The organism is Chelativorans intermedius (assembly GCF_025398255.1).
GTDB classification, from domain to species: Bacteria; Pseudomonadota; Alphaproteobacteria; order Rhizobiales; family Rhizobiaceae; genus Chelativorans; species Chelativorans intermedius.
This window is the reverse complement of the sequence record NZ_JAODNW010000001.1, coordinates 1-52,403: the sequence shown is the minus strand read 5'-3', so window position 1 is coordinate 52,403 and position 52,403 is coordinate 1. Positions and strand designations below refer to the sequence as shown.

The following is a 52,403-nucleotide window of genomic DNA, read 5'->3' as shown; positions in this document are numbered from 1 at the left end:
ACTTCGCGATCGCCGGCGCTCTCTTCTTCTGGGCCGGTGCTTGGGCTCTCAACGAATGGCTGGTCCGGCTCGACCCGCGGGCGCCGGGCCTGCGCCGCATCATCGACCTTGCCGTCCCCGCCATCTTCGGCATCACGCTTCTGGTGGTGTGGGAGGGCCTGGTGCGCGGCTTCAATGTGCCCACCGTCCTCCTGCCGCCGCCCTCGATGATCTGGGAGCGCATCGTCGGCTCGCTGCCGACCCTGTGGGCGGATTTCCGGCAGACATTTCTCAAGGCCGTGCTGATCGGCTATGCGCTGGGCTGCGGCGCGGGCTTTCTCACGGCCATCGCGGTGGACCGCTCTCCCTTCCTGCAGCGCGGGCTTTTGCCGCTCGGCAATTTCGTCTCCGCGCTGCCGATCATCGGCATCGCGCCCATCATGGTCATGTGGTTCGGCTTCGACTGGCCCTCCAAGGCAGCGGTGGTGGTGGTCATGACCTTCTTTCCGATGCTGGTGAACACGGTGGCCGGTCTTTCCGCCTCCTCGGCCATCGACCGCGACCTGATGCGCACCTATGCCGCCTCCTACTGGCAGACGCTCTTCAAGCTGCGCCTTCCCGCAGCCGGGCCTTTCATCTTCAACGCGTTGAAGATCAACTCGACGCTGGCGCTGATTGGTGCCATCGTGGCGGAGTTCTTCGGCACGCCCATCGTCGGCATGGGCTTTCGAATTTCCACCGAGGTGGGACGGATGAACATCGACATGGTGTGGGCGGAAATCGCCGTCGCCGCCCTGGCCGGCTCGCTCTTCTATGGCATCGTCGCCCTTGTCGAGCGCGCCGTCACCTTCTGGCATCCGTCCATCCGCGGTGGATAGACCAGCCGCGGGGAGCGCGGCTCAACCTCAGAGGGAAGCGAAAATGAAAAGACTGACGACAACCATGCTGGCGGGAGCGATGGCGTTGATGGCCCATTCGGCGCTCGCCGCTGACGACCTCACGCTGCAGCTCAAATGGGTCACGCAAGCCCAGTTCGCCGGCTACTACGTGGCCAAGGACCAGGGCTTCTACGAGGAGGAGGATCTCAACGTCACCATCAAGCCGGGCGGGCCGGACATTGCCCCTCCGCAGGTGCTGGCCGGCGGCGGCGCCGACGTGATCGTCGAGTGGATGCCGGCGGCGCTGGCTGCGCGCGAGCGCGGCGTGCCGCTGGTGAACATCGCGCAGCCCTTCAAGAAATCGGGCATGATGCTGACCTGTCTGAAGGAGACCGGCATCGAGGGACCGGAGGACTTTCGCGGCCGCACGCTGGGCGTCTGGTTCTTCGGCAACGAATATCCCTTCCTGTCCTGGATGAGCCAGCTGGGCATCCCCACCGATGGCGGGCCGGACGGCGTGGAGGTTCTCAAGCAGGGCTTCAACGTCGATCCGCTGTTGCAGAAGCAGGCCGACTGCATCTCCACCATGACCTACAACGAGTATTGGCAGGTCATCGACGCCGGCATCGCGGCGGAGGACCTGATCACCTTCAAATATGAAGACCAGGGCGTGGCCACGCTGGAAGACGGCCTGTACGTGCTGGAAGACGACCTGAAGGACCCGGCCTTTGCCGACAAGATGGTGCGTTTCGTGCGCGCTTCCATGAAGGGCTGGAAATGGGCCGAGGAAAACCCGGACGAGGCGGCCTTGATCGTGCTCGACAACGATGCGACGGGTGCCCAGACGGAAAAGCATCAGAAGCGCATGATGGGCGAGATCGCCAAGCTGACCGCCGGCTCCAACGGCGCGCTCGATGTCGAGGACTACGAGCGCACCGTGGACTCGCTGCTTGCCGGCGGTTCCGACCCTGTGATCACCAAGCGCCCGGAAGGCGCCTGGACGCACGAGATCACCGACAAGGCCCTTTAGGCCGGTTCATCGTTTCAATGAAACGCTGATCCGGTCCATCTATTTGTTTTTGCGGCATTTGTGCGACGCCAGATGATTCCATCTCGCTGCAAAATGCCGTAGAAGGCCGAACAGCGTGCTGAACTGGGGCGGGCGACCGCCCTTTTTTTGCCCCATTTTCCGAAGGCCACCGCGAGGCGTGCGTTCCGCGCTCAAGCCTTCAGCTTCTCCCTTTCGGCCTCGCGAAACGCACCCGGCGTCATGCCCGTTTGCCGCTTGAAGAAGCGGTTGAAATAGGCCGGGTCCTGAAACCCCAGCGAATAGGCGATGGCCTGCACCGGCGTCGGCGTGAAGACGAGATCGCGGCGAGCGGCACGCAGCAGATGCCGGGCGGCCAGCGCCTGCACGCTGGCGCCGGCCTCGCGCCGGGCGATACGGTTGAGATGGGCTGCCGAAAGGCCGAGCTTCGCGGCATAGAAGCCCACGGGCCGGTGCTCCCTGCAGTGCGCGGCAAGAAGCGCCTCCAGAGCGGCGGCGCGCTCACGGTCGCGGGCGCGCGCCGAGGGCGGCTTGCCCCTGTGCTGTGCCCGCGTGCCCCTGCGTGCCAGCCTGAGCACGGCCTCCGTAACCATCGCATCGAGAAGCAGCTCGCCCCCGGGGCGCGCACTGTGCAGCTCCTCGTGGATGCTGGCGGCGAGCAGGAAAAGCCGCTCGCTGTCGGTCTCCTGCCGCTCCAGCACCGCCACCCGCGTCGCCGACAGATAGCGGGCAATGGCCGCATCCGAAGCGCCGATGGCCGCCAGGCGGTCGGCCAGCACCGTCATCACCAACCCATCCGCGTCACGCGAGAAGCGAAAGCCGTGGGCGGCACCGGGCGCAATGTAGATGGCGCAGGGAGCGGCGAAGGATTGCCGCGCGCCGGCCGCCTCCAGAAGCTCCCCTTCCCCTGCTTCGAGCGTAAAAAGCTGGAACAGCGCTTCGTGGCGGTGGAGGGCAATCTCCCAATTGTGCAGCCGGCTGCGCTCCGGGAGTGTCTCACTGTGCAACCAGAAATCCTCGGACTCGCCTGTTTTTGCACGATAAAGCCGGTAGTTCGGGATGCTTCGCGTGTTCATCTCTCCTCCCCATAATGTTCTGAAAGTGCAATCCGACGCGGCAAATGTCCATTGCCGAGCGAGCTGTGCTGCCCCAATCTGCCTGACGGGAGGACAGGCGGCATCATGCGAACCCAGGTCGCAATCATCGGTTCCGGCCCGGCCGGGCTGCTGCTCGGCCAGCTTCTCACCAACACCGGCGTGGACAACGTCATCCTCGAACGTGCCACGCGGGAGCACGTGCTGTCGCGCATTCGAGCTGGCGTTCTGGAGGAAGGCACGACGGCGATGCTGCAGGAGGCAGGCGCCGGCAGCCGCATGCGCGCCGAGGGCCTGCCCCACGACGGCTTCGACCTGGCCTTCGACGGGCGCCGCCACCGGGTGGACCTTCACGGGCTGACGGGCAAGCGTGTCATGGTCTATGGCCAGACGGAGGTGACGCGCGACCTCATGGAAAAGCGGGCCCGCAGCGGTGGCCGGTCCATCTACGAGGCCGTCAATGTCCGCCCGCACGGCTTCGATACCGACCGGCCCCACGTGACCTACCAAAAGGGCGGCCGGGAGCACCGTATCGACTGCGATTTCATTGCCGGCTGTGACGGTTATCACGGCGTTGCCCGCAGATCCGTTCCGCAGGGGGCGATCGAGATTTTCGAGCGTGCCTTTCCCTTCGGCTGGCTCGGCATCATCGCCGATGTGCCGCCGGTCGGCCCCGAGCTCGTCTATGCCAACCATCCGCGCGGCTTCGCGCTGTGTTCCATGCGCTCGCACACCCGCAGCCGCTACTATGTGCAGGTGCCCATCGAGGAGAAGATCGAGGACTGGCCGGACGAACGCTTCTGGGACGAGCTGCGCCGCCGCCTTCCCAAAGCCACCGCCGAAGCGGTGACCACCGGCCCCTCGGTGGAAAAGTCCATCGCCCCCATCCGCTCCTTCGTGGCCGAACCCTTGCGCTTCGGCCGTCTTTTCCTTGCCGGAGATGCCGGCCACATCGTCCCGCCCACGGGCGCGAAGGGCTTGAATCTGGCTGCGAGCGACGTTCGCTATCTCTTTGACGCACTTCATGAATTCTATACGGAGAAATCGCAGGCTGGGCTCGACGCCTATTCCCGAAGGGCGTTGGCGCGGGTCTGGAAGGCCGAGCGCTTTTCCTGGTGGATGACGAACACGCTGCACCGCTTTCCCGATCATGGCGGATTCGGCCAGAAGATACAGCACGCCGAGCTCGACTATCTGTTCAGCTCGCGGGCAGCGCTCACGGCCCTTGCCGAGAACTATGTCGGCCTGCCCTACTGAGCCGATGGAGGAGGAAGACATGTCCGCAGGCTCCAGACGTTACGAGGAAGGCATGGCCACCCGCCGCGCCGTGCTGGGCAATGATTGGGTGGACCGGGCGGAGGCCCGCAAGACCGCCTTCGACGCGCCCTTTCAGGAGCTCATCACGGAGGCGGCCTGGGGCCATGTCTGGTCGCGGCCCGAATGGACGAAGCGCGAGCGCTCCATCGTCACCATCGCGCTTCTTGCCGCGCTCGGCCATCACGAGGAACTGGCCATGCATGTGCGCGCCACCGCCAACACCGGCGCCAGCGCCGACGATCTGCGCGAAGCCATGCTGCATGTGGCGATCTATGCCGGCCTGCCGGCCGCCAACCACGCCATCAGAATCATCAAGGAAACGCTTGCCAAAATGGATCGAGGAGGAAAGACATGAAAAACGCCATGCCCGAGGCAGGCGGCTTTTTCCAGCGCGAACGCAACTGGCACCCGCCGGCCTTCGCCCCCGGCTACAAGAGCACGGTGGTGCGCTCCCCCCGGCGCGCGCTCATCTCCTTTCCCCAGACCCTCTCGGAGATCACGGGGCCTGTCTTCGGCCACCAGATGCTGGGGGAGCTGGACAACGACCTGACGCTCAACCACGCAAGGCCCGGCGAGAGCGCCATCGGCCCGCGCATCATCGTGTATGGCAAGGTGCTCGACGAGAATGCCCGGCCGGTACCCGGCGTGCTGGTGGAATTCTGGCAGGCCAATGCCGGCGGCCGCTATCGGCACAAGAAGGATGGCTATCTCGCGCCCCTCGATCCCAATTTCGGCGGCTGCGGGCGCACCATCACCGATGCGGAGGGCAACTACTTCTTCCGCACCATCCAGCCCGGCGCCTACCCCTGGCCCAACGGCATCAACGACTGGCGCCCGGCGCACATTCATTTCTCCCTCTTCGGGCACGGCTTCGTGCAGCGGCTGATCACGCAGATGTATTTCGAGGGAGACCCGATGATCTGGCAGTGTCCGATCGTCAACACCATTCCCGACAAGCGGGCGGTCGAGACGCTGATTGCCACGCTCGACATGCAGGCCGCGGTGCCCATGGATGCGCGCGCCTACAAGTTCGACATCGTGCTGCGCGGGCGCCGTGCCACCCTTTTCGAGAACAAGCTGGAGGGCAACTGACCATGATGCAGCAGCTGCGCAGGCTGAAGGAGACAGCCTCCCAGACGGCCGGCCCTTATGTGCATATCGGGCTGACGCCCAATTTGTGCGAGATTTCCGGCGTCTACCCGGAGGACCTCGGGGCCCGCATGGTCAACGAAAAGACCAGGGGCGAGCGCATCACGGTGAAGATGCGCATTTTCGACGGCGCCGGCGCCGTCATCAAGGACGCGCTGATCGAGATCTGGCAGGCCGACAGCGACGGCCTCTACAATACGCCAGCAGAGACGCGCGGCACCGCCGATCCGAACTTCACCGGCTGGGGCCGGCAGGCATCCGACATGGAGACGGGGGTCTTTACCTTCGAGACGATCAGGCCTGGCCGCGTGCCGTTTCCCGACGGGCGCCTGCAGGCGCCGCATCTCACCCTGTGGATCGTGGCACGCGGCATCAATCTGGGGCTGCATACGCGCATGTATTTCTCCGACGAGGAAACGGCAAACGCGCAGGATCCGGTGCTTTCGCGCCTGGAGCACCAGGACCGCGCCGCAACGCTGATTGCGCCGCGCGAGGGCGACACCTATCACTTCGATATCCACCTGCAGGGCGAGAAGGAGACGGTGTTCTTCGATGTGTGAAGCGCCATGACGGTATCCGTCTTCGATCACCCGATCCTCTCGGGCCTTCTGGGCGAGGAAAAGCTTGCGCCGCTCTTCACGGCCAGGGCCGAGATCGACGCGCTCCTGCGCTTTGAAGCCGCGCTCGCCGAGGCCGAGGCGGAGGAAGGCGTCATCCCGCAGAAGGCGGCGCAGGCCATCGCCAGCGTGCTCGCGGGCTTTCACCCCGACGTTGCCGCGCTGAAGACAGGCACTGCCAGGGATGGCGTGATGGTGCCCGCCCTGCTTGCCCAGTTGCGGGAGAAGCTGGCGGCCGTGCATCGGCCCTGCCTGCACTTCGGCGCCACCAGCCAGGATGCCATCGACACCGGCCTTGCCCTGCGGCTGAATGCGGCCATGCAGCAGCTTGGCGCACGCCTCGACCAGCTGGTCGAGGCGCTTGAGGCGCTGGAAAGGCGCGATGGCGGGCTTGAGGTGATGGCCCACACGCGGATGCAGGCGGCCATCGTCGTGCCGGCGGGGCGCAAGATTCGGGCGTGGCGGGAGCCGCTGGCGCGCCATCGCATCCGGCTCGAAACCGTCGCCCAGTCCGTTGCCATTCTCTCCTTCGGCGGAGCGGCGGGCACGCTCGACAAGCTGGGAGAAAAGGCGCCGTCCGTCGCCGCCCGGCTGGCGGACAAGCTCGGCCTTCGCCTCGTCGCCCACGCCCGCCACAGCGAACGCGACGCAGCCGGCGACTTCGCCGCCCTCCTCTCCCTGATCACCGGCAGCCTGGGCAAGATGGGTCAGGACATCGCGCTGATGGCGCAGAGCGAGGTGGACACGCTGCGCCTTGCCGGGGCCGGCGGCTCCTCCGCCATGGCACATAAGAAGAACCCGGTGAAGGCGGAGGCGCTGGTGGCGCTTGCCCGCTTCAACGCCACGCTCCTCTCGGGCATGCACCAGGCGCTGGTGCACGAAAACGAGCGTTCGGGCGCGGCCTGGACGCTGGAGTGGATGCTGCTGCCGCAGATGGTGATGGCGGCCGGCGCCGCCTTGCGGCTTGCGGGCGAGGCTGTGGAGGGCATGTCCTTCGTCGCCCGCAAGGAATGATCGCAAGAGCAGCCCACTATCGCGCTGCCGCGCGCGCCTCCTCCGCCACCGGGTGAATGCTGCGGAAAGGCACGGCAAGCCGGTTCCAGGTGTTGATCATCGAGATCGCCACGGTGAGCTTGACGAGTTCGTCCTCGCTGAAGTGGGCGCGCACCGCCTCATAGTCGGCGTCCTCCACCGGGCCGTCGGCGAGCCGCGTCAGCTTCTCCGTCCAGGCAAAGGCGGCACGCTCGCGCTCCGTGAACAGCGGGGACTCCCGCCACGCGGCCACGAGATGCACGCGGCTCTCGCTCTCGCCGTCCTGGCGCGCCTCGCGGCTGTGCATCTCCACGCAATAGGAGCAGCCGTTGATCTGCGACGCGCGCAGCTTGACCAGATGAAGAAGCCCCCTGTCGAGGCCTGAGTGCTCGACGGCCACATTCAGCGCGTAGACGGCCCTCATGATGTCCGGGGAAGCCTTGAAGTAGTCGAGGCGCGGTTGCATGTCGGTCTCCTTTGTCACGGTCTCTTCTTGGGGGAAGGTTGGTCCCGCGGCCGCTGATGACGCTCCAGAAAGGCGCAGGAGAAGGCGATCGCCCGCGGGTCGGCTTCGGCCTGATAGTCGGCGACGATGTCGGAAAGTCTGGTTTCGGCCAGCACGGCGCGATACGCCTTTTCCGCCCTCAGCATGGCCACGTTGATGCCGCACAGCTTCACATAAGCCTCCGGCTCCAGCGCACCCGGCCCGCGCCGGCGGATCTCGGCGCAGCGGAAAGCGGGCTCCCGCCCCTCCACCGCCAACACGATATCGAGCAGGCTGATGCGGTGCGCGGGCCGGGCCAGCCGATAGCCGCCCTGCGGCCCGGGAACGGACTCCAGGACCTTCGCCGCCACCAGCGCCTGCAGATGCTTGAGTAGATAACTCTGCGACAGCCCGTGCATCTGCGCCAGCGCGCTTGCCGGCAGCACCCGCCCCTCCTCCAGCCAGGCCAGAATCGCCGCGCAGTGAATGGCCGCCTCGACGCCTTCGCTCAGTTTCATCATCACCTCCTATCGTGGATAAGAATTATCATGGATATTTTCTATCCGCAATAGAAGGAATCGAAAATCGCCGCGCCGGCGGTCACGCCGCAGCTACTGAAGCTTGCACAGAAGCGATGCCAGCCTTCCGGCTTCCTCCTCGGAAAGCCGCGTGCCGATGGCCTCCTCAATGGCCTCGGCATAGACAACCCACATCTGCCTGCGCAGGGCGCGGCCCTGTTCGGTGATCTTGAGCACCTGCCCACGCCGGTCCTGCGGGCAGGCACAGCGCGCAATCAGCCCCGCAGTCTCCAGCCGGTCGGCGAGCCGTGAAAGATTGTACTGCTGGAACAGAAGCGCCTTTTCGAGCTCGAAGGGCCTGAGGCCGCCCTCCCCGGCCTTCTCCAGCTCCCAGAGCGCATCATACCAGGAAAGAGGCGGCATCTGCGCGCACTTCAGCCGCTCTTCGACACGCGCGGTGGCCAGCCGCCCGGCCCGCGCCAACGCCACCCATGCGGAGACCACCGCTTCGCTCGGTTTTTCAGTCATGCTTACCAATCGCCTTTTTCATGCAAATGCATTGAGATTGACATCAGGTCTCGTCTCGCCAATATATATGCAACTGCATCCAATTTTCATGCAGCGGCATCATCATGGAGAAATTCACATGCCACAGCAACTCACCCTCGTCTCCTTCGATTTGTGCCCCTACGTCCAGCGGGCCGCAATCATGCTCAAGGAAAAGAACGTTCCCTACGAGCGGATCGACGTCGACCTGGAGAACAAGCCCGAGTGGTTCCTGAAGATTTCCCCGCGCGGCAAGGTGCCCCTTCTGAAGGTGGGCGAGGACGTGCTTTTCGAGAGCGCGGCCATCGTCGAATATCTGGACGAGACGCAGGAGCCGCGCCTTCACCCTGAAGACCCGGTGACGCGCGCCCGCCATCGCGCGTGGATGGAGTTCGGCTCGGCGGCCCTCAGCGACATCTGGACGCTGGAGACGACCACGGATCGAAAGAGCTTCGACGCGGCGGCACGAGCGCTGAAGGAGAAGTTCGCCCGCCTTGAGGCGGAGCTCGGCGACGGCCCCTATTTCGCCGGTCGCGCCTTCAGCCTCGTCGATGCCGTCTTCGCTCCCGTCTTCCGCTATTTCGATGTCTTCGACACGATAACCGATCTTGGCGTCTTCGACGGCCTGACCAAGGTGCCGGCATGGCGCCGGGCGCTGGCCGAACGGCCCTCCGTGCGCGAAGCGGTGGTGGCGGACTACAACGACCGCCTGCGCCGCTTTCTGGAAAGGAAAGGCGGCGTGGTGGTGCAGTTGGACAAGGCGGCTTGACGTGCGCGCCGGAAAGCAGGGCGCAGCGCCAAGGCGCCGCCCTGCTTTCCGTTCCCCCCGTTTTTACTCCGCCGCCACCTTCATCGGGTTATTGGGGTGCGTGGTCCAGTTGGCGTAGTCGCCGGAAACGACCTTGCCCGTGCGCTTGTCGAGGCTGCCCGCCGCCAGCGGCACCATTTCGATGCAGCCCTCGACGGGGCAGACATTGACGCACAGATTGCAGCCCACGCACTCCTCCTCGATCACCTCGAAACGGCGCTCGCCATTGACCTGGGACGTGATCGCCTGGTGCGAGGTGTCCTCGCAGGCGATGTGGCAACGCCCGCACTTGATGCACAGATCCTGGTCGATCCTGGCCTTTGTGACGTAGTTGAGATTGAGATACTGCCAATCCGTCACATTGGGCACGGCGCGGCCTATCACGTCGTCGAGGCTGGCATGGCCCTTGGCGTCCATCCAGTTCTTCAGCCCTTCGATCATCTCCTGAACGATCTTGAAGCCGTAGGTCATGGCCGCCGTGCAGACCTGTACATTGCCGGCGCCCAGCGCCAGGAACTCGGCCGCGTCGCGCCATGTCGTCACCCCGCCGATGCCGGAGATGGGCAGGCCGCGCGTTTCCGGGTCGCGCGCGATCTCGGCCACCATGTTGAGCGCGATGGGCTTCACCGCGGGCCCGCAGTAACCGCCATGGGTGCCCTTGCCGTCGATGGCGGGCTGCGGGGCGAAATTGTCGAGATCCACCCCGGTGATCGAGTTGATCGTGTTGATGAGCGAGACGGCATCCGTGCCGCCCGCATGGGCCGCCCGTGCCGGCTTGCGGATGTCGGTGATGTTGGGGGTCAGCTTGGTAATGACGGGCATGCGCGTGTTCTGCTTGCACCAGCGCACCACCATCTCGACATATTCGGGCACCTGTCCCACCGCCGAGCCCATGCCCCGTTCGCTCATGCCGTGCGGGCAGCCGAAATTGAGCTCGATGCCGTCGGCCTCCGTCTCCTCGACCAGCGGCAGGATGGTCTTCCACGCCTCCTCCTGGCAGGGCACCATAAGAGAGACGACGAGCGCCCGATCCGGCCAGGTCTTCTTGACCTGCTTGATCTCGCGCAGATTCACGTAAAGGTCGCGGTCGGTAATGAGCTCGATGTTGTTGAAGCCCAGAAGCCGGCGATCCGCACCCCAGATGGCGCCATAGCGCGGGCCGTTCACATTGACGACCGGCGGGTTCTCGCCCAGCGTCTTCCACACCACGCCGCCCCAGCCGGCCTTGAAGGCACGTTCGACGTTGTAGGCCTTGTCGGTGGGCGGCGCCGAAGCCAGCCAGAAGGGGTTCGGCGACTTTATGCCTACGAAGTTCGAGCGGATGTCGGCCATGTTTCCCTCCCTCAGCCCATCAATGCGCGATGGATGCTTTCCGCCGCGTCGCGCCCCTGCGCAACCGCCGAGACGGTGAGATCGTCACCACCGGCGACGCAATCGCCGCCAGCCCACACTTTCGGCATCGAGGTGCGGCCTTCCGCATCCACCCGGATGCGCCCGCCTTCGAGCGCCACCGTCTCGCCGCTGCCGTTGAGCGCCGCCGGCTCGAAGGTCTGGCCGATGGCCTTGAAAACCTGGTCCGCCTTGAGCGTCAGCGTCTCGCCGGTGCCCGTCAGCCGCCCCTCGGAAAGCGCGGTGTATTCGAGCTCGATCGCCTTCACCCTGCCGCCTTCGGCCACGATGCGCCGGGGTTGCAGCCAATGGCGGATGACGACACCCTTCGAGGCGGCGAGATCCTGCTCCCATAGCGAGGCGTTCATGTGCTCCTTGCCCCGGCGATAGCAGATCGTCACCTCCTCGGCGCCCAGCAGGCGCGCCTGCACGGCAATGTCGATAGCCGTCATGCCGCCGCCGATGACGACGACGCGCCGGCCGATCGGCAGCGCGGAAAGATCGCTTGCCTGGCGGAGATGGGCGATATAGTCGACGGCATTTTCCACACCCCCGGCCTCCTCTCCCTGCGCCTTGAGCGCATTGACGCCGGAAAGGCCCATCGCCAGGAAGACCGCATCGAAGTCGTGGGCAAGGCCGGTCAGCGAAAGCTCGCGCCCGAGCGCCTTGCCGTTCTCGATCGTGATGCCGCCGATGGCCGTGACATAGTCCACCTCGGCCTGCGCGAAACCGCCCGGCGTCTTGTAGGCGGCAATGCCGTATTCGTTGAGTCCGCCGGGCTTTTCCCGCGCCTCGTAGATTGTCACCGCGTGCCCATGCATGGCAAGCCTGTGCGCGCAGGCAAGTCCCGCCGGCCCGGCGCCGACGACCGCCACCCGCCTGCCGGTCGGCGCCGCACGCTCATAGAACTGCCGGCCCGCGGCCATGGCCGCGTCCGTGGCATAGCGCTGCAGCCTGCCGATCTGAACCGGCTTGCCCTCCGCCTCCTCACGCACGCACGCCTCCTCGCACAGCGTCTCGGTGGGGCAGACGCGGGCACACATGCCGCCGAGAATGTTCTGATCGAAGATGGTCTTGGCAGAGCCCAGGGGGTCCCCCGTGGCGATCTGGCGGATGAACATCGGGATGTCGATGCTGGTCGGACAGGCGTGCATGCACGGCGCGTCGTAGCAGAAGTAGCAGCGGTCCGCCTCCACCCGTGCCTCATGCGCATCGAGCGGCGGATGCAGATCGGCGAAGTTGCGCGCATAATCCTCGGCCGACAGACGGCCGGCCACGATGCCGTCCTGATGCTGACGATCACCCATTACCGTTCCCCATTTATCTTTTTATGGGGGAAGGCTAGCGCAGTTTTGTTTTTTTATCAATCGGTCAAATTTTGGCGCGAAGCAATAAATCCCGGTTTTTGTTGAGTAAATTCATCATGTATTATGATGGAATGGCTCGGCCCACTGTTGCCTGCGAGGGAAGCCTGCCTATTTCTTCTTCGCCAGCGCCTTGGCTTGCCTGACCCAGCCCTCGCGCTCGATCCGGCCCTTGAAGTTGAGATGCGCATCCACCCATTCGCGCTCCGCCTTCTTCCATGCGGCGATCTGCGCGAAGGTATAGATGCCAAGGCCGTTCAGCATTGCCTCCAGCTTGGGGCCGATGCCGGAAATCTGCTTGAGGTCGTCGGGCTTGCGCGGCTTGCGCATCTTCGGCGGTCGGTTGGCATCCTCCGGCAAGGCGCCAGCCTTTGCCTTGCGGGCGGGCGCGCGCCGCGGCGGGCGCCCTTCGCCCTTTTCCTCGAAGCGGATGACGGGCTCCATCTCCTTCAGCACGTCCTCGCCCAGCCAGCAAAGGCTCCGGTGCCCTTCGCCGAGATCCCGCAGGGGCGGCAGCTCGCGCTCGCAGCGGTTGTCGGGCACCAGATGCTTGTAGCGGCAGCGGGTCTGGAAGGGGCAGCCCGGCGGCGGGTTCATGGCGGAGGGAATGTCGCCATCGAGCACCACGTGCTTCTTGCGCACGGAGGTATCGGCGATGGGAATGGCCGACAGAAGCGCCTCGGTATAGGGGTGATAGGGCGGGGCGAAGATCTGGTCCGTCGTGCCCTGCTCGACGATATGGCCGAGATACATGACCACCACCCGGTCGGCCAGATAGCGCACCACCGACAGATCGTGGCTGATGAACAGGAGCGTCGTCTTGTTCTTGCGCTGAATGTCCATGAGCAGTTCCGTGACCGCCGCCTGGACCGACACGTCAAGGGCGGAGACGGGCTCGTCCGCAACGACCACCCGGGCGTTTCCGGCAAAGGCCCGCGCCACGCCGATGCGCTGCTTCTGTCCGCCGGAGAGCTGGCGCGGCATGCGCGTGGCGAAGGCGCGCGGCAGCTTGACGAGATCGAGCAGCTCGTACATGCGCTGCTTGCGCTCCTCCACCGTACGCCCGATCCCGAACTTCTCCAGCGTGCGGATGATCTGGGCGCCCACCGAATGGCTGGGGTTCAGCGTATCGAACGGGTTCTGGAACACCATCTGGATGCCGGCCACGAGCTTGGTGTCGCGTTCTTCCACCGGGGTGGCCTGGATCTGCGTGTTGGCAAGGGTGATGGTCCCGCCCGTGGCCGTCTCCAGTCCCAGAAGCACCTTGGCAAGCGTGGACTTGCCGCAACCCGATTCGCCCACGATCGCCACCGTTTCGGATTCGCGCGCGTCGAAGCTGATGGACTCGTTCGCCTTGACGGTGCGCGTTTCCGAACCGCCGAAGATGGCGTTGGCGGCCACATGGTAGTGCTTCTTCAGCCCGTCGATCTTGAGCACGGGGGCGCCGGGCTTGAGTGGCTCGCGGCCCGTCTCCGCTCCCTCGGGCAATGCCTCCCAGTCGATCTGCTCGAAACGCAGGCAGCGCGAAAGGTGGTTTCTGTGCCCCTTCACCTCGATCATGGGAATGTCGGCCGCGTCGCACACGCCTTCCACGAAATGCTGGCAGCGCGGGCCGAAATTGCAGCCTCGCGGCCTTTCGTGCGGCAGGGGCAATTGTCCCGGAATGGCGATCAGCGGACGCGCGTTCTTGTCCGCCCCAGGCAGCGGGATGGAGCGGAACAGCCCTTGCGTATAGGGATGGCGCATGCGCTCAAACACGTCCTTTACCCGCCCCGTCTCGACCGCCTCGCCGGAATACATCACCGTGATGCGGTCGCATGTCTCCAGGATCAGGCCAAGATTGTGGGAGACGAAGATCATCGACGTGCCGTATTGCTTTCCGAGCCCCTTGACGAGCTCCACGATGCCCGCCTCCACCGTCACGTCGAGCGCCGTGGTCGGTTCGTCGAGCAGCAGCAGCGACGGCTTCGACAGAAGCGCCATGGCGATCACGATGCGCTGCTGCTGGCCGCCGGAAAGCTGGTGCGGATAGGCGCGCATGATGCGCTCGGGATCGGGCAGGCGCACCGCGCGCACCATCTCCAGCGCCCGCTCCCACGCCTCGTCCTTCGACACCTTCTCGTGGATGAGCGGCACCTCCATGAGCTGCCGGCCGATCTTCATGGCCGGGTTGAGGCTGGCCATCGGCTCCTGATAGATCATCGCGATCTCGTTGCCGCGGATGGCGCGCAGCTCCTCCTCGCTCATCTCGGCCATGTCACGGCCCTTGAACTTGATACGCCCGCCGACGATCTGCCCGACATTGGAAAGGTCGCGCATGATGCCCAATGCGACGGTGGACTTGCCGCAGCCCGACTCGCCGACGATGCCCATCGCCTCGCCAGGCATAACGGTGCAGGAAAAGTCCATCACAGCGGGGATTTCGCCAGCCCGCGTGAAGAAGGAGATGGAGAGATTCTCGATCTCCAGAATGGGCTGCTGGTCCGTCTTGCGGGCGCGGTCGACGCTGATGGCTTCGTTCATGGCGTAGCTCTCAGTCTTTCAGGGATTGCTCGCGCAGTGCGTCGGCCAGCAGGTTGAGACCCAGGACGAACGACATCAGCGCCACCACCGGCGGCAATGCCGGGTGGACGTGAAGACGCAGAAGCCGGCTCGACTCCTTGATGCCTGTACCCCAGTCCGGGCTTTCGGGCGCCAGGCCCAGCCCGAAATAGCCCAGCGTGCCGAGCAGGATGGTGGTGTAGCCGATGCGCAGGCACGCATCGACGATGAGCGGCCCGCGCGCATTGGGCAGCACCTCCCACAGCATGATGTACCAGGGGCTTTCGCCGCGCGTCTGCGCCGCGGCCACGTAGTCGCGCGTCTTGATGTCCATGACGAGGCCGCGCACGATGCGGAAGACCCCCGGCGCGGAGGCGAAGACCACGGCCACGAAGATGTTGAGTTCGTTGGGCTCGATAGAAATGATGCCGAGCGGATCGGCATCGAAGACCAGCCCGACATAGACCCAGCCGCCGACGAGCACCGTCGCGGCAAGCTGCACGGCCAGAAGCCCGGGCCGGCTTCGATAGCGCGTGTAGAACAGCGTGGCAAAGAAGATGACCGGGAAGACGAAGAAGACGCCCGCCAGCCACTGGGGAATAGGCGTCTCGCGGATGCCCGGCGTCACCAGAAGATAGAACAGCAGGATCACCGGAAAGGCCAGCACCAGATTGGCGAGGAAGGAGAGCACATTGTCGATCCAGCCGCCATAATAGCCGGCCGGCAGGCCCAGCGTGGTGCCGACCATCAGCGCGAAAAGCGTGGCCGTCGGCGCGATGACGAGCACGATCTGGCTGCCGAAGACCATGCGGGAGAAGACATCGCGCGCCAGCCTGTCGCCCCCGAACAGGAAGGCCATGCCCGAGTCCGGTTCGACGGCGCCGGGAGCGGCGTTCTTCATCACCAGGAACTGGCTCAGCGGATCGAAGGGCGCGATGACATCGGCAAAGATTGCCGTGAAAAGCCAGAACAGGCAGATCGTGAGGCCGGCGATTCCCACGCCCGTGTCGAACAGATGTCCGTAGAGCCCCAGGCGCTTCTTGTAGCGCAGGCTGAGCCCCAGGATGATGGCAAGCGCGATCCACACCGGCCAGAAGCGTGCGATGACCCCGAGGAGAATGCCGAGGACGCCGACATTATCGAGCTGCATGGCTTCCTCCTATTGCACGCGGATGCGCGGGTTGAGCAGCGCATAGCCGACATCGGAGATGAGCTGCGTCGACAGGACCACCAGCACGGAGACCAGCGAGCAGGCCAGCAGAAGGTCGATGTCGTTGTTGGCCGCAGCCTCCACCAGGGTGAAACCGAAGCCCTGATAGCGGAACATCACCTCGACGATGACGACGCCGGTCAGAAGCCACGGAAACTGCAGCATGATGACGGTGAAGGGCGCGATCAGCGCGTTGCGCAGCGCGTGCTTGAGAACCACCGCCGGAAAACTCAGGCCCTTGAGACGGGCGGTGCGGATGTATTGCTGGGTCATCACCTCGACCATCGAGGCACGCGTCATGCGTGCGATGTAGCCGATGCCGTAGATGGCCATGGTCATCACCGGCAGGGTGAAGTTGTAGAAGGTGACGCCGGAGTTGGTGGCGGAAGCGGCAGAGCCGTTCAGCCATCCGAGCCATGAGGCGAAGATGACGGTGAAGATGACGCCGGAGATATATTCCGGGGTGGCGGTCGTCGTGATCGATACGACGGACAGCGCGCGGTCCGTGCGGCTGCCCTCGCGCATGCCCGCCAGCACGCCGATCAGAAGCGAGACCGGCACCATGACCGCCATCACCCAGAACATCAGGATGCCGGTCGCCCCGAGCGCCGGCACAAGCTTTTCGCCCACCGGCACCTTGAACTTGGTGGAGCAGCCGAAATCGCCCTGCAGAACGCCGGAATAGCGGGCCACGGCCGGCTCGTCGCAATAGGAGAAGCGCGGCACCGCCTGCCCCGTCTCCGGGTCGATGTTGGGTTGCTTCGGCATCACGCCCAGCCACTGGCCGTAGCGCACGAAGAAATTCTGGCGATAGCCGTTCCTCTGCAGCCAGCTCTCCAGATCCTCGGCGGAGGAGCGCATGTCAAGCTGGCTGATGGCCAGCTTCTTCAGGTTCGGCTCCAGATTGACCAGAAAGAAGACCACCAGCGACAGGCACAGCATGGTCAGCGCCATGACACCGAGCCGGCGAAGGATGAAGCTCAGCACCGTTTCCCCTCCCCCCGTTTCGGGGGCTTTTGATTCTTGTCGTTGCGGGCGGGGCCGGACAGCCCCGCCCGAAAGGCGTTATGCGTCGAGCCAGACCTCGTGCAGGTCGATCTCGAAGGTCTGATGCATGCCGTGGTTCTTCACCTCCGGCACCGCGTGATTGTAGAGCTTGCGCCAGTAGGGCTGGATGATGATGCCCGCATCCTGGATGTGCTGCTCGATGTCCTTCATGACCGTGCGCCGATCGTCCGGGTCGGGCATGGTCAGCGCCTTCTCGATCATCGCGTCGAGATCGGCATTGGAATAGGCCGACTCGTTCCACGCCTCGCCCGTGCGATAGGCGAGCGCGATCACCTGGATGCCGAGCGGACGCATGTTCCAGTTGGTCATGGAATAGGGATATTTCGTCCAGTCGTTCCAGAAGGTGGAGCCCGGCAGCACGGTGCGCTTGACGTTGAAGCCCGCCTCGCGAAGCTGCGCGGCAATCGCGTCGCCCGTGTTCTTGTGCCAGTCCTCGTCCACGGTGATGAGCTCATGCTCGAAGCCCATCTGGCCGGCCTCCTCCATCAGCGCCCGCGCCTGCTCGATGTCGCGGGCAATGGGCGGCAGCTCGGCATATTCGGGATGGATGGGGCAGACATGGTGGTTTTCCGCCGGATCGCCGGCATTGCCGTAGCCGAGCGCCAGCACGGTCGCATTGTCGACGGCAAGCTGCAGCGCCTTGCGCACCCGCTGGTCGTCATAGGGCGGATTGTCGACATTGGTGCGCGCCACGATGGTCGCCGCCGTCACCACCTCGCTTCTGACGAGGCCGAGACTGTCGAGAATCTCCACATAGTCGGCGCTGGTCTCGTAGTTGGCGTGGATTTCGCCCGCCTCGAAGGCCGAGACCATGGCGGAGGGATCGGTGCCGTAGTCGATGAACTCGATGCCGTCGAGATAGGGCTCGCCGCCCCACCAGGTGCCGTTCTCGCGCCGCTTCAGCACCACGCGGTTTCCGACCTCGTAGGAGACCAGCTCGAAGGGCCCGGTGCCGATGGGGTTGGCCACCCAGTTTCGCCCCGTCTCGTCGAAGCTCGGATGCACGATCAGGCCCGGATAGTCCGCCATGCCGGCGATGATGGAAATGTCCGGCGCGGGCAGCGACAGCCTCACCGTCATGTCGTCCACCTTCTCGATGGCGCCCTCGCGCGCCTTTCCGGTCTCGCTGTCGATGAGAGACGCCATGCGCGTGGCCATGGAGTTGCCTTCCACCGACTGGTCGCACCAGCGCGTGATGTTGTAGATCACGTCATCGGCGGTGAAGGCATCGCCGTTGTTCCAGGTCACGCCGGGGCGCACGTGCAGGATGTACTCTGTGGCGTCCTCGTTGACCTCCCAGCTCTCCAGCAACCGGCCCTCGAAGGTGAAGTCGCGGGTGTACTTCACCAGCGGCTCCAGCGTCTGGCGCATGGCGTTGGCGATCTCCGACCAGTCGGCCGTCATGGGATCCTTGTTTTCCTTGATCCACATGGCGAGCTTCAAGACGCCGCCCCTCTTGGGCTCCTGCGCTGCCGCGCGCAGCGGTGCGGCAAGCCCGGCCATGGCATAGGCGCCGGCGGCGGTCGCCCCGAAGGTGCTCGCCAAAGCCAGAAATTCGCGCCGGTCCATCCGGCCGGCCCTTGCCTTTTCCGCCAGGGCCGCGATGCGCTGCGGCACCTGGCCGCCATTGCTCCTGAAAAACTTCATCGACACTCTCCCCTTTCTGGATCGCCTGTCTGTCTCTTTCGCCTGTCGGCACGATTGGCGGTAGCATTCCGCATCCGCGCCCCCTTGTCAAAGAAAGCAGTCGCGAGAACGCCCCTCCCAAGGCGCCCGCAGTTTGCTGCCTGCATGCGCCCCTGTATGCCGGATATGCGACACAATTGACGCAAATGGAACAGCGGCGGCGCCAAATCCCGCCGAAAGGCGGCAACAGCCGATTGACGGCACAGGGGGCCGTTGCTAGGTCTGCCGGCGTACCGGAGGTGCCCCGGGCGGTGTGTCCGCCGGGGTTAAAAGGGAATACGGGAGGGGCCTTCTGCCCCAAGCCGTAGCTGCTCCCGCAACTGTGAGCGCGGAGGCTTTTCCGAACGCCACTGGGCCCCGGGCCTGGGAAGGCGGGAAAGCCGCGGAAGCGCGAGCCAGGAAACCTGCCTCGGGTCGTCACCGTCCGGATGCGGGCAGCGTCCGGGGCTGTGGTTTTCGCAGTGGTGACGAACATGGTCATCGCTGGCGGAGACCGCGGCCGGCAAGGCACCGATCCCTCCAGCGCCTATCGGACAAGAGCGGAGGGACCCCATGAGAGCACCGTCAGGCATATCCAGCCTTTTCACCGCCGTCTCGGCTGCCGCATTGGCGCTGGCCGTCTGGCCCGCCGGCGCGCAGGACTTCGTCCTCGAAGAAATCGTCGCCTCGCCCAACCGCGCGCCGATGGAGGCCACGAAAACGGGTTCCTCCGTCACCCGCATCGATGCCGAGGAGATCGAGGCACAGTCGCAGCCGCTGGCGACGGACTATCTCAACCTGGTCCCGGGCGTGGCCATCACCTCGCCCGGCGGTCCCGGAACCGAGTCGAGCCTGGCCATTCGCGGTGCGCCCAAGCGTTACGTGAAGACGCTTTACAACGGCATCGACATTTCCGATCCGACCAGCACCCGGGTGCAGACCTCCTATCAATATCTGCTCTCCGGCGGGCTCGACTCCATCGAGGTTCTGCGCGGCTCGCAGAGCACGCTCTACGGCTCCGATGCCATCGCCGGCGTCATCAGCCTGTCCACCCTGGGCGACATGGAGCCGGGGGTGACGCATCTCCTCTCCGGCGAGGGCGGCTCCCATGGCACGGCGCGCGCCAGCTACGGCCTGCGCGCGGCCGAGGGCGGCACGCGCCTCTCCCTCAACGCCACGGGCTTCCACACCGACGGCATCTCGGCCGCCGCCAGCGGCCGCGAGCGCGACGGCTACGAGAACGTCACACTCGACATCGCCGGCGAACATGCCTTCTCCGACGTCTTCTCCGTGTTCGGTTCGGCGCTCTATATCAACGCCAAGGCGGAGTTTGACGATCCACCTCAGGACGATCCGTTCCATACCAATGTGAACCGCAACCGCCAGCTCGCCGGGCGCGCCGGTTTCAATCTCAACCTTCTGGACGGGCGCCTGAAGAACACCTTTGCTCTTCAAGGCTTCTCACTCGATCGCAGCATCCACAGCGATTCGACCTTCGGCCCGTTCAATGCCGATTATGAGGGTGAGCGCGTCAAGGCAGAGTATCAGGGCTCCTTCGAGGCCCATGAGCGGCTGACGTTGCAATATGGCGCCGATCACGAACGCCAGAGCGCCCGTTTTCCCGACGACGCCGGTTCCCTTCCCATCGACAATTCGATCCATATGACGGGCGTCTGGGCACAGGGCATCCTAACGCCTGTCGACAACCTCACGCTGACGCTGGGTGTCAGACACGACAAGCACAGCAAGTTCGGAGGGGAGACCACCTATCGCGCTTCCGCGGCCTATCTCTTTCGCGAGACGGGAACGCGGCTTCATGCCTCCGTCGGAACCGGATTCCGCGCACCAAGCCTCTACGAACTGTTCGCTCCTCCGCTCAACATGGGAGGTGTGCCGGTGGGAAACCCCGACCTGCAGCCGGAGACGAGCATCGGTTTTGACATTGGTGTCGAACAGCGCTTCTTCGACGAGCGGCTTGTCGCGGATGTCACCTACTTTCACCTTGAAATCGACAATCTGATCGACTGTGTGGAGGTGCGGCCCTCCGAGTGCCAATATACCCAGATCAGCGGCACCTCGCGCATGCACGGTGTCGAGACCGCGCTCCGATATGAGGTCAACAGCCAGCTTTCTCTGGGAAGCTCGTACACCTACACGCACGCCGTCGACCAGAACGGCGATCGCCTGGCGCGCGTGCCACGCCACGCCATCGGCCTCTCCGCAACCTACAAGCCGGCGGAGAAGTGGACCGTGACGGCCGCCGGCAAGATCGCCGTCGACACGGTGGATACGGACGATCTCGCCCTCGACGACTATTTCCTGCTCAATGCCAAGGTGGCCTACCAGCCGACGGAAAAGACGGAGCTTTACGTCCGCGCCGAAAACCTGCTCAATCAGGACTATCAGACCGTGCGCGGCTACGGCACGCCGGGTTTTTCCGTCTTTGCCGGCTTCCGCGCAAGGCTGGGACCATGAGGAAGCGGCGCCGGAAATCTCGCAACGGGTTCCTCCGCAGCGCCCTTTGCGCCGCTGCGGCACTTCTTCTCTCTCCCGTCCATGCCGAGCCGCCGGCGCGCGTCATGTCGCTCAACCTGTGCACGGACGTGCTGGCCATGCCGCTGGCGGCGCCGGGCCAGCTTGTCTCCGTCTCCTTCCTGGCGCGCGATCCCGCCCTTTCGCCCCTTCACGTCGAGGCTGAAACCTATCCCGTCAATCATGGCCGGGCGGAGGAGGTGTTTCTGGCGCGGCCCGATCTCGTGCTCACCGGCACCTACACGCTTCACAACACGACGCAGCTCTTGAAACGCCTCGACATGCAGGTGGCGGAGTTCAGCTTCGTGCAGACCCTCGACACCATCCCCGACGATATCCGCCGCATGGGGGCGCTTCTGGGGCGCGAGAGGCAGGCCGAGGCCATGGCGGCCGATTTCGAGGCGCAGCTTGCCGGGATCGAGGCCCGCCGCTGCGCCCGCCGGCCCACGGCACTGGCCTATGAGCAGAACGGCGTCGCGGTGGGTGAAGGCACGCTCGCCCATTCCGTTCTTGCCGCCGCCGGCTTTCGCAACCTGGCGGCCGAGCGCGGCATCTCCGGCATGGCGCCCTTCCCGCTGGAGCTGGTGGTGAGCGAGCGGCCCGACGTCATCATCATTCCGTCTGGCGAAAGCGAAGGCCCTGCCCTGGGCGCACGCGTGCCGCGCCACCGGGCCCTGCGCGCGCTGCCGGAAACGCGCATCGGCGCCTTCGTGCCGCCGGGCACCTGGTCCTGTGGCGGGCCTGCCGTGCTCGACGCGGTGAAGGCGCTCGATGCATTGCGCCAGGAGATCGCGCCGTGCGGAGAGGCGCCATGAGGCCGCTTTTCCTCAATCTGGCGCTTGCCCTTCTGGCCATGGTGCTCTTCCTTGTCTCGCTTGCGGTCGGCCCCGCGGAGCTTGGCCTGGTGGAGGGCATGCGCGGCCTTCTGGCGGGGGGCGGCGAGGCGGCAACGATCATCATGCGCGAGATCCGCCTGCCGCGGGCGCTTCTGGGCCTTTCCATCGGCTTCACGCTCGGCATGGCCGGCGCCGTTCTGCAGGGCTTCCTGCGCAATCCACTGGCCGAGCCCGGCATCATCGGCGTCTCGGCCATGGCAGCCTTCGGGGCCGTTGCGGTCTTTTATTCCGGCCTTGCCGGCAGTTCGCTCTATGCCCTGCCGGCCGGCGCGCTTCTGGGCGCGCTTGCGGCGGTTCTCATCCTCATGGCGCTTGCCGCGCGCAGCGGCTCGACGCTCACCCTCATTCTCGCCGGGGTGGCGCTTTCGAGTCTTGCCGGCGCGCTCACCGCGCTGGCGCTGAACCTTTCCCCCAATCCCTTTGCAAGCTACGAGATCGTCTTCTGGCTTCTGGGCTCGCTGAAGGACCGCTCGATGGAGCATGTGGTGCTGGCCATGCCGCTGATGGCGGGGGGCTGGCTGCTGGTCGCGCTTTCGGCGCGCGCCATCGACGCCCTGTCGCTGGGCGAGGAAGCGGCGGCGAGCCTCGGCGTCCACATGGCGCGCACGCGCTTTCTCATCGTCGCCGGCACCGCCCTGGGCGTGGGCGCGGCCACGGCAGTCGCGGGCACCATCGGGTTTGTCGGGCTGGTCGTGCCGCATCTCGTCCGCCCGCTGACGAGCCGCATGCCGAGCCGGCTCATCCTGCCCGCCGGCCTGGGCGGAGCGGCACTCCTGCTGGCGGCGGATGTTGCCGCGCGCCTCGTCCTGGCGGCGGGCGAGCTGAATGTCGGGGTGCTTACCGCGCTCATTGGTGCGCCCTTCTTCCTTTGGCTGGTGGTGCGCTCTCGCCGGGAGGTGTTCTAGCATGCGCCTTGCGGTGGAGAATCTGGGCGTGGTGCTGGCGGGCCGTCCCGTCCTGCACGGGCTGTCGCTCGGACTGAACCCGGGCGAGGTTGTCGGTCTCCTGGGTCCCAACGGCGCCGGCAAGTCGACGCTGATGCGCGCGCTCGCCGGCCAGGTGACGGCTTCCGGCACCATGCGCCTGGGCGAACACGATCTCGCCGCCCTGCCGCCCGGCGGGCGTGCCAGGCTTCTTGCTTATCTGCCGCAGGCGCGGATCATCGGCTGGCGCCTGACAGTGCGGGACCTGGTGGGCCTCGGCCGCCTGCCCTGGCGCAGCTTCGGCGCCCGCCTGCGCCCCCATGACGAGGAGATCGTCACCCGCGCGCTCGCCCTGATGGACGCCGAACACCTGGCCGACCGCCCGGCGACCGAGCTTTCCGGCGGCGAGCAGGCCCGCGTTCTGGCCGCGCGCGCCGTGGCGCAGGACACCCCCCTGCTGCTTGCAGACGAGCCCGCCTCCGGCCTCGACCCGGCGCACCAGATCACCATGATGCGCGCGCTTTGCCGACTGGCCGAAGAGGGTCGGGCCATTCTCGTTTCCCTGCACGACCTGACGCTTGCGGCACGCTGGTGCAATCGTGTGGTGATGCTGAAGGAGGGGCGACTGGCCGCAGAGGGGGCGCCCGACACGGTGATGACGGAGGCGAACCTCGCTTCGATCTATGGCGTCACCACCCACATTACGCGCGGCGAGGACGGCCTCATCGTCGCCCCCACGGGGCTGACGGGCGCGCCGCGGCCATGACCGCCCGGCACGACAACACGGACGAGGACCGGAGCGCCACGCCGGAAGCCCCGCCCGACGTGCCTCCGCCCGGCGAGACGACGCCGCTCTTTCTCTCGGCGCGCAGGGCGCGCGCCCTGTCGCTTGGTCTTCTGCCGGCGCTCGCGCTTTCGGCGGCGCTGCACGCCGCCGCACTGGCTTGGCTGGGCGATCGGGCAGCGCGCCAGGGCGCGGAAGCCGCAAGAGAAGAGGCCGCGGTGGCGATCATCCTCGAAGCCCCGCCAATGCCGCCCGCCGAACCCATTGCCGGCGAGGCCGCCGAGGTGGTGAGGCCAGAAGCACTCTCCCCAGTCGAACCGGCCGAAAGCGCGCCCGATGCGGCAGCGGAAACCGCACCGCTTCCCGCCCCCTCGGTTCTGGAACCGGTAGAGGCGGTGGAGCAGGCCCCCGCCCTCCCGCCGCCGGAGGCGGAAGGCCATCCCGTGATCGCGCTGCCGGTCGAAAACGTGCCCGTGCCCACACCACGGCCGCAGCCACCACGCGCACAAGCGGACCCACCGCCACCCCCCTCCCGCAAGAAGGCCGAGACGCCGAAGAAGCCCGCTGGCCGCCAGCCGGCGACGGCCGGCTCCGCCCCCGCGGCCGGCCGCACGGGTGGGGCGACCGCCGGCGAGAAGGCAGCCTACAGACGCCGCCTCAACGCCCATCTCGACCGCTATCACCGCTATCCCGACACCGCGGGGCGCCTGTCGGGCGTGGCCGAGGTCGTCATTACCATCGACAGGCGGGGCCGGATCGTCGACGCGCGGATTTCGCGGAGCGCCGGTCACGCGATCTTCGACCGCGAGGCGCTGGCCACCGCGCGCCGCGCATCCCCCTATCCGCGCCCCCCGGAAGGCATCGGCGGGAAGACGCTCACATTCTCCGTGCCATTGCGCTTCAAGCCCTGAGCACCGCAGCGGGACGGCGAGCCGGCGGTGCGGGGCTCGACGGGGCTTGACCGGCCTCCCGGCGGCGCGCCTTATGGGAAGAGAAGGAGACATACCGTGAAGGCAAGGGGCTTCGCATGCCAAAGGCAACGCCTGCGGCGCGCCGGCGCCGTCTCGCATGCCGTGCTCGGCATTCTCGGCTGTCTCGCGCTTCCCGCCCAGGCAGGCCCGCAGACGGGCGAGCTCTGCCCGCCAGGCAGCCTCGGCCTGCCACCCGATTGCCGTCCCGCCGTGCGCTCGTTCTGCCCGGAAGGGACGGTGGGCATCCACCCCAACTGCCGGCCGAGCGCGCCTGGCGCCTGTCCGCCGGGCAGCGTGGGCATCCAGCCGACGTGCCGCGTGCAGCGCGAGAGCCTGCCGCCGCCAAGGATGCCGGAGGTGAGGCGCCCTCCCGCCACCATAGACCCCAGGATACCGCTGCCCTGACACGCCGCTTGACCTTCTCCCGCCGGCGCGCCACATCGGCATCATGGAACCCTTCTGGAAGACCAAACCGCTCGAAGCCATGAGCGCAGCCGAATGGGAATCGCTGTGCGATGGCTGCGGCAAATGCTGCCTGGCCAAGCTGGAAGACGAAGACAGCGGCGAGATCCTGTGGACGAGCGTTGCCTGCCGCCTGTTCGACGCCGCGAGCTGCCGCTGCACCGACTATGCGCGGCGGCTGGAGCGGGTGCCCGACTGCGTGCGCCTGACCCCGGACAATGTGCGCCGGCTGGCCTGGTTGCCAGCCACCTGCGCCTACCGCCTGGTGGCGGAGGGAAAGGATCTGGCCTGGTGGCATCCACTGGTCTCCGGCCGCCGCGAGAGCGTGCACGAGGCCGGCATATCCGTGCGCGGCCGTGTCGAGGCGATGGAGGACAGGCTGGACACGCCGGAGGACTATCTTCCCTATGTTCTGGAGGAGGAACCGTGAGCGAGACCGACACCCGGGCACTGATCGAGCGCTATCTCGCCGCCCTCAACGCCGGCGACCACGATGCGATGCTCGACTGCCTGGACGACAGCATCGCCCACGACACGCGGGAAGGCAGGCGTGAAATCGGCCGGGAGGCGTTTCGATGGGCGCTTGCCCGCACCGCTCGCCACTTCCGCGAGGAACTCGGCGACATCGCGATCATGACGGCGCCGGGCGGCGTGCGCGCGGCGGCCGAGTTCACGGTGCGCGGCACCTATCTGGCCTCCGCCGAAGGGCTCCCCCCGGCAGAAGGCCAATCCTACCGCCTGCAGGCGGGCATGTTCTTCGAGGTCGATGACGGGCGCATCACCCGGCTCAGCGAATGCTTCAGCCTGTCTGCCCTGAAGGCGGCACTCGCGAGGCGCTGATTCCTCTCTGAACACCCCATGAACGGCCGGTTCGCGGCCGGTTCAGCCGAGCGGCGGCATTCTTGGCGCCATCCGCTCCGGCAACGGGGCCTCTCTCAGGAAGGAGGATGAATGCCATGTTCCGCACATTCAGAACCGCAGCCCTTTCGGTCATCCTGGGCCTTGGTGCGCTTGCCGCCGCACCGGCAGGCGCGCAGGCCGAGGGCCTCTATTTCAGCTTCGGCAGCGGGCCGCATCTGGGCTTCCATTACAGCCACGGCGGCCCCCGCGACCACCGCTGGCATCGCGGCCCCTGGTATGGCCATGCCTGCACCCCGCACCGCGCCGTGAAGAAGGCGCGCCGCATGGGCCTGCGCCATGCGCACGTCACGCATGTGGGCTACCGCTACATCCGGGTCTCGGGCCACCGCCACCACCGCTACGCGATGGTGACCTTTGCCCGCGCACCCCACTGCCCGATCGTGCGCGTGCTTTGACGAGACCGGCATGCCGGAATGAAAACGCCGCCGGGCGGCACCCGGCGGCGTTCCTGTTACAGCTTTTTGCAGCCAGATGGAATCATCTGGCGTCGCACAAATACGGCAAAAACAAATAGATGGACCGGATCAGCGTTTCATTGAAACGATGAACCGGTCTAGCGCGTCGAGGATCACTCCTGCTCGATCTCGAAAGTGACGTTCACCTGAACCTTGTAGCTGTTCTCGCCCGCCTCGACCGGCACGGCCGAATCGGCCGCCGCCTCCATGCGCATAGCCCTGGCCAGCGGGCGGGGCTGGGGCATGCCCGTCTGCTCTGAAATCCGAAGGACGTCGCCCACCGAAACGCCGGCTGCCTCGGCCAGCGTCTGCGCCCTGGCCAGCGCATCCTCGACGGCGCGCTTTCGCGCCTCGGTCAGCGCCTCGCTCGGATCGTCGTTGGTAAAGACAATGTTTCCGCCCTGGTTGACCCCCAGCGAGACGGAACGGTCGAGCACGCCGCCCAGCTTCGCCAGATCGCGCAGCCGCACGGTCAGCGTATTGGTGACCTGGTAGCCGACGATGCGGGGTTTCTCCTCGTCGTTCCGGTCGTTGGGGTAGACATATTGCGGGTTGATGGACAGCCCGCTGGTCTGCAGATCGCGGGGTTCCACGCCCTCCTCCTTCATCGCCTCGATGACGGCGGCCATGGCGGCGTTGCTCTCGTCCATCGCGGCGCGCGCCGTCTCCGCCTCTCGCAGGACCGACAGCGTAATGACGGCCATATCCGGGCTGACCCATGCCTCGCCTTCGCCTGTCACCGTGATTCTGGGGCTGGCCCCGCCGCCCTGTGCGGCCGCCGGTGCGACGGCCAGAACGGAGGCGGCAAGCGCCAGAGGAATGAAGAAACGGGTCATGGCAATCTCCTAAAGCTGTTGAGCCGCCACCTGATAGAGAGGGATTATGGACCGATTGCGGCGACAGCGTCTTGTGCCCGGTCGCGAAAGCCACTAATTCACCCGCACCGGGCCTGTAGCTCAATTGGTCAGAGCCGGCGGCTCATAACCGCTTGGTTGGGGGTTCGAGTCCCTCCGGGCCCACCATCGTTCACCTGTCAGATCAACCACTCGTTGCCGACCCGTCCCTGCAGTGCCTTGATGAAATCGCGCGTGGCGGCTCGGATTTCGTTGTTCTGCCGGCGGCGGGAGAGCTCCCAATCGCCTTCCCTGGGATAGTGAAACGTCTTTCCGTCCATGATGTCCGTCACCTTGGAAATAGCGCATATGGCGGGAATGCTCTGCGCATTTTCGGTTCCCTTGGCGAAGAACAGGATGCCCTCTTCCTTCAGGGCGAAAAGGCGGGCGCGCAGGTCGCGGCGCTTTTCGTCGAAATCGGTAGCGGAAATGTTCACTTCGTCCATGATGCGCAGCGAGCTTGCAAAGGACAGACACTCAAGCGTCCGCTGCCCCCATTCAAGCAGCAGCTTGTCGGACTCGACGCGCGCGCTGCGCGTTGCGATCTGATTGGCTTCCCTTGCAAGGGCGACTGCGGCAATCGCCAGGGTGGATGTGGCAACGAGATCAAGAAATTCAAACATTGATACAATCTCCGAGTGAAAAGGCATTCGAGGGAAAACGGGCGCTTGAAACGTCGGCTCTTGAAGGAAATCAACGGTCGGCCAATGCCTTGAGGTTCGCAATTGGGGATTTGGGATCCCAAGCCGCCACGGCTTCGGAAATGCGTTCGTCGATCCCAGGATCAGAGGTCCCTGGGGCGCAGGAAGTGGGTAAGCTGCGCGGCGGCCGGCGCGAGCGCGCGCCATGGGCAGGCGATCTCGAAACGCGCCAGGGCGGCGGTGGGAAACTTCTCCCGCAGGCGGGAAAGAGCCTCTTCATCCGACGCCGGCCCGGCGAGCAGCAGGGCCAGCTCCTCAAGCCCCGGATTGTGACCGACGAGAACGACACGCCCCGCATCCTCCGGGGCCTGCTGGAGGAAACCGAGAAGGCGCTCAGGCGATGCCATGTACAGCGCCTCGTCATGCACCGCCCGTGGCGCCTGCCCGCCCAGCCCGCCGGCAACCAGCCGCCAGGTCTGGCGTGCCCGCAGGGCCGCCGAAACGAAGGCCGCCTGCGGAACCCAGCCGCGCGCGGCCATCGCACGGCCCATCACCGGCGCCGCCTTGCGGCCGCGTTCGGCCAGCGGCCGGTCAAAATCGTCGAGCGTCGGGTCGTCCCAGCTTGATTTGGCATGGCGTAAAAGAAGGAGCTCTCGCATCCCGGCCTCCCGCTTGTCCTACCCGCCGAAAGCGCCGCTAGCACGAAACAGGGCCGGCGGCCAGCAGCCCGCCCTGCCCGGATGGAAATGTCGCACCATGCACGGCGCGGCGGCGGGCTCGACAGGTTGCCGCGCGCAAATTATCTATAATCGCATGACCGCCAAGAAGGAAACCATCGCCCAGCGCATTGCCCGCCTGCTTGCCGAGCGCATCGTCTCGGGCACGCTGGAGCCTGGGGCGCGGCTCAGGCAGGACCATATCGCCGAGGAGTTTGCCGCCAGCCATGTGCCCGTGCGTGAGGCCTTCCGGCTGCTGGAGGCGCAGGGTCTGGCCGTCAGCGAGCCGCGGCGCGGCGTGCGCGTCGCCGCCTTCGACCTGGCGCAGGTGCGCGAAGTGGCGGAGATGCGCGCTGCCCTGGAGGTGCTGGCCCTGCGCCACGCAGCGCCCCATCTGACGCCCGCCATTCTGGACGAGGCGGAGGCCGCCACGCTGGCCGGCGACAAGGCGCGCGACGCCCGGACCTGGGAGGCGGCGAACAGCCGCTTTCACAAGCTGATCCTGACACCCTGCGGCATGCCGCGGCTTCTGGCGGCCATCGACGATCTGCACGCGGCCAGCGCACGCTTTCTCTTCTCCGCCTGGCACTCGGAATGGGAGACGCGCACGGACCGTGATCACCGCACCATTCTGGCGCATCTGCGGCGCGGCGAAGTGGATGCGGCCGCCGAGGCGCTGGGCCGCCACGTGCGCTGGATCGGCCGCCGGCCGGTGGAGACGGCTTCCGGCCGCCGGCGGGAGGCATTCGTCATCCAGGGCTGAACCCGCGCCGCCCCACTCCGCCTGCCTTCCTCCCCTTGCTTGCACACAATCCGCACGACGGCCCTTGCCATGGCGCGCGGATTGTGGATTCAATAATAGATCAATTATAGAAATTATCTATAATTTTGAAAAGGAGAGAAACATGCCGACTCCCTCGGTTCAGGGCGCCGATGCCCACTTCAGCCCGTTGCGCCTGGAAGCGCGCTCCCTGCCCGTCAAGCTTCTTGCGGTTCTCATCGGCACACTGTTCCTCACCCTGTCGTCCTATATCACCGTGCCCATGGTGCCGGTGCCGATCACCATGCAGACCTTCGCGGTGATGATGGTCGGCGCGCTCTATGGCTGGCGGCTCGGCACGGCCACCATCCTGGCATGGCTGGCGGAGGGCGTGGCCGGCCTGCCCATTCTGGCGGGCGGGGCCGGCGGGCTTGCCCATTTCATGGGGCCGACCGGCGGCTACATTCTTTCCTGGCCCCTGATGGCGGCCTTTGTGGGCTGGCTTGCCGAGCGTGGCTGGAACGGCGAGCGGCCGCTGCTGGCGTTCCTTTCCATGCTCATTGCTGGCACATTCTGCCTCGTCGCCGGCGCCACCTGGCTGGCCGGCTTCGTGGGGGCCGAGAAGGCGGTGACGCTGGGCGTCCTGCCCTTCCTGCTGGGTGACGCGCTGAAGGCGGCGCTCGGGGCGGCAACCCTGGCCGCCATCGTGCGCACGGGCAACTGGTGGCGGAGCGAATGACCGTTCGCCTGCGTGCACATCACCTGCTGTGCATGCTCACCTATGTGGGGCGGGGCTATAGCCCCGCCTTCACCGCCGGTTACGAAAGGGTGGTCCGCCGCATCGCCAGCGGCGAGCCGCTGATGGTGGTCGACGGGCCGGACGACATCTGCGCTCCTCTGCTCGACGAAGAGGAAGAGCCGCATTGCCTGAAGGACGGTGCGGCCACGCGCGACCGCCATGCCGCCACATCGCTGGCGCGCCTGCTCGACCACCCCGTCGTGGCGGGCACGACGCTTGCGGCCAACGCCGCCCTGCTCGCCCGGCTGCGCAAGGCATTTTCGAGCGGCCGGCTCCGCAGGGCCTGCATCGGCTGCCAGTGGTCACGGCTGTGCAGCTCGGTCGCGGAACAGGACTATGCCGGCGCGCACCTTGCGCCGCCACGGGACTTTCCACGCACCTCATCAAAAGAATAGCAATAACTATTTTCTTGTGGCTTAATGCCGGCGCGACCTCGGTCGCAGGCGCCTCGGTCCAACCCAGCCCGCCCTTGATCGGCCGAGGCGCCTTCCCTTATCGCGCGCGGTGGCGGACCGCAGGAAAAGCGACACGAGGGCGCTGACACAAAAGTTTCGCTTGCCACTCATGCAAAAATGGGGGAAAGTTTCTCCCGTTCGGGCATTTGCCGGCCCGGAGACTGGAATAGCATGCCCCGGCATACGACACCGAAAAGGCACCCGGGACGTCGCGTGTCATGAGAAATCCGCCAGGGTCCCACGCGCAAGGCTGACTGTTTCTTCTCCCCCAGTAAACGACCGATGACACACAGGGTCTTGGCCTCAACCAGGCGACCATGACCCACCAGACGATGATTGACGGGAGAAAGGATTCCTTCCCATGTCGCAGAACGGTACCGTGAAATTCTTCAACCATGCCAAAGGTTTCGGCTTCATCACGCCAGACGGCGGAAGCAAGGATGTGTTCGTGCACATCTCCGCGGTCCAGGCTTCCGGCCTGCCCGGGCTGGAAGACGGCCAGAAGGTGACCTTCGACACGGAGCCGGACAGGCGCGGCAAGGGCCCGAAGGCGGTCAACCTTTCCCTGGCCTGACCACGCCCCTACCGCAAGAAGCATGCAGGGGCGGAAAGCCGGCGAGCCGCAAGCGGCGGACCGGCCTTCCGCCCCTTCCCTTTTCTGCCGGCTGAAACATGAAGGAGCCGTTCAGGCAGCGTTCAGCCGGCCGGCGCTACACCTCGCACCAAGCCGCACGCACAGCCCCGCGGCACGTCGAGACGAGGTGAACCCCATGAAGCGCCTGCTGAAAAACAGTGTCCTATCCCTGGCCATCGCCGCGACCGCGCTGAACGCCATTCCCGCCGAGGCCGGCGACTGGCGCCACGGCGGCTATTACGGCGACCATCACCGCTACGAGCGCCATGGCGGCCACCATCGGCATCACGTATACAGGAAGAAGCGGAAGGATGACGGGGACGACCTTCTGGTTGCCGGCATTCTGGGCCTTGCGGTGGGTGCCATCGCCGCAGGCGTTCTGACCCAGCAGAACAGTCCCGCCCCTCGCTACATCGACCCGCCCCAGCCCATGCCGCCACACCCCGGCTACGGCTATGGCAGCACCGCATACCAGGCGCCGGAACCCTGGACGGCGGAATGGTACCGCGCCTGCGGCATGCGCTATCGCAGCTTCGATCCGCGAAGCGGCACCTTCATGGGCTATGACGGCAAGCGCCATTTCTGCGTGATACGGTAAGGGAGGGGTGCTGCGACCGCCCTTCCCTCACGCACCCACCAGGAACGGGTTGCTGCGCCGCTCCTCGCCGAACCGGCCGCCCGGTCCGTGGCCGCACAGGAAGCCGATGTCGTCGCCAAGCGGCAGGAGCTTCTCCTTGATGGAGCGAATGAGTGCGGCGTGGTTGCCGCCCGGCAGGTCCGTGCGACCGATGGAACCGTTGAACAGCACGTCCCCGACATGGGCGAAGCGTGCCTTCCGGTTGAAAAAGACGACGTGACCCGGCGCGTGGCCGGGGCAATGCAGCACCTCGAAGCTGTGGCCGGCGAAGGAAACGGTCTCGCCTTCGACGAGGAAGCGATCCGGCGTGACATTGCGTACGGGACCCGGCAGACCGAACATCTGCGCCTGGGTTTCGAGGTTTTCCAGCAGCTCGGCATCGTCCTCATGAGGCCCAAGGATCTGCACGCCGAGCGCTTCCTTAAGCTCCATGGCACCGCCCGCATGGTCGATATGGCCGTGGGTGAGCCAGATGGCCTCCACCGTGAGCCCCGCCCGTTCAATTGCCGCGCGGATACGGTCCACCTCGCCGCCGGGATCCACCACCACAGCGCGCTTTTCCTCCTCGTCGAAGAGGATGGTGCAGTTCTGCTGAAACGGGGTGACGGTGACGATGGCAGCCTTGAGCGTGGTCATGAAGGCGCTCCCCTGCGGGCGTTCGGACGGGGCGGTGGATAGCGTGCCCCTGCACTTCTGGCAACAGAACGGGCGGCCGATGCCGCCCGTCCATAGCTTCCGCAGAATTTCAGCTCTTCTTTGCGCCGCCCATGACCGCGCCGACGATGGCGCTCAGCACGCCGCCGCCGACGACGCCACCCACGGCATCGCCGAGAAGACCGCTGAGCGCACCAGCGTCGCCGCCCAGCGCGGACAGCAGAAGGCCGCCGCCCACGCCGCCTACGGCGCCGCTGATGATCTTGGCAGCGTGGCTCATCGCGGCGTTCTTGAAGGCCGCACCAACGGCCTCCCCGCCGACGATGCCGGCGATCGCCTGCACGATGATCGGAAGAAGTGCTTCCATAACGGTTCCCTCCTAAACCGCCGGCGTTTCATGCCGGCACACCCATGAAACGCCGAATAAGACCAAAGTCAAATAAGGCGTGGGGAACCGGACGGAGAGAAGGCGGACACCAGGCCCGCCTATTCGGCCGCCATGCGCTGGCCGGGGCGCACCTCCTCGGCATAGTCGTTCATCAAAAGGCGAGGAATTTCACCGACCTGGAAGGTATAGGGCCCGATCTCGGAGACCGGCGTCACCTCCGCCGCCGTGCCACACAGGAAGCACTGCTCGAAGCTTTCCATCTCCTCGGGCTGGATGGCGCGCTCCACCACCTCGATGCCCCGCCGGCGGGCAAGCTCGATCACCGTGCGGCGGGTGATTCCATCGAGGAAGCAATCCGGCACGGGCGTATGCAGCACGCCATCCTTGACGAAAAAGATGTTGGCGCCGGTGGCCTCGGCCACCCGGCCGCGCCAGTCCAGCATCAGAGCGTCGGTATAGCCCTTGGCCTCGGCGGCATGCTTGGACAGTGTGCAGATCATGTAAAGGCCGGCCGCCTTGGACTTGGAGGGCGCGGTGCGCGGGTCGGGCCGCCGGTACTCGGCGATGTCGAGCCGGATTCCCTTCAGCCGCTGCTCGGGGTCGAAGTAGCTCGGCCAGTCCCAGATGGCGATGGCCAGGTTGATCCGGTTGTTCTGGGCCGAAACACCCATCATCTCGCTGCCGCGCCAGGCGATCGGGCGCACATAGGCATCCTGCAGCCCCTGTTTGGCGAGAAGCTGGCGGCAGGCATCGTCGATCTCCTCGACGCTCCAGGGAATGCGGAACCCCAGGATGCGGGCGGATTCATGCAGACGCTGCGTATGCTCGGTGAGCTTGAAGATCTCGCCGCCATAGGCGCGCTCGCCCTCGAACACCGCACTGGCATAGTGCAGCCCGTGGGTCAGTACGTGAATCTTCGCATCCGCCCATTTGACGAACTCGCCATTGAACCAGATAAAGCCATCAAGCTGGTCGAAGGGAACCGATGCCATTCTAATCTCTCCTGCGGGCCGCTGCCCGAACTCCCCATCGCTGAACAGAACCGAAAAACCGATTATGCCGGAATGTCGCGTGGTCGAGCAAACGCATTTTAAGGGAAGTTCCGGGAAACCCCGTCTCCACGCAGCTTTTTGTACGCCATGCGCCGAAAAGCTTGGTAAAAATTATCAATCGGCCCTAATTATGTCAATATGGCTGACATAATTTTGATGAAGCAGGAAAATGACGATGAACAGCCCCATGAAGCCCGATCGCCAGCACGTGGCTCACGACGAGGCGGATCTCGACTTCACCCTCATCGAGCTCCTCTTCTTCGCCTATCGGGATTTCACCTCCGATCCCGATGCGATCCTGGCACGCTATGGCTTCGGGCGGGCGCACCACCGGGTGCTGCATTTCGTCAACCGCCGGCCGGGGCTGACCGTGGCCGAGCTTCTCGCCGTCCTCAGGATCACCAAGCAGAGTCTGGCACGGGTGCTCAAGCAGCTCATCAACATGGGCTACATCGTGCAGGTGCAGGGCCCGCGCGACCGGCGCCAGCGCGAGCTCTACCCCACGAAGAAGGGCCGCACCCTGGCCCTGGCTCTGGCCGTGCCACAGTCCCGCCGCATCCGTGCGGCACTTGAGGAGGCCGGCATAGAGGATCGTGCCGCCCTCGAACGCTTCCTGAAGGCGATGGTCAATCCCGAGCTGCGCGCCCAGGTCGACCTTCCGGGGCGTTCCGCGGAACGCACGAGCGAAAGAGGAAAGACGGAATGAACGACAGCGACGTTGCCATGCAGGGAAAGGGCGCGCCGCCGGACGACGCGCCGCACCTCCTCGTCGTTGACGACGATACGCGCATCCGCACGCTCCTGCATCGCTTTCTGCGCGAGAACGGCTATCGCGTCTCGGTTGCCAGCGACGCGGCCGAGGCGCGACGCAAACTTGCCGGACTGGACTTCGATCTGATCGTGCTCGACATCATGATGCCCGGCGAGGACGGCGTGACACTGACCCGCAGCCTGCGCGCGCAGAGGAACGTTCCCATCCTGATGCTGACGGCCCTGTCGGAGACCGAGAGCCGCGTGACCGGGCTGGAGGCGGGCGCCGACGACTATCTGCCGAAGCCCTTCGACCCGCGCGAGCTGGTGCTTCGCGTCAACAACATCCTGCGCCGCGGCGGCCCGCAGACACCGCCCAGGCTCGAGCAGGTCGTGTTCGGCCCCTACACCTTCCAGATTCCGCGACGGGAGCTGAAACGCGCCGGCCAACCCCTGAAACTGACCGACCGCGAGCGCGAGATCATGGCCATCTTTGCCGAGCGCGCGGGCGAGACCATTCCCCGGCACGAGCTGGTGGGCGAGGATTCGGAGGTGGGCGAGCGCACCATCGACGTGCAGATCAACCGGCTGCGCCGCAAGATCGAACGCGACCCCTCCAACCCCGTATGGCTGCAGACCGTGCGCGGTGTCGGCTATCGGCTGAGCGTGGAATAGCGGCGCTCACCCGCTCTCCGGCCGATCGGCCTCCCAATGGAACTTGTGCAGGATGCGGTGCACGACGGGCGCCAGCACGATGCCGAACGCAGCCAGAAACACGAGCCCCGCATAAAGCGAATAAAGGGCGGCGAACAGCTTGCCGCCCACGCTTCCCGGCGCCTCGACGAAGCCCAGCCCGCCAAGCAGGGCGGAGGCATGCAGGAACGCATCGGCCCAGGCCATGCCTTCCAGAAGCGCGAAGCCGGCCACTCCCACCCCCAGCGAGCCCAGGAAAAGAACGAAGACCACGCCGAAATGCGCGGCAAGCCGCCCGAGAAAGGCACGGCGGGAAATCGGCGGCTGGGAATGACGTTCGTACATGTCTCGACAGCAATGCGTGTCACAAGACCCTGCGGCTGCGCCGCATCGGCCGGACGACGCCCTGTCTTTTATGATTTGCAGGCTTTGCGCAAGAGCGGACCCTCACCCGGGTGGAGGGAAGGCAGTCACCGAAAAAAATCCGGCCGGGACGCCTTGCAGCGTCCTGGCCGAATCATCGCATCCCTAGACAACGGCTTGGAGCCGGTGCCGTACCCCACACAGTTTCGTTCACAATAGAACAACGCGGAGATTGCCATCAACAGGAATTTTTAGAATTTGAGATATTTTCCGTGCAGCGGGGCTTTTCCCGGCCGCTGCCTGCTGTTTCCAACCGAACGCGCCCTGCGCTAGACTGGCTCCCGCCGATGCGGCGGGCGGAAGGATGAATGGCAAGATACGACCTTTCCTGGAACGAAAGAGACGATCTGTTGGCCCGCCTTGCGCGCGGGTTCAACGGCCTGCGCCGACTGTGGCGACGCTTCGCCCGCCGTGTCTCGCGCTGGATGCCCAAGCGGCTCTACGCGCGCTCGCTCATCATCGTGATCGCGCCGATGATCCTGCTCCAGTCGGTGATTGCCTTCGTCTTCATGGAACGGCACTGGCAGACGGTGACGCAGCGCCTGTCGGAAGCCGTCACCCGTGACATCGCGGCCATCATCGACGTCATCGAGACCTATCCACACGAGGATGACTATGCCGAGATCATTCGCATCGCCCAGCAGCGCCTGGCACTGAACATCAGCATCGAGCCCCCTGACCCCCTGCCCGCGCCGGGGCCGAAACCCTTCTTCTCCCTGCTCGATCGTACGCTGAGCGAGGAAATCACCCGGCAGATCGGCCGGCCCTTCTGGCTCGACACGGTGGGCGACTCCGACATCATCGAGATTCGCATCCAGCTCGAAGGCAAGGTGCTGCGCGTCTTCGCCCGCCGCAGCCAGGCCTATGCCTCGAACACGCACATCTTCCTGCTGTGGATGGTGGGCACCTCGCTCGTGCTGCTGACCATTGCCATTGCCTTCCTGCGCAACCAGATCCGCCCCATCCTGCAGCTTGCGGAGGCGGCCGACAGCTTTGGCAAGGGCCGCCCCATGCCCAGCGACTTTCGCCCGCGCGGCGCCGAAGAGGTGCGCCGCGCCGGCTCCGCTTTCCTGGTGATGCGCGAGCGCATCGAGCGCCAGATCGAACAGCGCACCGCCATGCTGACGGGCGTGAGCCACGATCTGCGCACGATCCTGACCCGCTTCAAGCTGCAGCTTGCGCTGGCGCGCTCGAAGGCGGACATCGAAGCCCTCGATCAGGACATCGAGGATATGCGTTCGATGCTGGAGGGGTATCTGGCCTTCGCGCGCGGCGAAGCGGGCGAGGATCAGGGAATGTTCGACCTTTCCGCCTTCCTCGACAAGATGCAGGAGGAGGCGCGCCTGCGCGATGGGCCGTCCATCGAGATGCGGCTTGCGGGAGACCCGCAGGTGCTGGTGCGGCCCAACGCGTTTTCACGGCTTCTCACCAACGTGGTGAACAACGCCTTCCGCTATGCCCGCCATGTGGTGATCGACGTGCAACATGGCGAGGGCAGCCTGACCGTCACCGTTGACGACGACGGCCCCGGAATCCCGCCCGAAAAACGCGAAGAGGTCTTCAAGCCCTTCGTGCGACTGGACGCCTCCCGCAATCAGGACGAGAGCGGAACGGGCCTCGGCCTGTCGATCGCCCGCGACATTGCGCGCAGCCACGGCGGCGACATCATCCTGGACGACAGCCCCTTGGGCGGCCTGCGCGTCATCATCCGTGTGCCTGCGTGACGCCCGCGATCAAAGCCCAGCCGGACGCGGGGGATAGTCGAGAACCAGAACAAGGACGGCCGTGCCGTCGGCCGCGACCTCGATGCGCCGGCTGCGCACGATGAAGGCAGCTTGATCCGTACCGTCGAGCACGACAAGATCGCCCTTGCTCGTCCACGCCCCGAGCGCCAGGCGTTGCAGGCGCCCAAGCAGCCCCAGACGTTCGGCGTGGGCGCGGGCACTGTCGGTCAACTCGACGATGGACTTCATGACACCTGTCTCCCGTGGCGGTTCATCGCTACGCGACATCGGCGATGCGAAAAATTCCGAGTGTTTTCCGTTTACTCGGGATTGATCTGGCTTGCTGTCTGATCGATTCTGCGGAAATCGGCACGTGATGAGAAAGATACACGAGGATACATTATGATGACGATACGATATACGAAGATATTGATGACGCTGGCATTGGCCGCATTCGCCTTCATGGTGACGTTCAACAACATCACCGACTACGGCTCGAACTACGAGTTCGTGAAACATGTCCTGAGTATGGACACCACCTTTCCGGGCAACAAGGCCATGTACCGCGCCATCACATCGCCCGCCATATGGACATTGGCCTACTGGCTCATCATTGCAGGCGAGGGGCTGACCTTCGTGCTGCTGCTTGCCGGGGCTCTGCGAATGTTCGGCGCGCGTTCCGCAACGGCGGCGGAGTTCGACGCTGCCAAGAGCCTGGCCGTCGCCGGTATGCTGGTGGGCTTCATGGTCTGGTTCTTCGGCTTCATGGTGGTCGGCGGCGAGTGGTTTCTGATGTGGCAGTCGGACACGTGGAACGGCCAGGACGCGGCATTCAAGTTCTACATGGCCATCCTGGGCGTACTGATTTTCGTCAATCAGAGCGAGCGCGAGCTGCCCTGACAAGGATAACGGGCGCAGCGGCAATGCCGCGCATCGCAGTCGATGCGCGGCGCCTTTCACCGTCGGCTGCGGAATATCAGTGCATGCGGCTGCCGTTCGGCACAGGCTTGTCCACATTGGCCAGCACCACGGCGCCGTTCTCGTCGGAGAAGCCGAGTGTAAGGACCTCGGACATGAACTTGCCGATCTGGCGCGGCGGAAAATTGACGACAGCCAGCACCTGACGGCCCACGAGATCCTCCGGCCTGTAGTGCACGGTGATCTGGGCGGACGACTTCTTCACCCCGAGCTGCGGGCCGAAGTCGATCTTGAGCTTGATCGCCGGCTTGCGCGCCTCCGGAAAGGGCTCGGCCTCGACCACCGTGCCGATGCGAATGTCCACCTTCAGAAAGTCGTCGAAGCTGATTTCGCCGGCCTTCTCGCCACTCATCGTCTCAAGCCGTGCCAAACGTCTCGAACAGAACGCCGTTCAGCGCATCCTGCGCGCTGGTGCCTGACCAGATGACATACTGGAAGGCCTGATAGTAGCATTCGCAGGCTTCCAGTGCGCTGTTGAGCATCACCTCCACCTGCTGTCCGGTCGGCTCCAGCCCGCCAGCCAGCACCAGGGACTGACGGAACATGATGACGCCCTCGCGCTCCCACAGGTCGAAGTGACCGAACAGCATCTGCTCGTTGATGAGCGAGAGAAGGCGCATCACTTCCAGCGCGCGCTTTTCCGGCACCTTGAGATCGAAGGCGCAGGCGACGTGCAGCGCCTCGAACTCCTCCATCCAGGAGAAGGAGACGTGGTAATCCGTCCACGTACCGGCGACCGAGATGGCAATCTCGTCATCGCCATTGCGCTCGAAGCTCCAGTCGTTGGTGTGGGCGACATGCTCGATCACATCCACCGGATGGGCATCACGCACCATGTCGTATTCAAGAAGGCTCATAAATCTGCTTTCCCGTTCTTGGGGGCGCAGAACGCCCCGCCATCTGGCACATGCGGTTTCAAGGCACGCGTCCGACGCAAAATCCGACACTGAGCGGAGCGAGGGGAAACAAGAGACTTCTACACGGGCCCGCCCCAACCCGCGCATGACTCACTACGAATCATGCAGCAAATTCAGTGTATTGATGAGAAGGGCCGTGACCAGCCCTTTTTTGGTGCCAAAGAAATGCGGTGTGGATAGTTTGCCTTCGGGCGCATTCCCCAACCAAGCCTAAGCGACTCTTGCGCCAGTGTTTTTTGCACTTGCTCACAGGCCGCAGAGCGGCAGGAATTTATTTTTTCGTGCGTGTTCTGGGCGCAGGCTTGCTGCCCGCCTCGCCCGCAAGCCGGGCCTCCAGCGCCTCGATTCGCGCTTGCAGGGCAGCATTCTCCTCCCGTGCCTTGATCGCCATTTCGCGCACCGCCTCGAAATCCTCGCGCTGGACGAGGTCCATGGAGTGAAGCATGCGCTCGGCCTGGGTGCGGAAGAGCGTCTCGAACTCGCGCCGAACCCCCTGAGCGGCACCGGCCGCGTCGGTCATCATCTTGGCGAATTCGTCGAGGATGCGGTTCGTGCCGTTGGTCATGTCGCTGCCTCTTCTGCTTCTGGAACTGAGGTAAGGCTAGCCGGCGGCGAATGCAAGCGCGCAAGGCGCAGCTTGACCGCACGCCGCGCCTTGCGCATACCGTGCGCAGACGAGCGCCGGCGCGAAAACGGGAGAGACGATTGAACCACGACCTGCTCCTGCCCCTGGCCGCCCTTCCCTTCCCGCAGATCGACCCGGTGATCGTTCAGATCGGTCCTCTTGCCGTTCACTGGTATGGAGTGGGCTACATCGTCGGCATTCTGTTTGCCTGGTGGTATGCCAAGCGGCTGGTCGCCACACCGCGCCTTTGGGCGCATGACACGCCGCCCATGCGACCCTCCGACCTCGACGACTTCGTGGTCTGGGCTGCGCTCGGTGTGGTGCTGGGCGGCAGGCTCGGCTATGTGCTCTTCTACGATTTCCAGCGCTATCTGGCGAACCCGCTGGACATTCTGGCGGTGTGGCAGGGGGGCATGTCCTTTCACGGCGGCATGCTGGGAACGATTCTTGCCATGGCGCTGTTTGCGCGTGCCCGCGGTATCAATGTCTGGAGCATGCTCGATACCATTGCCGCCACGGCTCCCGTCGGTCTCGGCCTGGTGCGGCTGGCGAACTTCATCAATGGAGAGCTGTGGGGCAGGCCGACGGACATGCCCTGGGGAATGGTCTTTCCCACCGGGGGCCCGCTGCCGCGCCATCCCAGCCAGCTCTACGAGGCAGCGCTCGAGGGGCTGGTTCTCTTCCTCGTCCTGCGCTTCCTCACCCATTCGAGGCTGAAGCTCAGGACCCCCCGCTTCGTCGGCGGCGCCTTTGTGGGCGGCTATGGCCTCGCGCGCATCTTCGTCGAGTTCTTTCGGGAGCCGGATGCCCATATCGGCTATCTGGCCGGCGGCTGGCTGACCATGGGCATGGTGCTGTCACTGCCGATGGTGCTTGTCGGTCTTTGGGCGATGACGACAGCGCGCATGCCCGCGCGGGCGCATGTGGAGCGATGACGGCGCTGAAGGAAAGGATTGCCCGTCTCATCGCGGCGACCGGCCCGATGAGCATCGCCGACTACATGGCGACGTGCCTGTTCGACCCCGATCATGGCTACTACACCACGCGTGAGCCCTTCGGGAGGGCAGGCGATTTCATCACGGCACCGGAGGTGAGCCAGATGTTCGGCGAACTCGTCGCCATATGGCTCCACATGGCATGGCGGGCCTGCGGCGCACCGCGCGATGCCGTCTTCGTCGAGATCGGGCCGGGCCGCGGCACACTGATGAAGGACATGCTGCGCACGCTGGCCCGGCTCGACGCCGGCTTCGCTGCGCGGCGATTTGCCATGGTTGAGACGAGCCCCCGGCTGACTGCCCTGCAGCAGCAGACGCTCTCCAAATCGCCCATCCGGCCGCAATGGTATTCTCGACTCGCGGAGGTGCCGGAAGGGCCGCTGTTCATCGTCGGCAACGAGCTCTTCGATGCGTTGCCCATTCGCCAGTATGTCAAGACGGCCACCGGCTGGCGCGAGCGGCTGGTAGGCCTCGACGAGGCGGGCGACCTTGCCTTCGTGGCAGGTGCCGGCGCACCCGACCCCGCGCTTCTGCCGCCGGAGGCTGCGACCTGCGAAGAAGGAACGGTCTTCGAGACCGCACCGGCGCGCGAGGCGATGATGGAGACGATCGCAAGCCGCCTGGGCACCGGCGGCGGCGCCGGGCTCTTCATCGACTACGGCCATGAGAGGCCGGCCCTGGGCGACACGCTGCAGGCGGTGCGCCGCCACGCCTATGCACCCGTGCTCGCCGATCCCGGCGAGGCGGATCTGACGGCGCATGTGGACTTTGCCGCGCTGGCGGCTGTGGCCCGCGCGCACGGTCTGGCCGCCTCCGTGATGTCGCAGGGAGAGTTTCTGCTGGGTCTCGGGCTTGTCGAGCGTGCCGGCCGGCTGGGTGCGGGCAGGAACGCGGCGGTCCAGGAGCGTATCCGCGGCGAAGTGGAGCGGCTTGCCGGGCCGCAGGCGATGGGAACGCTGTTCAAGGTGCTTGCCGTTCTGCCCGCCGCAACGGCGGTGCCGCCTTTCGGACCTTGAGGGTTGCCTTGCCGCGCGGCACAGGCAGGCCGCAGCTCCCGGTTAGCCCTCGGTTTTGTCCAAAGCCTATTGCGCGCTTGTCGTGCGTGCGCATTGACTTGCCCCCTCCCCTGCAGCACGATCCGCCGCCTGAAGAAGCAGGATGATAAGGTTACGCATGCTGGACGTGACAAGACCGGAACCGATCCGGTCGCCCCTACTTGCGGGCACGCGTGCAAGAGGCATCAAGCACGGTTTCTTCACCCGTGCCGGCGGCGTTTCGGAAGGGATCTATCGTGGCCTGAATGTCGGCCTCGGCTCTGACGATTCGCGCGCCGCGGTGCTGGAAAACCGGCGGCGGGTGGCGCGCTGGATGGGCGTTGAAGCGCGGAACCTTTGCACGCTTCATCAATGCCATTCCGCACATGTGGTGGTGGTCGAGGCGCCACTCGATGACGCACGCCCGAAGGCCGACGCCATGGTGACGGCCCGCCCCGGGCTGGCGCTCGGCGTGCTGGCGGCCGACTGCGGCCCGGTGCTGTTTGCCGACGCACAGGCGCAGGTGGTGGGGGCGGCTCACGCCGGCTGGAAAGGCGCCATGGATGGCGTGATGGAGAACACCATCGCCGCGATGGAACGGCTGGGTGCGCGCCGCGACCGGATCGTCGCGGTGCTCGGGCCTTCGATCAGTCAGGAGAACTATGAGGTGGGGCCGGAATATCGGCAGCGCTTCCTTGCCGCCGATCCCGAAAACGCCCGCTATTTTCGCCCCTCCGGGCGGCCGGACCATGCCCTTTTCGATCTCAACCGCTACACGATCGACCGCCTGGCGCGGGCCGGCGTGACGGCGCAGATGCTGGGACACTGCACCTATGCGGACGAGGCGAGCTTTTTTTCCTACCGCCGTGCCACGCATCGCGGCGAGCCCGACTATGGACGCCAGATCTCGGCGATTTGCCTGGAGGAGTTCTGAATGGCGCTTCACTTCGACCGTGCCGAATTCGACGCCCGCCGCGACCGTCTCGTCATCGAGATGGCCGAGCGCAAGCTGGACGCGCTGTTGCTGTTCGCCCAGGAGAGCATGTACTGGCTGACGGGCTACGACACGTTCGGCTTCTGCTTCTTCCAGTGCCTCGTGGTGAAGGCGGACGGCTCCATGGTGCTCCTCACCCGCTCGGCCGACCTGCGCCAGGCGCGCCACACCTCCATTATCGAGGACATCCTGGTGTGGAACGACCGCCATGGCGCAAACCCGGCTGCCGAGCTGCGCGATCTGCTCAACGAGCTTGATCTGCTGGGCGCACGCATCGGCGTCGAATACGACACCCATGGCCTCACGGCCAGGAATGGGCGGCTTCTCGACGAGCAGCTTCAAACCTTCGCCAAGATCGAGGATGCCTCGGACCTCGTGCCGCGCCTGCGGCTCGTGAAGAGCCCGGCCGAGGTGGAGAAGGTGAAGCGTGCCGCCAGGCTTGCCGACGAAGCCTTCGATGCCGCCCTGTCGCTCATCAAGCAGGGCGCGGACGAGGCGGCCATCCTGGCCGCCATGCAGGGCGCGGTCTTTTCCGGCGGCGGCGACTATCCGGCCAACGAGTTCGTGATCGGTTCGGGCGCCGACGCGCTGCTGTGCCGCTACAAGGCAGGCCGCCGCAAGCTGACCAAGAACGACCAGCTCACCCTGGAGTGGGCCGGTGTCTATCACCGCTATCACGTGGCGATGATGCACACCGTGCTGACGGGCCGGGCATCCAAGCGCCATCAGGAGCTTTTCGAGGCCGCACGCGACGCGCTTATGGCCTGCGAGAAGGCGATGGTGCCGGGCAACACCTTCGGCGATGTGTTCGACGCCCACGCCCGCGTGATGGAGAGCCATGGGCTTACCCGACACCGGCTGAACGCCTGTGGATATTCGCTCGGGGCCCGCTTTGCACCATCCTGGATGGAGCCGCAGATGTTCTATGCCGGCAATCCGGAGCCGATTGCACCTGACATGACGCTGTTTGCCCACATGATCATCATGGACTCCGATGCGGGCGCCGCCATGTGCCTGGGCCGCACCTATCTGACCGGCGAGGCCGAGCCGGCCCCTCTTTCTCGCCACGGTCTTGAGTTGATCGTAAAGTAAGGTTTTTCAACTATCGGCGGACCGATTTCAGCCGGGAGACATGTAGATGAGGCGATTTGCCACCATTATTGGCCTGGCGCTGCTGGCGCCCCTTCTCGGCGCGTGTGCCGGAACGGACGCCATCGACCTTGCCCAGCAGCAGAGCAGCTCCGGCACCACGGAGCCGCAGGAGGCGCGGGACGACGCACCGCCTTCGCTTGCGAATGGCGACGGCGCGCCGGCCGCCCCGCAGGGACAGCCGAGCGCCGCCATTTCCCCTGATGCGCGCGTCCAGTTCGCCCCCGTCATCGGCGCGCCGGCCGAGGCACTGCAGCCGCTTTCCCGTCGGCTCTCAGAACGCGCCCGCCAGCGCAACATTGCCATCGCGGCGCAGGGTGCCGGTGCATCGCTCGTGATCAAGGGATATTTCTCCGCCATTGCCGACGGCCGGGAGACGACCGTGATCTATGTGTGGGACGTGCTGGATTCCGCCGGCAACCGCCTGCACCGCATCCAGGGCCAGCAGAAGGAGAGCGGGGGCCGTGGCGACGGCTGGTCCTCGGTGACCGGCGGGACCATGGAAGCGATTGCCGACCGGACCATCGACGATCTGGCAGCCTGGCTTTCACGTGGCCAGGGCTGAAGGCACCCGACGCCGCTCAGCCGATCCAGGAAACGCAGACCACCGAAATCCCCTGCTTGCGCAACTGGCTCACGCAATCCGCGAAGTGCGCTCCACTGGTGGCGACATCATCCACGAGAAGCCCGAAGCTCCCCTCCGGCACGCCGCCGACATAGCGCGAGCGGAAATTCATGCTTTGCCTGGGGTGGCTGGTGGAACACTTTCCCGCAGTGCCGGTGGCGAGAGGCGCGCAGTAGCGGATGTCCAGTTCATCGGCGACGAATCTCGCAATCAGCGAGCCGAAATTTTCCTTCTTGCGAGAGCTGCCGCCCGGCACGCCGCAAACGAAGTTATAAGGCTTGCCATTGGTAGTTATAAGGCTTGCCATTGGTAATGGTAAGGGCGCATGCCGCCACTTCGCATGCAATCGCGCGCACGCTCGCCTCGTCCGGGCTGCTCTTCAGATGGCGCATCGCCGCCACCTGAAGATGCTTGACAGGCTTCCTCCAGCTGCGCGGCGCAAAGAATGTCGTCCCCCGCCGGCAACGCCGGCGAACCTCGGCAATCAGGGTTTCCTGCAAAAACAGGAAATTTTGGTTTACACTTAAATTATATTCTCTGGTTAACTCCTGGAAATTCAATAAATCAAGAATTTTCTCCCCTGCGTATGCATCTTTCTCTTCCACGCCGGCCCCCCATGTGGATCTTCATGGCAAGTTTCCCCCGGCCCGAATGTGATAAATAATATCATCTATAAACTATCATCAGGCTGCCTCCTGTCAACAACACGCCATCCCGCCCCGATGTCCCACCATCACAGCAATCGGCGTGACCATGCACCCGCCGACGCCGGCAGCCTCGAACGAGACGGCAAAAGACTTTCTCACATTCCCGCAGGGTGCGCGTCCGGTGAGAAAAAATCGCGAAAAACCAATAAAATCAAATGCTTGGAAAATAGATGGTGCCCAGGGGCGGAATCGAACCACCGACACGCGGATTTTCAGTCCGCTGCTCTACCAACTGAGCTACCTGGGCGGCCTTGGCGCGGGTGTCTGCCGGGCCGGCTCTGGCGGGACGGCGCCTTGCCAGAGGCGCGTGGGTTATAGCATGAGATTTTCCCCTGTCCAGCGCCCGGAGGGGAAACTTTCTGCGTTTTTCACGCCACGGGACGGGCGCCCCTGCAAGGGGGAGAAGCGGAGTGCGCGGGCGTGGCTGGCGCGGCTTGCGGCGTGTGGGAAGAAGCGGGAGAGGCGCCGCGTCCGAAAAAAAGCGCCACCGCGCGGGGGATTTTTCTCGCCGATGCTTGCATTAGCCAGCCACCCCGCTAAAAGCCGGCACAGAAATCGAGGCATTGGCCGGGATCGTTCCATGAAGCTCTTTGCGGGCAATTCCAACCGGGTGCTGGCGGAGGCCGTCGCCCGATACCTCAACATTCCCCTCGGAAAGGCTTCGGTGCGGCGCTTTGCCGACCAGGAGATTTTCGTCGAAATCCAGGAGAATGTGCGCGGCGAAGACGTGTTCGTCCTGCAGTCCACCTCCTATCCGGCCAACGATCACCTGATGGAGCTTCTCATCATGATCGATGCCTTCCGCCGCTCTTCGGCGCGGCGGATCACTGCGGTCCTGCCCTATTTCGGCTATGCCCGGCAGGACCGGCGCACCTCCGGCCGCACGCCCATCTCGGCCAAGCTGGTGGCAAACCTCATCACGCGCGCCGGCGCCGACCGGGTGCTCACCCTCGACCTGCATGCCGGCCAGATACAGGGCTTCTTCGACATCCCCACCGACAATCTCTTCGCCGTGCCGGTCATGGCACGTGACATCAAGGCGCATTACCGGCTGGAAAACGTCATGGTGGTCTCTCCGGATGTCGGCGGCGTGGTGCGGGCCCGCGCGCTTGCCAAGCGCATCGATGCGCCGCTCGCCATCGTCGACAAGCGGCGCGACCGGCCCGGCGAGTCGGAGGTGATGAATGTCATCGGCGACGTGCGCGGCCGCGACTGTCTCCTGATCGACGACATTGTCGATTCCGGCGGCACCCTGTGCAACGCCGCCGAGGCGCTGTTGAACAACGGCGCCACCAGCGTGACCGCCTACATCACCCATGGCGTGCTTTCCGGCGGCGCGGTGGCGCGCATCTCCGCCTCCAAGCTCAAGGAGCTGGTCATCACCGATTCGATCCAGCCCACCTCGGCGGTCGAGGCGACGCAGAATGTGCGCGTCATCACCATCGCCGATCTGATCGGCGAGGCCATCTCGCGCACCGCCTCGGAGGAATCCGTCTCCAGCCTTTTCGATTGACGCCGGCCTCAGCCGATCTTCGCGTCCCGCTCCTGCAGAAGCGCCCGCAGGATGGAGCGGTGACAGCGCTCCTCGTCCTCGCAATAGCAGCCGATGGAAAAGTCCGCCCCGTGCGAAAGGGCAGCCAGAAGGTCGAGCGCGTGTCTTGCCACGGGCTGCTTCATCTCGGCGCGAAACGCCTTCGCAAATGCCGCCCATTCGCCCTCCGTGCGCGCAGCCTGGGCCCTGGCGACCAGTCCGGCGCTGGGGGAAAGCTCGGGATACCACACGTCGAACCAGTCATCGGCGGCATAGCGTTCCTTGCGCACCCCGCGCGGCAGGCGCCGCACGGTGCCGATCCGCGTTCCCTCGCCCGGCAATCGGGGCGAGCCCAGGCGAACGATTCGCAATGTCATGCACGTCTTCTCCGCTTTCCTGCGGCGCGACGATAGCACAAGCCCGCGCCCTTGCGCGCCCTTCTCCCATCCGCTATAGACCCGCCGTCCGCGCCGACACCCTTGGAGGCAGCGCGGATGAAGGCAGCCTCGCACCCCCGCCAGGCGGCTTTCCCGGCTTGGGAGCGGCGCATGCCGTTCCGAAGACGCTCCGCAACATGAAAGGATAAGCCCATGAGCCGTCAGTCCTATGAACTGAAGGCCGAGGCGCGCGAACGGGTCGGTAAGGGGTCCGCCCGGGCAATTCGGCGCAGCGGCAAGGTTCCCGCCGTCATCTACGGCGACAAGAAGCCCCCCAAGGCGATCACCCTCCCCTACAAGGATGTGTTCCAGCGCATCCATGCCGGCGGTTTCCTGACCACCATCGCCACGCTCGACGTGGAAGGCGAGAAGATCCAGGTCCTGCCGAAGGATTATCAGCTCGACCCCGTGCGCGGCTTCGTCTGGCATGTCGATTTCCTGCGCATCGGCCGCGGCACGATCGTCACCGTGAACGTCCCGGTCCACTTCGTCAACGAAGAGGCCGCTCCCGGCATCAAGCGGGGCGGCGTGCTCAACGTCGTGCGCCACGAGGTGGAATTCACATGCCCCGCCAACGCCATTCCCGATCACATCGAGGTCGACCTGACGGGTCTCGACATCGGTGATTCCGTGCACATCTCGGCGGTAACCCTGCCCGAGGGCGTGGAGCCCACCATCACCGACCGCGATTTCACCATCGCCACCGTGGCCGCTCCGGCCGGCCTGAAGGCGGAGGATGGGGGAGCCGAGGAAGCCGCGGAAGAAGAGGCTGAAGAGGAGGAGAAGGGCGAGGAGTAGCCCTTTCTCCCCTGCCCGAGGGGAAACCCCATGCTGCTCATTGCAGGTCTCGGCAATCCCGGACGGCAATATGAAAACCACCGGCACAATGTCGGCTTCATGGCGGCGGATGCCATCTTCCGCCGCCATTCCTTTTCGCCATGGACGAAGAAGTTCAAGGCGCTGGTGGCCGAAGGCCGCCTGGGCGGCGAGAAGGTGCTCCTGCTCAAGCCGCAGACCTACATGAACCTCTCCGGCCAGGCGGTCGGCGAGGCCATGCGCTTCTACAAGCTCACCCCCGCCGATCTCGTGGTGCTCTACGATGAGCTCGACCTCATGCCCGGCAAGCTGCGCGTCAAGCGGGGCGGCGGCGCCGGCGGGCACAACGGCATCAAGTCCATCGACGCCCATTGCGGCAAGGACTACCGCCGCGTGAGGATCGGCATCGGCCACCCCGGCGACAAGGCGCGCGTCAATGCCCACGTGCTGGGGGATTTCGCCAAGGCGGACCGGACATGGCTGGAGCCGCTGCTGGACGCCATCGCCGACAATGCCGAGATGCTGGCCAGGGGAGACGATTCTGGCTTCATGAACCGGGTCAGCCTCGCCATGCAGGGAAAGGCGCCGTCCGCCGAGACAGGCGGGCCTGCTGCCCGGGGGCAGAGCCACATTCGCCAGGCGCGGCCCAAGCAGCCGGCAGCCCCGGTGCCGGAGACTGGCCCCATGGCGGCGATGTTGAAGAAGCTTTTCGGCGACAGGAAATAGGGCCGCGCCTGCTTCGGCTCAGCGTGCTGCGCTCGTCTTCTCCAGGGATTGCAGGCCTTGGGGGGTTCGAGGGCTTGACGATCGTCGGCCCTTTCGCCCATAGCCCTTGGCATATCGCGACATCCTCTTGAGGAATTTGGATATCATGGGTTTCAAATGCGGCATCGTCGGCCTGCCCAATGTCGGCAAGTCGACGCTCTTCAACGCGCTGACCAGGACGGCCGCCGCGCAGGCCGCGAACTACCCCTTCTGCACCATAGAGCCCAACACAGGCGAGGTGGCGGTGCCGGACCCGAGGCTGAAGCGGATCGCCGACATCGCCCAGTCGAAGGAGGTCATACCCACCCGCATTTCCTTCGTCGACATTGCGGGCCTGGTGCGCGGGGCGTCGAAGGGCGAGGGTCTGGGCAATCAGTTCCTCGCCAACATACGCGAAGTGGATGCCATCGTGCATGTGCTGCGCTGCTTCGAGGACGACGACATTACCCACGTGGAGGGCCGCATCGACCCGGTGGCCGATGCCGAGACGGTGGAGACGGAGCTGATGCTCGCCGACCTCGAAAGCCTCGAGCGGCGCATCCTGCAGACGCGCAAGCGCGCCACGGGCAAGGACAAGGAGGCCATCGCCATCCTGCCGGTCATGGAGAAGGCGCTGGCGCTCCTCCAGGACGGCAAACCCGTTCGCCTCCTGCTTCCCGACCTCGACGTGGAGGAGAGACGCATTCTGCGCTCGCTCAATCTCCTGACCTCCAAGCCGGTTCTGTATGTGTGCAACGTCGCCGAAGGCGACGCGGCCGCCGGCAATGCGCACAGCGCCGCGGTGGAGCGCATGGCGAAGGATCAGGGCGCAGGCTCCGTGGTGATCTCCGCCGCCATCGAGGCCGAGGTGGCACAGCTCCCCGAAGACGAGGCGGCCGAGTATCTGCAGGCGATGGGGCTTGAGGAGCCCGGTCTCGACCGTCTGATCCGCGCCGGCTACGCGCTGCTCGATCTCATCACCTTTTTCACCGCCGGCCCCAAGGAAACGCGCGCCTGGACCGTGAAGAAGGGGGCGAAGGCACCGGAGGCGGCAGGCGAGATACACACGGATTTCGAGCGCGGTTTCATCCGCGCCCAGACCATCGCCTATGACGACTATGTGGCGCTGGGCGGGGAAGCGGCAGCCCGCGAGGCCGGCAAGGCACGCGACGAGGGCAAGGACTACGTGGTCGCCGACGGCGACATCATGCTGTTCAAGTTCAACGTCTAGGACTGCCAGATGGGAGAGGGAATGGAAGGCAGGCGCTGGGCCTTCGAGGACTTTGCGGAAGGCACCGTCATCACGCTTGGCGCCCGGCGCGTCACCGCGCAGGAGATCGTGGAGTTTGCCTCGCAATTCGATGCCCAGCCCTTCCATCTCGATGAGGAGGCGGGCAAGGCAAGCCTCCTCGGCGGCCTGGCGGCATCCGGCTGGCACAGCTCGGCGATCTTCATGCGTATGATGTACGAGTCCTTTCTGTTCGATTCCACCTCGCAGGGCTCGCCCGGCATCACCCAGATGCGCTGGCAGCGCCCGGTTCTGGCTGGCGACGTGCTCTCCGGCACCTCGACGGTGATTGCCCGGCGGCGCCTGAAATCGCGTCCGGAGCTGGGCCTCGTCACCTTCCGGCACGAGGTGCGCAACCAGCGCGGCGAGACGGTACTCCTGTGCGAGAATCCCATCTTCTTCCGCCTGCGCGAGGGGAAGGCGGCAAGCGAGGAGCAGGCAGCCCCATGAGCCTTGACGTCTTTCTCCGGCTCGGCGAGACGGTGCATCTCGGCACCCACACCTTCAGCGCCGAGGAGATAAAGCGCTTCGCCGCGCAATACGACCCGCAGCCCTTCCATCTGGACGAGGAAGCGGCCAGGCAGAGCCTCTTCGGCCGGCTGTGCGCTTCGGGCTGGCATACCTGCGCGATGTGGATGCGCTACAATCTCCGCGAGCTGGAGCGCACCGCTGCCCGGCCCTGGGAGGGAGAAGGCCCGCGGCCCCAATTCGGCCCCTCGCCCGGCTTTTCCAACCTCAAGTGGCTGAAGCCCGTCTATGCCGGCGACACGATCACCTTCACCCGCACGGCCCTGTCCCACCGTCCCCTCGCCTCACGTCCGGGGTGGCGGCTGGTTTCGCTGCAGGCAGGCGCGGTGAAGGACGACGGAGAAGCGGTCCTGTCGTTCGACAACGCCGTGCTCCTGAAGGTTTCCTAGACCGGTTCATCTATTTGTTTTTGCCGCATTTGTGCGACGCCAGATGATTCCATCTGGCTGCAAAAGGCCGTAGAAGCCGTCAGTCTCCCTCGAAGGCGATCAGGGTGCGCACCTCAACGCCCATCGCCTCCAGCCTGGCGCGGCCGCCGAGATCCGGCAGGTCGATGACGAAGCAGGCGGCGACCACCTGTGCACCCATCTGGCGCAGAAGGCGCACGGCGCCTTCCGCCGTGCCGCCGGTGGCGATCAGATCGTCCACGAGGATCACCTTCTCGCCCGCCGCCACCGCGTCGACATGCATCTCCATCTCGTCGAGCCCGTATTCGAGGCTGTAGGCGACGCGCACCGTCTCATGCGGCAGCTTGCCCTTCTTGCGGATGGGCACGAAGCCGGAGGAAAGCTGATGCGCGACGGCGCCGCCCAGAATGAAGCCGCGCGCCTCGATTCCCGCGATCTTGTCGATCTTGGCGCCCGCATAGGGATGGACAAGCTCGTCCACCGCACGACGGAAGGCACGGGCATTGCCCAGAAGCGTGGTGATGTCGCGAAACAGGATCCCCGGCCTGGGATAATCGGGAATGGTGCGAATGGCGGAAAGAAGCGTCTCTTCGAGTGAGGATTTCATCTGTGGCTCCAGCCCCGTTGCAGCCCTTTGTGCCTTCTTGCCCGCCAAAAGAAAAGGGCGCCCGAAGGCGCCCGCAGACCGCTGACAAACCCCTGGCTTTGGCCGGGGGTTTTTGATTCACTGGGTCATGTTGAAGCGACCCGCCCCTGAA

The 52,403-nt window shown here is 65.4% G+C and carries 62 protein-coding genes, 2 tRNA genes and 1 riboswitch (1 of these 65 running past the window's edge); of the genes, 38 read left to right on the top strand and 26 right to left on the bottom strand.

The window, feature by feature from the left end; all coding sequences use genetic code 11:
• Together NYR58_RS00320 and NYR58_RS00315 are read left to right on the top strand one after the other, a co-directional pair.
• Positions 1–857 carry the 3' portion of an ABC transporter permease gene (locus NYR58_RS00320; RefSeq protein ID WP_261518398.1) on the top strand. It extends 4 nt beyond the left edge of the window, so the window shows 857 of its 861 coding nt (coding positions 5–861); its start codon lies off the left edge, out of view; its stop codon occupies positions 855–857.
• Between the two features lie 43 nt (positions 858–900).
• On the top strand, positions 901–1,887 hold the full coding sequence (locus NYR58_RS00315) for an ABC transporter substrate-binding protein (RefSeq protein ID WP_261518397.1): 987 nt from the start codon (positions 901–903) through the stop codon (positions 1,885–1,887).
• Between the two features lie 191 nt (positions 1,888–2,078).
• On the opposite strand, the gene NYR58_RS00310 is transcribed toward NYR58_RS00315, so the two are convergent.
• Positions 2,079–2,981, bottom strand: a complete 903-nt coding sequence (locus NYR58_RS00310) for a helix-turn-helix domain-containing protein (RefSeq protein WP_261518395.1) — start codon at positions 2,979–2,981, stop codon at positions 2,079–2,081.
• 105 nt (positions 2,982–3,086) lie between these two features.
• Here NYR58_RS00310 and pobA point away from each other — a divergent pair, with 105 nt between their 5' ends.
• The 5 genes from pobA to NYR58_RS00285 are packed head-to-tail and all read left to right on the top strand — an operon-like array spanning position 3,087 to position 7,096.
• The gene (pobA, locus tag NYR58_RS00305; protein ID WP_261518394.1) at positions 3,087–4,256 is read left to right on the top strand and encodes a 4-hydroxybenzoate 3-monooxygenase; all 1,170 of its coding nucleotides are present in this window, start codon (positions 3,087–3,089) and stop codon (positions 4,254–4,256) included.
• 19 nt (positions 4,257–4,275) lie between these two features.
• Positions 4,276–4,671, top strand: a complete 396-nt coding sequence (gene pcaC, locus NYR58_RS00300; RefSeq protein WP_261518392.1) for a 4-carboxymuconolactone decarboxylase — start codon at positions 4,276–4,278, stop codon at positions 4,669–4,671.
• Positions 4,668–5,408 (top strand): protocatechuate 3,4-dioxygenase subunit beta, encoded by a 741-nt coding sequence (pcaH, locus tag NYR58_RS00295; RefSeq protein ID WP_261518391.1) that lies wholly within the window; start codon positions 4,668–4,670, stop codon positions 5,406–5,408. The genes pcaC and pcaH overlap by 4 nt, the downstream gene beginning before the upstream one ends.
• Positions 5,409–5,410: 2 nt before the next feature.
• Positions 5,411–6,025: a protocatechuate 3,4-dioxygenase subunit alpha gene (gene pcaG, locus NYR58_RS00290; RefSeq protein ID WP_261518390.1), complete on the top strand. Its 615-nt coding sequence runs from the start codon at positions 5,411–5,413 to the stop codon at positions 6,023–6,025.
• 6 nt (positions 6,026–6,031) lie between these two features.
• Positions 6,032–7,096: a 3-carboxy-cis,cis-muconate cycloisomerase gene (locus NYR58_RS00285; RefSeq protein WP_261518389.1), complete on the top strand. Its 1,065-nt coding sequence runs from the start codon at positions 6,032–6,034 to the stop codon at positions 7,094–7,096.
• Between the two features lie 16 nt (positions 7,097–7,112).
• On the opposite strand, the gene NYR58_RS00280 is transcribed toward NYR58_RS00285, so the two are convergent.
• The 3 genes from NYR58_RS00280 to NYR58_RS00270 form a co-directional block, all read right to left on the bottom strand.
• Positions 7,113–7,580, bottom strand: coding sequence for a carboxymuconolactone decarboxylase family protein (locus tag NYR58_RS00280; protein WP_261518388.1), 468 nt, complete (start codon positions 7,578–7,580; stop codon positions 7,113–7,115).
• A 14-nt stretch (positions 7,581–7,594) separates the two neighbouring features.
• Positions 7,595–8,116: an RrF2 family transcriptional regulator gene (locus NYR58_RS00275; protein ID WP_261518387.1), complete on the bottom strand. Its 522-nt coding sequence runs from the start codon at positions 8,114–8,116 to the stop codon at positions 7,595–7,597.
• Positions 8,117–8,209: 93 nt separating this feature from the next.
• Positions 8,210–8,644 (bottom strand): MarR family winged helix-turn-helix transcriptional regulator, encoded by a 435-nt coding sequence (locus tag NYR58_RS00270; protein ID WP_261518385.1) that lies wholly within the window; start codon positions 8,642–8,644, stop codon positions 8,210–8,212.
• Positions 8,645–8,762: 118 nt separating this feature from the next.
• Between NYR58_RS00270 and NYR58_RS00265 the strand changes: the two genes are divergently transcribed.
• Positions 8,763–9,431, top strand: a complete 669-nt coding sequence (locus NYR58_RS00265) for a glutathione S-transferase family protein (protein ID WP_261518384.1) — start codon at positions 8,763–8,765, stop codon at positions 9,429–9,431.
• 63 nt (positions 9,432–9,494) lie between these two features.
• On the opposite strand, the gene preA is transcribed toward NYR58_RS00265, so the two are convergent.
• From preA to NYR58_RS00235, 6 genes are all read right to left on the bottom strand, one after another.
• The gene (preA, locus tag NYR58_RS00260) at positions 9,495–10,802 is read right to left on the bottom strand and encodes an NAD-dependent dihydropyrimidine dehydrogenase subunit PreA (protein WP_261518383.1); all 1,308 of its coding nucleotides are present in this window, start codon (positions 10,800–10,802) and stop codon (positions 9,495–9,497) included.
• Positions 10,803–10,813: 11 nt separating this feature from the next.
• Positions 10,814–12,166 (bottom strand): NAD(P)-dependent oxidoreductase, encoded by a 1,353-nt coding sequence (locus tag NYR58_RS00255; RefSeq protein ID WP_261518382.1) that lies wholly within the window; start codon positions 12,164–12,166, stop codon positions 10,814–10,816.
• A gap of 168 nt (positions 12,167–12,334) precedes the next feature.
• Positions 12,335–14,746, bottom strand: a complete 2,412-nt coding sequence (locus NYR58_RS00250) for a dipeptide ABC transporter ATP-binding protein (RefSeq protein ID WP_261518381.1) — start codon at positions 14,744–14,746, stop codon at positions 12,335–12,337.
• Positions 14,747–14,756: 10 nt separating this feature from the next.
• Positions 14,757–15,914: an ABC transporter permease gene (locus tag NYR58_RS00245; protein ID WP_261518380.1), complete on the bottom strand. Its 1,158-nt coding sequence runs from the start codon at positions 15,912–15,914 to the stop codon at positions 14,757–14,759.
• Between the two features lie 9 nt (positions 15,915–15,923).
• On the bottom strand, positions 15,924–16,961 hold the full coding sequence (locus tag NYR58_RS00240) for an ABC transporter permease (protein WP_261518379.1): 1,038 nt from the start codon (positions 16,959–16,961) through the stop codon (positions 15,924–15,926).
• Between the two features lie 78 nt (positions 16,962–17,039).
• Complete coding sequence (locus NYR58_RS00235) at positions 17,040–18,689, bottom strand: ABC transporter substrate-binding protein (RefSeq protein WP_261518378.1); 1,650 nt, start codon at positions 18,687–18,689, stop codon at positions 17,040–17,042.
• 259 nt (positions 18,690–18,948) lie between these two features.
• Positions 18,949–19,154, top strand: a riboswitch (cobalamin riboswitch).
• Between the two features lie 126 nt (positions 19,155–19,280).
• On the opposite strand from NYR58_RS00235, the gene NYR58_RS00230 reads away from it, so the two are divergent.
• The 9 genes from NYR58_RS00230 (at position 19,281) to NYR58_RS00190 (ending at position 26,591) form a co-directional block, all read left to right on the top strand.
• Positions 19,281–21,182: a TonB-dependent receptor plug domain-containing protein gene (locus NYR58_RS00230; RefSeq protein ID WP_261518377.1), complete on the top strand. Its 1,902-nt coding sequence runs from the start codon at positions 19,281–19,283 to the stop codon at positions 21,180–21,182.
• A complete protein-coding gene (locus NYR58_RS00225) occupies positions 21,179–22,054 on the top strand; it encodes an ABC transporter substrate-binding protein (RefSeq protein WP_261518376.1) in 876 nt (291 codons plus the stop codon). The genes NYR58_RS00230 and NYR58_RS00225 overlap by 4 nt, the downstream gene beginning before the upstream one ends.
• A complete protein-coding gene (locus tag NYR58_RS00220; RefSeq protein WP_261518375.1) occupies positions 22,051–23,040 on the top strand; it encodes a FecCD family ABC transporter permease in 990 nt (329 codons plus the stop codon). Before NYR58_RS00225 ends, NYR58_RS00220 begins: the two co-directional genes overlap by 4 nt.
• Before the next feature lies 1 nt (position 23,041).
• Entirely contained in the window at positions 23,042–23,824 is a 783-nt protein-coding gene (locus tag NYR58_RS00215; protein WP_261518374.1) for an ABC transporter ATP-binding protein, read from the top strand.
• On the top strand, positions 23,821–24,753 hold the full coding sequence (locus NYR58_RS00210; RefSeq protein ID WP_261518373.1) for an energy transducer TonB family protein: 933 nt from the start codon (positions 23,821–23,823) through the stop codon (positions 24,751–24,753). Before NYR58_RS00215 ends, NYR58_RS00210 begins: the two co-directional genes overlap by 4 nt.
• A 96-nt stretch (positions 24,754–24,849) precedes the next feature.
• Positions 24,850–25,218 carry a hypothetical protein gene (locus NYR58_RS00205; protein WP_261518372.1) on the top strand — a complete coding sequence of 123 codons (369 nt, stop codon included), beginning with the start codon at positions 24,850–24,852 and terminating at the stop codon, positions 25,216–25,218.
• Positions 25,219–25,261: 43 nt separating this feature from the next.
• On the top strand, positions 25,262–25,705 hold the full coding sequence (locus tag NYR58_RS00200) for a YcgN family cysteine cluster protein (protein WP_261518371.1): 444 nt from the start codon (positions 25,262–25,264) through the stop codon (positions 25,703–25,705).
• On the top strand, positions 25,702–26,115 hold the full coding sequence (locus tag NYR58_RS00195; RefSeq protein ID WP_261518370.1) for a nuclear transport factor 2 family protein: 414 nt from the start codon (positions 25,702–25,704) through the stop codon (positions 26,113–26,115). The genes NYR58_RS00200 and NYR58_RS00195 overlap by 4 nt, the downstream gene beginning before the upstream one ends.
• 116 nt (positions 26,116–26,231) lie before the next feature.
• On the top strand, positions 26,232–26,591 hold the full coding sequence (locus NYR58_RS00190) for a hypothetical protein (RefSeq protein WP_261518369.1): 360 nt from the start codon (positions 26,232–26,234) through the stop codon (positions 26,589–26,591).
• A 173-nt stretch (positions 26,592–26,764) separates the two neighbouring features.
• On the opposite strand, the gene NYR58_RS00185 is transcribed toward NYR58_RS00190, so the two are convergent.
• The gene (locus NYR58_RS00185; RefSeq protein ID WP_261518367.1) at positions 26,765–27,487 is read right to left on the bottom strand and encodes an SIMPL domain-containing protein; all 723 of its coding nucleotides are present in this window, start codon (positions 27,485–27,487) and stop codon (positions 26,765–26,767) included.
• Between the two features lie 109 nt (positions 27,488–27,596).
• Between NYR58_RS00185 and NYR58_RS00180 the strand changes: the two genes are divergently transcribed.
• Positions 27,597–27,673, top strand: a tRNA-Ile gene (locus NYR58_RS00180).
• Positions 27,674–27,684: 11 nt separating this feature from the next.
• Here NYR58_RS00180 and NYR58_RS00175 read toward each other — a convergent pair.
• Both NYR58_RS00175 and NYR58_RS00170 read right to left on the bottom strand, forming a co-directional pair.
• Complete coding sequence (locus NYR58_RS00175) at positions 27,685–28,167, bottom strand: hypothetical protein (RefSeq protein WP_261518366.1); 483 nt, start codon at positions 28,165–28,167, stop codon at positions 27,685–27,687.
• 161 nt (positions 28,168–28,328) lie between these two features.
• The gene (locus tag NYR58_RS00170) at positions 28,329–28,844 is read right to left on the bottom strand and encodes a SixA phosphatase family protein (RefSeq protein WP_261518365.1); all 516 of its coding nucleotides are present in this window, start codon (positions 28,842–28,844) and stop codon (positions 28,329–28,331) included.
• A gap of 154 nt (positions 28,845–28,998) precedes the next feature.
• Here NYR58_RS00170 and NYR58_RS00165 point away from each other — a divergent pair, with 154 nt between their 5' ends.
• From NYR58_RS00165 to NYR58_RS00145, 5 genes are all read left to right on the top strand, one after another.
• Positions 28,999–29,664: a GntR family transcriptional regulator gene (locus NYR58_RS00165; RefSeq protein ID WP_261518364.1), complete on the top strand. Its 666-nt coding sequence runs from the start codon at positions 28,999–29,001 to the stop codon at positions 29,662–29,664.
• A gap of 142 nt (positions 29,665–29,806) precedes the next feature.
• On the top strand, positions 29,807–30,400 hold the full coding sequence (locus tag NYR58_RS00160) for a biotin transporter BioY (protein WP_261518363.1): 594 nt from the start codon (positions 29,807–29,809) through the stop codon (positions 30,398–30,400).
• Positions 30,397–30,855, top strand: a complete 459-nt coding sequence (locus tag NYR58_RS00155) for a DUF1284 domain-containing protein (RefSeq protein ID WP_261518362.1) — start codon at positions 30,397–30,399, stop codon at positions 30,853–30,855. The genes NYR58_RS00160 and NYR58_RS00155 overlap by 4 nt, the downstream gene beginning before the upstream one ends.
• A 421-nt stretch (positions 30,856–31,276) precedes the next feature.
• The gene (locus tag NYR58_RS00150; protein WP_261518361.1) at positions 31,277–31,489 is read left to right on the top strand and encodes a cold-shock protein; all 213 of its coding nucleotides are present in this window, start codon (positions 31,277–31,279) and stop codon (positions 31,487–31,489) included.
• A gap of 196 nt (positions 31,490–31,685) precedes the next feature.
• Positions 31,686–32,147 carry a BA14K family protein gene (locus NYR58_RS00145; RefSeq protein WP_261518360.1) on the top strand — a complete coding sequence of 154 codons (462 nt, stop codon included), beginning with the start codon at positions 31,686–31,688 and terminating at the stop codon, positions 32,145–32,147.
• A gap of 27 nt (positions 32,148–32,174) precedes the next feature.
• Here the strand turns inward: NYR58_RS00145 and NYR58_RS00140 are convergent, their stop codons facing one another.
• The 3 genes from NYR58_RS00140 to NYR58_RS00130 all read right to left on the bottom strand — a co-directional run bounded on the left by NYR58_RS00140 (position 32,175) and on the right by NYR58_RS00130 (position 34,220).
• The gene (locus NYR58_RS00140) at positions 32,175–32,822 is read right to left on the bottom strand and encodes an MBL fold metallo-hydrolase (protein WP_261518359.1); all 648 of its coding nucleotides are present in this window, start codon (positions 32,820–32,822) and stop codon (positions 32,175–32,177) included.
• Between the two features lie 109 nt (positions 32,823–32,931).
• Positions 32,932–33,207 carry a hypothetical protein gene (locus NYR58_RS00135; protein ID WP_261518358.1) on the bottom strand — a complete coding sequence of 92 codons (276 nt, stop codon included), beginning with the start codon at positions 33,205–33,207 and terminating at the stop codon, positions 32,932–32,934.
• Between the two features lie 119 nt (positions 33,208–33,326).
• Positions 33,327–34,220, bottom strand: a complete 894-nt coding sequence (locus NYR58_RS00130) for a branched-chain amino acid aminotransferase (RefSeq protein ID WP_261518357.1) — start codon at positions 34,218–34,220, stop codon at positions 33,327–33,329.
• Between the two features lie 229 nt (positions 34,221–34,449).
• On the opposite strand from NYR58_RS00130, the gene NYR58_RS00125 reads away from it, so the two are divergent.
• On the top strand, positions 34,450–34,986 hold the full coding sequence (locus tag NYR58_RS00125) for a MarR family winged helix-turn-helix transcriptional regulator (RefSeq protein ID WP_261518356.1): 537 nt from the start codon (positions 34,450–34,452) through the stop codon (positions 34,984–34,986).
• Between the two features lie 17 nt (positions 34,987–35,003).
• Positions 35,004–35,705, top strand: coding sequence for a response regulator (locus NYR58_RS00120; RefSeq protein WP_261518822.1), 702 nt, complete (start codon positions 35,004–35,006; stop codon positions 35,703–35,705).
• Positions 35,706–35,711: 6 nt separating this feature from the next.
• Here NYR58_RS00120 and NYR58_RS00115 read toward each other — a convergent pair whose 3' ends face one another.
• Positions 35,712–36,068: a hypothetical protein gene (locus tag NYR58_RS00115; protein WP_261518355.1), complete on the bottom strand. Its 357-nt coding sequence runs from the start codon at positions 36,066–36,068 to the stop codon at positions 35,712–35,714.
• Between the two features lie 386 nt (positions 36,069–36,454).
• Here NYR58_RS00115 and NYR58_RS00110 point away from each other — a divergent pair, with 386 nt between their 5' ends.
• Entirely contained in the window at positions 36,455–37,870 is a 1,416-nt protein-coding gene (locus NYR58_RS00110) for a sensor histidine kinase (protein WP_378074653.1), read from the top strand.
• Positions 37,871–37,879: 9 nt separating this feature from the next.
• On the opposite strand, the gene NYR58_RS00105 is transcribed toward NYR58_RS00110, so the two are convergent.
• Positions 37,880–38,119, bottom strand: coding sequence for a hypothetical protein (locus NYR58_RS00105; RefSeq protein ID WP_261518354.1), 240 nt, complete (start codon positions 38,117–38,119; stop codon positions 37,880–37,882).
• A 156-nt stretch (positions 38,120–38,275) separates the two neighbouring features.
• On the opposite strand from NYR58_RS00105, the gene NYR58_RS00100 reads away from it, so the two are divergent.
• The gene (locus NYR58_RS00100; protein WP_261518353.1) at positions 38,276–38,770 is read left to right on the top strand and encodes a DUF2165 family protein; all 495 of its coding nucleotides are present in this window, start codon (positions 38,276–38,278) and stop codon (positions 38,768–38,770) included.
• A 76-nt stretch (positions 38,771–38,846) separates the two neighbouring features.
• Here the strand turns inward: NYR58_RS00100 and NYR58_RS00095 are convergent, their stop codons facing one another.
• The 3 genes from NYR58_RS00095 to NYR58_RS00085 all read right to left on the bottom strand — a co-directional run bounded on the left by NYR58_RS00095 (position 38,847) and on the right by NYR58_RS00085 (position 40,330).
• Positions 38,847–39,200 carry a tRNA-binding protein gene (locus NYR58_RS00095; protein ID WP_261518352.1) on the bottom strand — a complete coding sequence of 118 codons (354 nt, stop codon included), beginning with the start codon at positions 39,198–39,200 and terminating at the stop codon, positions 38,847–38,849.
• A 4-nt stretch (positions 39,201–39,204) separates the two neighbouring features.
• Positions 39,205–39,705 (bottom strand): type III secretion system chaperone family protein, encoded by a 501-nt coding sequence (locus NYR58_RS00090; RefSeq protein WP_261518351.1) that lies wholly within the window; start codon positions 39,703–39,705, stop codon positions 39,205–39,207.
• Between the two features lie 331 nt (positions 39,706–40,036).
• Entirely contained in the window at positions 40,037–40,330 is a 294-nt protein-coding gene (locus NYR58_RS00085) for an accessory factor UbiK family protein (protein WP_261518350.1), read from the bottom strand.
• Positions 40,331–40,470: 140 nt separating this feature from the next.
• On the opposite strand from NYR58_RS00085, the gene lgt reads away from it, so the two are divergent.
• The 5 genes from lgt to NYR58_RS00060 all read left to right on the top strand — a co-directional run bounded on the left by lgt (position 40,471) and on the right by NYR58_RS00060 (position 45,127).
• A complete protein-coding gene (gene lgt / locus NYR58_RS00080) occupies positions 40,471–41,325 on the top strand; it encodes a prolipoprotein diacylglyceryl transferase (RefSeq protein WP_261518349.1) in 855 nt (284 codons plus the stop codon).
• Positions 41,322–42,401 (top strand): class I SAM-dependent methyltransferase, encoded by a 1,080-nt coding sequence (locus tag NYR58_RS00075; protein WP_261518348.1) that lies wholly within the window; start codon positions 41,322–41,324, stop codon positions 42,399–42,401. The genes lgt and NYR58_RS00075 overlap by 4 nt, the downstream gene beginning before the upstream one ends.
• A 157-nt stretch (positions 42,402–42,558) precedes the next feature.
• The gene (gene pgeF, locus NYR58_RS00070) at positions 42,559–43,353 is read left to right on the top strand and encodes a peptidoglycan editing factor PgeF (protein WP_261518813.1); all 795 of its coding nucleotides are present in this window, start codon (positions 42,559–42,561) and stop codon (positions 43,351–43,353) included.
• Positions 43,354–44,505, top strand: coding sequence for a M24 family metallopeptidase (locus tag NYR58_RS00065; RefSeq protein ID WP_261518347.1), 1,152 nt, complete (start codon positions 43,354–43,356; stop codon positions 44,503–44,505). It begins immediately after the preceding gene.
• Positions 44,506–44,551: 46 nt separating this feature from the next.
• A complete protein-coding gene (locus NYR58_RS00060; protein ID WP_261518346.1) occupies positions 44,552–45,127 on the top strand; it encodes a hypothetical protein in 576 nt (191 codons plus the stop codon).
• A gap of 16 nt (positions 45,128–45,143) precedes the next feature.
• Here NYR58_RS00060 and NYR58_RS00055 read toward each other — a convergent pair whose 3' ends face one another.
• The 3 genes from NYR58_RS00055 to NYR58_RS00045 all read right to left on the bottom strand — a co-directional run bounded on the left by NYR58_RS00055 (position 45,144) and on the right by NYR58_RS00045 (position 46,141).
• Entirely contained in the window at positions 45,144–45,443 is a 300-nt protein-coding gene (locus NYR58_RS00055) for a hypothetical protein (RefSeq protein WP_261518345.1), read from the bottom strand.
• A 13-nt stretch (positions 45,444–45,456) separates the two neighbouring features.
• Positions 45,457–45,792 (bottom strand): hypothetical protein, encoded by a 336-nt coding sequence (locus NYR58_RS00050; protein WP_261518344.1) that lies wholly within the window; start codon positions 45,790–45,792, stop codon positions 45,457–45,459.
• 273 nt (positions 45,793–46,065) lie between these two features.
• A tRNA-Phe gene (locus tag NYR58_RS00045) sits at positions 46,066–46,141 on the bottom strand.
• 333 nt (positions 46,142–46,474) lie between these two features.
• On the opposite strand from NYR58_RS00045, the gene NYR58_RS00040 reads away from it, so the two are divergent.
• Positions 46,475–47,407 (top strand): ribose-phosphate pyrophosphokinase, encoded by a 933-nt coding sequence (locus NYR58_RS00040; RefSeq protein ID WP_261518342.1) that lies wholly within the window; start codon positions 46,475–46,477, stop codon positions 47,405–47,407.
• An 8-nt stretch (positions 47,408–47,415) separates the two neighbouring features.
• Here NYR58_RS00040 and NYR58_RS00035 read toward each other — a convergent pair whose 3' ends face one another.
• Entirely contained in the window at positions 47,416–47,802 is a 387-nt protein-coding gene (locus NYR58_RS00035; RefSeq protein ID WP_261518341.1) for a DUF488 domain-containing protein, read from the bottom strand.
• Positions 47,803–48,015: 213 nt separating this feature from the next.
• Here NYR58_RS00035 and NYR58_RS00030 point away from each other — a divergent pair, with 213 nt between their 5' ends.
• The 5 genes from NYR58_RS00030 (at position 48,016) to NYR58_RS00010 (ending at position 51,627) form a co-directional block, all read left to right on the top strand.
• Positions 48,016–48,660 carry a 50S ribosomal protein L25/general stress protein Ctc gene (locus tag NYR58_RS00030; protein ID WP_261518340.1) on the top strand — a complete coding sequence of 215 codons (645 nt, stop codon included), beginning with the start codon at positions 48,016–48,018 and terminating at the stop codon, positions 48,658–48,660.
• 30 nt (positions 48,661–48,690) lie between these two features.
• Positions 48,691–49,404, top strand: a complete 714-nt coding sequence (gene pth / locus NYR58_RS00025; protein WP_261518339.1) for an aminoacyl-tRNA hydrolase — start codon at positions 48,691–48,693, stop codon at positions 49,402–49,404.
• Between the two features lie 145 nt (positions 49,405–49,549).
• On the top strand, positions 49,550–50,653 hold the full coding sequence (gene ychF / locus NYR58_RS00020; protein ID WP_261518338.1) for a redox-regulated ATPase YchF: 1,104 nt from the start codon (positions 49,550–49,552) through the stop codon (positions 50,651–50,653).
• Between the two features lie 21 nt (positions 50,654–50,674).
• Positions 50,675–51,160 carry a MaoC family dehydratase gene (locus NYR58_RS00015; protein ID WP_261518337.1) on the top strand — a complete coding sequence of 162 codons (486 nt, stop codon included), beginning with the start codon at positions 50,675–50,677 and terminating at the stop codon, positions 51,158–51,160.
• Positions 51,157–51,627, top strand: coding sequence for a MaoC family dehydratase (locus tag NYR58_RS00010; protein WP_261518336.1), 471 nt, complete (start codon positions 51,157–51,159; stop codon positions 51,625–51,627). The genes NYR58_RS00015 and NYR58_RS00010 overlap by 4 nt, the downstream gene beginning before the upstream one ends.
• Positions 51,628–51,706: 79 nt before the next feature.
• Here NYR58_RS00010 and NYR58_RS00005 read toward each other — a convergent pair whose 3' ends face one another.
• A complete protein-coding gene (locus tag NYR58_RS00005; protein WP_261518335.1) occupies positions 51,707–52,252 on the bottom strand; it encodes an adenine phosphoribosyltransferase in 546 nt (181 codons plus the stop codon).
• Between the last annotated feature and the right edge of the window lie 151 nt (positions 52,253–52,403).

What these genes read in the sequence shown, in the direction of transcription:
- NYR58_RS00220 (WP_261518375.1), top strand. Translation starts at nt 22,051, where the DNA reads ATGAGGCCGCTTTTCCTCAATCTGGCGCTTGCCCTTCTGGCCATGGTG.
- NYR58_RS00095 (WP_261518352.1), bottom strand. Translation starts at nt 39,200, where the DNA reads ATGAGTGGCGAGAAGGCCGGCGAAATCAGCTTCGACGACTTTCTGAAG.
- NYR58_RS00170 (WP_261518365.1), bottom strand. Translation starts at nt 28,844, where the DNA reads ATGCGAGAGCTCCTTCTTTTACGCCATGCCAAATCAAGCTGGGACGAC.
- preA (WP_261518383.1), bottom strand. Translation starts at nt 10,802, where the DNA reads ATGGCCGACATCCGCTCGAACTTCGTAGGCATAAAGTCGCCGAACCCC.
- NYR58_RS00270 (WP_261518385.1), bottom strand. Translation starts at nt 8,644, where the DNA reads ATGACTGAAAAACCGAGCGAAGCGGTGGTCTCCGCATGGGTGGCGTTG.
- NYR58_RS00285 (WP_261518389.1), top strand. Translation starts at nt 6,032, where the DNA reads ATGACGGTATCCGTCTTCGATCACCCGATCCTCTCGGGCCTTCTGGGC.
- NYR58_RS00085 (WP_261518350.1), bottom strand. Translation starts at nt 40,330, where the DNA reads ATGACCAACGGCACGAACCGCATCCTCGACGAATTCGCCAAGATGATG.
- NYR58_RS00120 (WP_261518822.1), top strand. Translation starts at nt 35,004, where the DNA reads ATGCAGGGAAAGGGCGCGCCGCCGGACGACGCGCCGCACCTCCTCGTC.
- NYR58_RS00235 (WP_261518378.1), bottom strand. Translation starts at nt 18,689, where the DNA reads ATGAAGTTTTTCAGGAGCAATGGCGGCCAGGTGCCGCAGCGCATCGCG.
- NYR58_RS00015 (WP_261518337.1), top strand. Translation starts at nt 50,675, where the DNA reads ATGGAAGGCAGGCGCTGGGCCTTCGAGGACTTTGCGGAAGGCACCGTC.
- NYR58_RS00310 (WP_261518395.1), bottom strand. Translation starts at nt 2,981, where the DNA reads ATGAACACGCGAAGCATCCCGAACTACCGGCTTTATCGTGCAAAAACA.
- pobA (WP_261518394.1), top strand. Translation starts at nt 3,087, where the DNA reads ATGCGAACCCAGGTCGCAATCATCGGTTCCGGCCCGGCCGGGCTGCTG.
- NYR58_RS00150 (WP_261518361.1), top strand. Translation starts at nt 31,277, where the DNA reads ATGTCGCAGAACGGTACCGTGAAATTCTTCAACCATGCCAAAGGTTTC.
- NYR58_RS00100 (WP_261518353.1), top strand. Translation starts at nt 38,276, where the DNA reads ATGACGATACGATATACGAAGATATTGATGACGCTGGCATTGGCCGCA.
- NYR58_RS00140 (WP_261518359.1), bottom strand. Translation starts at nt 32,822, where the DNA reads ATGACCACGCTCAAGGCTGCCATCGTCACCGTCACCCCGTTTCAGCAG.
- NYR58_RS00105 (WP_261518354.1), bottom strand. Translation starts at nt 38,119, where the DNA reads ATGAAGTCCATCGTCGAGTTGACCGACAGTGCCCGCGCCCACGCCGAA.
- NYR58_RS00065 (WP_261518347.1), top strand. Translation starts at nt 43,354, where the DNA reads ATGGCGCTTCACTTCGACCGTGCCGAATTCGACGCCCGCCGCGACCGT.
- NYR58_RS00200 (WP_261518371.1), top strand. Translation starts at nt 25,262, where the DNA reads ATGGAACCCTTCTGGAAGACCAAACCGCTCGAAGCCATGAGCGCAGCC.
- NYR58_RS00145 (WP_261518360.1), top strand. Translation starts at nt 31,686, where the DNA reads ATGAAGCGCCTGCTGAAAAACAGTGTCCTATCCCTGGCCATCGCCGCG.
- NYR58_RS00010 (WP_261518336.1), top strand. Translation starts at nt 51,157, where the DNA reads ATGAGCCTTGACGTCTTTCTCCGGCTCGGCGAGACGGTGCATCTCGGC.
- NYR58_RS00190 (WP_261518369.1), top strand. Translation starts at nt 26,232, where the DNA reads ATGTTCCGCACATTCAGAACCGCAGCCCTTTCGGTCATCCTGGGCCTT.
- NYR58_RS00255 (WP_261518382.1), bottom strand. Translation starts at nt 12,166, where the DNA reads ATGGGTGATCGTCAGCATCAGGACGGCATCGTGGCCGGCCGTCTGTCG.
- ychF (WP_261518338.1), top strand. Translation starts at nt 49,550, where the DNA reads ATGGGTTTCAAATGCGGCATCGTCGGCCTGCCCAATGTCGGCAAGTCG.
- NYR58_RS00230 (WP_261518377.1), top strand. Translation starts at nt 19,281, where the DNA reads ATGAGAGCACCGTCAGGCATATCCAGCCTTTTCACCGCCGTCTCGGCT.
- NYR58_RS00215 (WP_261518374.1), top strand. Translation starts at nt 23,042, where the DNA reads ATGCGCCTTGCGGTGGAGAATCTGGGCGTGGTGCTGGCGGGCCGTCCC.
- NYR58_RS00115 (WP_261518355.1), bottom strand. Translation starts at nt 36,068, where the DNA reads ATGTACGAACGTCATTCCCAGCCGCCGATTTCCCGCCGTGCCTTTCTC.
- NYR58_RS00110 (WP_378074653.1), top strand. Translation starts at nt 36,455, where the DNA reads ATGGCAAGATACGACCTTTCCTGGAACGAAAGAGACGATCTGTTGGCC.
- NYR58_RS00265 (WP_261518384.1), top strand. Translation starts at nt 8,763, where the DNA reads ATGCCACAGCAACTCACCCTCGTCTCCTTCGATTTGTGCCCCTACGTC.
- NYR58_RS00165 (WP_261518364.1), top strand. Translation starts at nt 28,999, where the DNA reads ATGACCGCCAAGAAGGAAACCATCGCCCAGCGCATTGCCCGCCTGCTT.
- pgeF (WP_261518813.1), top strand. Translation starts at nt 42,559, where the DNA reads ATGCTGGACGTGACAAGACCGGAACCGATCCGGTCGCCCCTACTTGCG.
- NYR58_RS00130 (WP_261518357.1), bottom strand. Translation starts at nt 34,220, where the DNA reads ATGGCATCGGTTCCCTTCGACCAGCTTGATGGCTTTATCTGGTTCAAT.
- NYR58_RS00160 (WP_261518363.1), top strand. Translation starts at nt 29,807, where the DNA reads ATGCCGACTCCCTCGGTTCAGGGCGCCGATGCCCACTTCAGCCCGTTG.
- NYR58_RS00040 (WP_261518342.1), top strand. Translation starts at nt 46,475, where the DNA reads ATGAAGCTCTTTGCGGGCAATTCCAACCGGGTGCTGGCGGAGGCCGTC.
- NYR58_RS00185 (WP_261518367.1), bottom strand. Translation starts at nt 27,487, where the DNA reads ATGACCCGTTTCTTCATTCCTCTGGCGCTTGCCGCCTCCGTTCTGGCC.
- NYR58_RS00175 (WP_261518366.1), bottom strand. Translation starts at nt 28,167, where the DNA reads ATGTTTGAATTTCTTGATCTCGTTGCCACATCCACCCTGGCGATTGCC.
- NYR58_RS00135 (WP_261518358.1), bottom strand. Translation starts at nt 33,207, where the DNA reads ATGGAAGCACTTCTTCCGATCATCGTGCAGGCGATCGCCGGCATCGTC.
- NYR58_RS00155 (WP_261518362.1), top strand. Translation starts at nt 30,397, where the DNA reads ATGACCGTTCGCCTGCGTGCACATCACCTGCTGTGCATGCTCACCTAT.
- NYR58_RS00030 (WP_261518340.1), top strand. Translation starts at nt 48,016, where the DNA reads ATGAGCCGTCAGTCCTATGAACTGAAGGCCGAGGCGCGCGAACGGGTC.
- NYR58_RS00075 (WP_261518348.1), top strand. Translation starts at nt 41,322, where the DNA reads ATGACGGCGCTGAAGGAAAGGATTGCCCGTCTCATCGCGGCGACCGGC.
- pth (WP_261518339.1), top strand. Translation starts at nt 48,691, where the DNA reads ATGCTGCTCATTGCAGGTCTCGGCAATCCCGGACGGCAATATGAAAAC.
- NYR58_RS00275 (WP_261518387.1), bottom strand. Translation starts at nt 8,116, where the DNA reads ATGAAACTGAGCGAAGGCGTCGAGGCGGCCATTCACTGCGCGGCGATT.
- NYR58_RS00005 (WP_261518335.1), bottom strand. Translation starts at nt 52,252, where the DNA reads ATGAAATCCTCACTCGAAGAGACGCTTCTTTCCGCCATTCGCACCATT.
- NYR58_RS00210 (WP_261518373.1), top strand. Translation starts at nt 23,821, where the DNA reads ATGACCGCCCGGCACGACAACACGGACGAGGACCGGAGCGCCACGCCG.
- NYR58_RS00315 (WP_261518397.1), top strand. Translation starts at nt 901, where the DNA reads ATGAAAAGACTGACGACAACCATGCTGGCGGGAGCGATGGCGTTGATG.
- NYR58_RS00090 (WP_261518351.1), bottom strand. Translation starts at nt 39,705, where the DNA reads ATGAGCCTTCTTGAATACGACATGGTGCGTGATGCCCATCCGGTGGAT.
- NYR58_RS00250 (WP_261518381.1), bottom strand. Translation starts at nt 14,746, where the DNA reads ATGAACGAAGCCATCAGCGTCGACCGCGCCCGCAAGACGGACCAGCAG.
- NYR58_RS00245 (WP_261518380.1), bottom strand. Translation starts at nt 15,914, where the DNA reads ATGCAGCTCGATAATGTCGGCGTCCTCGGCATTCTCCTCGGGGTCATC.
- NYR58_RS00225 (WP_261518376.1), top strand. Translation starts at nt 21,179, where the DNA reads ATGAGGAAGCGGCGCCGGAAATCTCGCAACGGGTTCCTCCGCAGCGCC.
- pcaG (WP_261518390.1), top strand. Translation starts at nt 5,411, where the DNA reads ATGATGCAGCAGCTGCGCAGGCTGAAGGAGACAGCCTCCCAGACGGCC.
- NYR58_RS00060 (WP_261518346.1), top strand. Translation starts at nt 44,552, where the DNA reads ATGAGGCGATTTGCCACCATTATTGGCCTGGCGCTGCTGGCGCCCCTT.
- pcaH (WP_261518391.1), top strand. Translation starts at nt 4,668, where the DNA reads ATGAAAAACGCCATGCCCGAGGCAGGCGGCTTTTTCCAGCGCGAACGC.
- NYR58_RS00035 (WP_261518341.1), bottom strand. Translation starts at nt 47,802, where the DNA reads ATGACATTGCGAATCGTTCGCCTGGGCTCGCCCCGATTGCCGGGCGAG.
- pcaC (WP_261518392.1), top strand. Translation starts at nt 4,276, where the DNA reads ATGTCCGCAGGCTCCAGACGTTACGAGGAAGGCATGGCCACCCGCCGC.
- NYR58_RS00280 (WP_261518388.1), bottom strand. Translation starts at nt 7,580, where the DNA reads ATGCAACCGCGCCTCGACTACTTCAAGGCTTCCCCGGACATCATGAGG.
- NYR58_RS00125 (WP_261518356.1), top strand. Translation starts at nt 34,450, where the DNA reads ATGACGATGAACAGCCCCATGAAGCCCGATCGCCAGCACGTGGCTCAC.